This is a genomic window from Acinetobacter higginsii (assembly GCF_000369525.1).
GTDB classification, from domain to species: domain Bacteria; phylum Pseudomonadota; class Gammaproteobacteria; order Pseudomonadales; family Moraxellaceae; genus Acinetobacter; species Acinetobacter higginsii.
On the sequence record NZ_KB850071.1, the window covers coordinates 301,717 to 359,387 of the forward strand.

General features: G+C 37.9%; 52 protein-coding genes, 2 tRNA genes and 5 pseudogenes (1 of these 59 running past the window's edge). 20 read left to right on the top strand and 39 right to left on the bottom strand.

Annotated elements, in window-relative coordinates; translation table 11 throughout:
* Positions 1–559 carry the 3' portion of a DMT family transporter gene (locus F902_RS04620; protein WP_412781878.1) on the top strand. The gene continues 281 nt to the left of window position 1, outside the view, so 559 of the gene's 840 nt are visible here — the last part of the coding sequence; its start codon lies off the left edge, out of view; its stop codon occupies positions 557–559.
* A gap of 58 nt (positions 560–617) precedes the next feature.
* On the opposite strand, the gene F902_RS04625 is transcribed toward F902_RS04620, so the two are convergent.
* On the bottom strand, positions 618–1,877 hold the full coding sequence (locus F902_RS04625) for an acyl-CoA dehydrogenase family protein (protein ID WP_005201423.1): 1,260 nt from the start codon (positions 1,875–1,877) through the stop codon (positions 618–620).
* Positions 1,878–1,889: 12 nt separating this feature from the next.
* Entirely contained in the window at positions 1,890–3,140 is a 1,251-nt protein-coding gene (locus tag F902_RS04630) for an SfnB family sulfur acquisition oxidoreductase (RefSeq protein ID WP_005201425.1), read from the bottom strand.
* A gap of 352 nt (positions 3,141–3,492) precedes the next feature.
* Here F902_RS04630 and F902_RS04635 point away from each other — a divergent pair, with 352 nt between their 5' ends.
* Positions 3,493–4,893 carry an LLM class flavin-dependent oxidoreductase gene (locus F902_RS04635; protein ID WP_005201427.1) on the top strand — a complete coding sequence of 467 codons (1,401 nt, stop codon included), beginning with the start codon at positions 3,493–3,495 and terminating at the stop codon, positions 4,891–4,893.
* A 29-nt stretch (positions 4,894–4,922) separates the two neighbouring features.
* Here the strand turns inward: F902_RS04635 and F902_RS04640 are convergent, their stop codons facing one another.
* From F902_RS04640 to F902_RS04650, 3 genes are read right to left on the bottom strand one after another with little or no spacing between them, the layout of a single operon-like run.
* Positions 4,923–5,318, bottom strand: a complete 396-nt coding sequence (locus F902_RS04640; protein ID WP_004803794.1) for a DUF4870 family protein — start codon at positions 5,316–5,318, stop codon at positions 4,923–4,925.
* Between the two features lie 33 nt (positions 5,319–5,351).
* Positions 5,352–5,969 (bottom strand): DUF1294 domain-containing protein, encoded by a 618-nt coding sequence (locus F902_RS04645; protein ID WP_004803792.1) that lies wholly within the window; start codon positions 5,967–5,969, stop codon positions 5,352–5,354.
* A 9-nt stretch (positions 5,970–5,978) separates the two neighbouring features.
* Entirely contained in the window at positions 5,979–6,929 is a 951-nt protein-coding gene (locus F902_RS04650) for a homoserine kinase (RefSeq protein ID WP_005201430.1), read from the bottom strand.
* 101 nt (positions 6,930–7,030) lie between these two features.
* Between F902_RS04650 and hisF the strand changes: the two genes are divergently transcribed.
* Complete coding sequence (gene hisF, locus F902_RS04655) at positions 7,031–7,789, top strand: imidazole glycerol phosphate synthase subunit HisF (protein ID WP_004659983.1); 759 nt, start codon at positions 7,031–7,033, stop codon at positions 7,787–7,789.
* 305 nt (positions 7,790–8,094) lie between these two features.
* Here hisF and F902_RS04660 read toward each other — a convergent pair whose 3' ends face one another.
* Positions 8,095–8,748: a sterol desaturase family protein gene (locus F902_RS04660; RefSeq protein ID WP_005201431.1), complete on the bottom strand. Its 654-nt coding sequence runs from the start codon at positions 8,746–8,748 to the stop codon at positions 8,095–8,097.
* A gap of 115 nt (positions 8,749–8,863) precedes the next feature.
* Here F902_RS04660 and F902_RS04665 point away from each other — a divergent pair, with 115 nt between their 5' ends.
* Together F902_RS04665 and aqpZ are read left to right on the top strand one after the other, a co-directional pair.
* The gene (locus tag F902_RS04665; RefSeq protein WP_005201434.1) at positions 8,864–9,871 is read left to right on the top strand and encodes an AraC family transcriptional regulator; all 1,008 of its coding nucleotides are present in this window, start codon (positions 8,864–8,866) and stop codon (positions 9,869–9,871) included.
* A gap of 175 nt (positions 9,872–10,046) precedes the next feature.
* On the top strand, positions 10,047–10,736 hold the full coding sequence (gene aqpZ, locus F902_RS04670; RefSeq protein WP_005201436.1) for an aquaporin Z: 690 nt from the start codon (positions 10,047–10,049) through the stop codon (positions 10,734–10,736).
* A gap of 49 nt (positions 10,737–10,785) precedes the next feature.
* Here the strand turns inward: aqpZ and F902_RS04675 are convergent, their stop codons facing one another.
* The 3 genes from F902_RS04675 to F902_RS04685 form a co-directional block, all read right to left on the bottom strand.
* Complete coding sequence (locus tag F902_RS04675; protein ID WP_005201439.1) at positions 10,786–11,028, bottom strand: hypothetical protein; 243 nt, start codon at positions 11,026–11,028, stop codon at positions 10,786–10,788.
* Between the two features lie 72 nt (positions 11,029–11,100).
* Positions 11,101–12,174 carry a DNA/RNA non-specific endonuclease gene (locus F902_RS04680; protein ID WP_017402270.1) on the bottom strand — a complete coding sequence of 358 codons (1,074 nt, stop codon included), beginning with the start codon at positions 12,172–12,174 and terminating at the stop codon, positions 11,101–11,103.
* Positions 12,175–12,332: 158 nt separating this feature from the next.
* Positions 12,333–14,213, bottom strand: coding sequence for a potassium transporter Kup (locus F902_RS04685; protein ID WP_005201444.1), 1,881 nt, complete (start codon positions 14,211–14,213; stop codon positions 12,333–12,335).
* A 125-nt stretch (positions 14,214–14,338) separates the two neighbouring features.
* Between F902_RS04685 and F902_RS04690 the strand changes: the two genes are divergently transcribed.
* Positions 14,339–14,428: transfer RNA gene (locus F902_RS04690), tRNA-Ser, on the top strand.
* A 183-nt stretch (positions 14,429–14,611) separates the two neighbouring features.
* Complete coding sequence (locus F902_RS04695) at positions 14,612–15,808, top strand: tyrosine-type recombinase/integrase (protein ID WP_005201447.1); 1,197 nt, start codon at positions 14,612–14,614, stop codon at positions 15,806–15,808.
* Between the two features lie 413 nt (positions 15,809–16,221).
* On the opposite strand, the pseudogene F902_RS04705 reads toward F902_RS04695, so the two are convergent.
* The 18 genes and pseudogenes from F902_RS04705 to F902_RS04785 form a co-directional block, all read right to left on the bottom strand.
* Positions 16,222–17,687, bottom strand: a pseudogene (locus F902_RS04705) (DUF6035 family protein).
* Positions 17,688–17,716: 29 nt separating this feature from the next.
* Complete coding sequence (locus F902_RS04710; RefSeq protein WP_005201452.1) at positions 17,717–19,552, bottom strand: ATP-binding protein; 1,836 nt, start codon at positions 19,550–19,552, stop codon at positions 17,717–17,719.
* 4 nt (positions 19,553–19,556) lie between these two features.
* The gene (locus F902_RS04715; RefSeq protein ID WP_005201454.1) at positions 19,557–20,027 is read right to left on the bottom strand and encodes an ABC-three component system middle component 2; all 471 of its coding nucleotides are present in this window, start codon (positions 20,025–20,027) and stop codon (positions 19,557–19,559) included.
* On the bottom strand, positions 20,020–21,030 hold the full coding sequence (locus F902_RS04720; protein WP_005201456.1) for an ABC-three component system protein: 1,011 nt from the start codon (positions 21,028–21,030) through the stop codon (positions 20,020–20,022). The genes F902_RS04715 and F902_RS04720 overlap by 8 nt, the downstream gene beginning before the upstream one ends.
* A gap of 56 nt (positions 21,031–21,086) precedes the next feature.
* Entirely contained in the window at positions 21,087–23,795 is a 2,709-nt protein-coding gene (locus tag F902_RS04725; protein ID WP_005201457.1) for a TnsA endonuclease N-terminal domain-containing protein, read from the bottom strand.
* On the bottom strand, positions 23,788–25,740 hold the full coding sequence (locus F902_RS04730) for a site-specific DNA-methyltransferase (protein WP_005201460.1): 1,953 nt from the start codon (positions 25,738–25,740) through the stop codon (positions 23,788–23,790). The genes F902_RS04725 and F902_RS04730 overlap by 8 nt, the downstream gene beginning before the upstream one ends.
* Positions 25,741–28,620, bottom strand: a complete 2,880-nt coding sequence (locus F902_RS04735) for an ATP-dependent helicase (protein ID WP_005201461.1) — start codon at positions 28,618–28,620, stop codon at positions 25,741–25,743.
* Between the two features lie 287 nt (positions 28,621–28,907).
* Positions 28,908–29,399, bottom strand: a complete 492-nt coding sequence (locus F902_RS04740) for a DUF262 domain-containing protein (RefSeq protein ID WP_005201463.1) — start codon at positions 29,397–29,399, stop codon at positions 28,908–28,910.
* A 122-nt stretch (positions 29,400–29,521) separates the two neighbouring features.
* Positions 29,522–30,529: an HNH endonuclease domain-containing protein gene (locus F902_RS04745; protein WP_005201465.1), complete on the bottom strand. Its 1,008-nt coding sequence runs from the start codon at positions 30,527–30,529 to the stop codon at positions 29,522–29,524.
* The gene (locus F902_RS04750; RefSeq protein ID WP_005201468.1) at positions 30,522–31,106 is read right to left on the bottom strand and encodes a class I SAM-dependent methyltransferase; all 585 of its coding nucleotides are present in this window, start codon (positions 31,104–31,106) and stop codon (positions 30,522–30,524) included. Before F902_RS04750 ends, F902_RS04745 begins: the two co-directional genes overlap by 8 nt.
* Before the next feature lie 141 nt (positions 31,107–31,247).
* Positions 31,248–31,442 (bottom strand): exodeoxyribonuclease VII small subunit, encoded by a 195-nt coding sequence (gene xseB / locus F902_RS04755; protein WP_005201469.1) that lies wholly within the window; start codon positions 31,440–31,442, stop codon positions 31,248–31,250.
* Positions 31,432–31,941: pseudogene (locus tag F902_RS04760) on the bottom strand (exodeoxyribonuclease VII large subunit); the annotation flags it as partial. The gene xseB and the pseudogene F902_RS04760, both read right to left, overlap by 11 nt.
* A gap of 153 nt (positions 31,942–32,094) precedes the next feature.
* Positions 32,095–32,376, bottom strand: a pseudogene (locus F902_RS22010) (helix-turn-helix transcriptional regulator).
* Between the two features lie 96 nt (positions 32,377–32,472).
* On the bottom strand, positions 32,473–33,369 hold the full coding sequence (locus F902_RS04765; protein ID WP_005201474.1) for a recombination directionality factor: 897 nt from the start codon (positions 33,367–33,369) through the stop codon (positions 32,473–32,475).
* Between the two features lie 183 nt (positions 33,370–33,552).
* Positions 33,553–34,593 carry a YqaJ viral recombinase family nuclease gene (locus F902_RS04770; RefSeq protein ID WP_005201476.1) on the bottom strand — a complete coding sequence of 347 codons (1,041 nt, stop codon included), beginning with the start codon at positions 34,591–34,593 and terminating at the stop codon, positions 33,553–33,555.
* 168 nt (positions 34,594–34,761) lie between these two features.
* Positions 34,762–35,808, bottom strand: coding sequence for a DUF932 domain-containing protein (locus tag F902_RS04775; RefSeq protein ID WP_005201478.1), 1,047 nt, complete (start codon positions 35,806–35,808; stop codon positions 34,762–34,764).
* Between the two features lie 71 nt (positions 35,809–35,879).
* A complete protein-coding gene (locus F902_RS04780) occupies positions 35,880–36,167 on the bottom strand; it encodes a hypothetical protein (protein ID WP_005201479.1) in 288 nt (95 codons plus the stop codon).
* 142 nt (positions 36,168–36,309) lie between these two features.
* Complete coding sequence (locus tag F902_RS04785) at positions 36,310–38,376, bottom strand: DUF262 domain-containing protein (RefSeq protein ID WP_005201480.1); 2,067 nt, start codon at positions 38,374–38,376, stop codon at positions 36,310–36,312.
* Positions 38,377–39,015: 639 nt separating this feature from the next.
* On the opposite strand from F902_RS04785, the gene F902_RS04790 reads away from it, so the two are divergent.
* The 4 genes from F902_RS04790 to F902_RS04800 are packed head-to-tail and all read left to right on the top strand — an operon-like array spanning position 39,016 to position 40,290.
* Complete coding sequence (locus F902_RS04790; protein ID WP_005201481.1) at positions 39,016–39,270, top strand: hypothetical protein; 255 nt, start codon at positions 39,016–39,018, stop codon at positions 39,268–39,270.
* 2 nt (positions 39,271–39,272) lie between these two features.
* On the top strand, positions 39,273–39,401 hold the full coding sequence (locus F902_RS22960) for a hypothetical protein (protein ID WP_005201482.1): 129 nt from the start codon (positions 39,273–39,275) through the stop codon (positions 39,399–39,401).
* Entirely contained in the window at positions 39,402–39,626 is a 225-nt protein-coding gene (locus tag F902_RS04795; RefSeq protein ID WP_005201483.1) for a hypothetical protein, read from the top strand.
* A 10-nt stretch (positions 39,627–39,636) separates the two neighbouring features.
* A complete protein-coding gene (locus F902_RS04800) occupies positions 39,637–40,290 on the top strand; it encodes a hypothetical protein (protein ID WP_005201484.1) in 654 nt (217 codons plus the stop codon).
* Between the two features lie 50 nt (positions 40,291–40,340).
* Here the strand turns inward: F902_RS04800 and F902_RS04805 are convergent, their stop codons facing one another.
* The gene (locus F902_RS04805) at positions 40,341–41,564 is read right to left on the bottom strand and encodes a hypothetical protein (RefSeq protein WP_005201486.1); all 1,224 of its coding nucleotides are present in this window, start codon (positions 41,562–41,564) and stop codon (positions 40,341–40,343) included.
* Positions 41,565–41,664: 100 nt separating this feature from the next.
* Between F902_RS04805 and F902_RS04810 the strand changes: the two genes are divergently transcribed.
* The 3 genes from F902_RS04810 (at position 41,665) to F902_RS04820 (ending at position 44,341) form a co-directional block, all read left to right on the top strand.
* Entirely contained in the window at positions 41,665–41,889 is a 225-nt protein-coding gene (locus F902_RS04810) for a helix-turn-helix transcriptional regulator (RefSeq protein ID WP_005201494.1), read from the top strand.
* Between the two features lie 286 nt (positions 41,890–42,175).
* Positions 42,176–43,264, top strand: coding sequence for a YagK/YfjJ domain-containing protein (locus F902_RS04815; RefSeq protein WP_005201496.1), 1,089 nt, complete (start codon positions 42,176–42,178; stop codon positions 43,262–43,264).
* 72 nt (positions 43,265–43,336) lie between these two features.
* Entirely contained in the window at positions 43,337–44,341 is a 1,005-nt protein-coding gene (locus tag F902_RS04820; RefSeq protein ID WP_005201498.1) for a hypothetical protein, read from the top strand.
* Between the two features lie 31 nt (positions 44,342–44,372).
* Here the strand turns inward: F902_RS04820 and F902_RS04825 are convergent, their stop codons facing one another.
* Complete coding sequence (locus tag F902_RS04825; RefSeq protein ID WP_005201500.1) at positions 44,373–45,104, bottom strand: Fic family protein; 732 nt, start codon at positions 45,102–45,104, stop codon at positions 44,373–44,375.
* Between the two features lie 404 nt (positions 45,105–45,508).
* Between F902_RS04825 and F902_RS22845 the strand changes: the two are divergent.
* Positions 45,509–45,635 (top strand): annotated as a pseudogene (locus tag F902_RS22845) (Arm DNA-binding domain-containing protein); the annotation flags it as partial.
* 34 nt (positions 45,636–45,669) lie between these two features.
* Here the strand turns inward: F902_RS22845 and F902_RS04830 are convergent.
* From F902_RS04830 to F902_RS04850, 6 genes and pseudogenes are all read right to left on the bottom strand, one after another.
* On the bottom strand, positions 45,670–46,335 hold the full coding sequence (locus F902_RS04830) for a hypothetical protein (protein WP_005201502.1): 666 nt from the start codon (positions 46,333–46,335) through the stop codon (positions 45,670–45,672).
* A 70-nt stretch (positions 46,336–46,405) separates the two neighbouring features.
* Positions 46,406–47,290 carry a DUF4747 family protein gene (locus F902_RS04835; RefSeq protein ID WP_005201510.1) on the bottom strand — a complete coding sequence of 295 codons (885 nt, stop codon included), beginning with the start codon at positions 47,288–47,290 and terminating at the stop codon, positions 46,406–46,408.
* Positions 47,291–47,365: 75 nt separating this feature from the next.
* The gene (locus tag F902_RS22595; protein WP_005201511.1) at positions 47,366–47,539 is read right to left on the bottom strand and encodes a hypothetical protein; all 174 of its coding nucleotides are present in this window, start codon (positions 47,537–47,539) and stop codon (positions 47,366–47,368) included.
* 122 nt (positions 47,540–47,661) lie between these two features.
* Positions 47,662–48,222, bottom strand: coding sequence for a winged helix-turn-helix transcriptional regulator (locus F902_RS04840; protein WP_017402274.1), 561 nt, complete (start codon positions 48,220–48,222; stop codon positions 47,662–47,664).
* A 23-nt stretch (positions 48,223–48,245) separates the two neighbouring features.
* On the bottom strand, positions 48,246–49,412 hold the full coding sequence (locus F902_RS04845) for a hypothetical protein (RefSeq protein WP_017402275.1): 1,167 nt from the start codon (positions 49,410–49,412) through the stop codon (positions 48,246–48,248).
* Positions 49,413–49,576: 164 nt separating this feature from the next.
* A pseudogene (locus F902_RS04850) lies at positions 49,577–50,017 on the bottom strand (type I restriction endonuclease subunit R, EcoR124 family); the annotation flags it as partial.
* 241 nt (positions 50,018–50,258) lie between these two features.
* Here F902_RS04850 and F902_RS04855 point away from each other — a divergent pair.
* From F902_RS04855 to F902_RS04865, 3 genes are all read left to right on the top strand, one after another.
* Positions 50,259–51,185 (top strand): hypothetical protein, encoded by a 927-nt coding sequence (locus tag F902_RS04855; RefSeq protein ID WP_005201531.1) that lies wholly within the window; start codon positions 50,259–50,261, stop codon positions 51,183–51,185.
* 88 nt (positions 51,186–51,273) lie between these two features.
* Positions 51,274–51,600: a gamma-glutamylcyclotransferase family protein gene (locus F902_RS04860; protein ID WP_005201534.1), complete on the top strand. Its 327-nt coding sequence runs from the start codon at positions 51,274–51,276 to the stop codon at positions 51,598–51,600.
* A gap of 100 nt (positions 51,601–51,700) precedes the next feature.
* A tRNA-Thr gene (locus tag F902_RS04865) sits at positions 51,701–51,776 on the top strand.
* 9 nt (positions 51,777–51,785) lie between these two features.
* Here F902_RS04865 and F902_RS04870 read toward each other — a convergent pair.
* The 4 genes from F902_RS04870 to F902_RS04885 all read right to left on the bottom strand — a co-directional run bounded on the left by F902_RS04870 (position 51,786) and on the right by F902_RS04885 (position 55,642).
* Positions 51,786–52,208, bottom strand: a complete 423-nt coding sequence (locus F902_RS04870) for a GFA family protein (protein ID WP_005201535.1) — start codon at positions 52,206–52,208, stop codon at positions 51,786–51,788.
* 7 nt (positions 52,209–52,215) lie between these two features.
* On the bottom strand, positions 52,216–53,043 hold the full coding sequence (locus F902_RS04875; RefSeq protein WP_005201537.1) for an SAM-dependent methyltransferase: 828 nt from the start codon (positions 53,041–53,043) through the stop codon (positions 52,216–52,218).
* Between the two features lie 2 nt (positions 53,044–53,045).
* Positions 53,046–54,344 carry an FAD-dependent oxidoreductase gene (locus F902_RS04880; protein ID WP_004803715.1) on the bottom strand — a complete coding sequence of 433 codons (1,299 nt, stop codon included), beginning with the start codon at positions 54,342–54,344 and terminating at the stop codon, positions 53,046–53,048.
* A 431-nt stretch (positions 54,345–54,775) separates the two neighbouring features.
* The gene (locus tag F902_RS04885) at positions 54,776–55,642 is read right to left on the bottom strand and encodes a pirin family protein (protein WP_005201539.1); all 867 of its coding nucleotides are present in this window, start codon (positions 55,640–55,642) and stop codon (positions 54,776–54,778) included.
* A 285-nt stretch (positions 55,643–55,927) separates the two neighbouring features.
* Between F902_RS04885 and ycaC the strand changes: the two genes are divergently transcribed.
* The gene (gene ycaC, locus F902_RS04890; RefSeq protein WP_004657244.1) at positions 55,928–56,554 is read left to right on the top strand and encodes an isochorismate family cysteine hydrolase YcaC; all 627 of its coding nucleotides are present in this window, start codon (positions 55,928–55,930) and stop codon (positions 56,552–56,554) included.
* A gap of 69 nt (positions 56,555–56,623) precedes the next feature.
* Positions 56,624–57,550 carry a LysR substrate-binding domain-containing protein gene (locus F902_RS04895; RefSeq protein WP_004803710.1) on the top strand — a complete coding sequence of 309 codons (927 nt, stop codon included), beginning with the start codon at positions 56,624–56,626 and terminating at the stop codon, positions 57,548–57,550.
* The last annotated feature ends 121 nt before the right edge of the window (positions 57,551–57,671 follow it).

A 57,671-nucleotide genomic window follows, 5' to 3' on the forward strand; every position in this document is an offset into this window, starting at 1 on the left:
GTGGGTGATCTTTCAAAAGATGCCCTCTATGATGACGTGGTTGGGTACTGCACTGGCTTTTACAGGTTTGATCTTGTTAACAGGCAATGGCTTTTCCAGTATTAACTTTAGTTATGGACAAGTACTCACCCTGATTTGTGCCTTTGTGATTGCACTCGAAATTATACTGATTGGTTATTTTGCAGGGAAAGTGAACCTAAGACGGGTCACGGTGATTCAACTGGCAGTCGCTTCATGCTTATCATTTGCTAGTATGCCTTTGGTTGGTGAACACAGTATTCCTAACTTTTCATGGGGATTGCTGATTATTGCAGTGGCGCTCGGCTTAGCCAGTGCCTTGATTCAATTTGTGATGAACTGGGCACAACGTATGGTCGATCCAACACGTGCAGCGATTATTTATGCAGGTGAACCTGTTTGGGCAGGGGTAATCGGTCGTATTGCAGGAGAGCGTTTACCATTATTGGCATTATTTGGAGGAGTATTGGTGGTGCTTGGGGTACTCATCAGCGAATTAAAATTTAAATTCTTTGCAAAGAAACAACGACCAGAAAATTAATAGATAAAAGTGCACAACAGTTTTAGTTCAATAAAATCTATTGTGCACTTTTAAAAGACTAAGCTGGAATTTCTTTTTGATTCGCGGCTACAGGACTATTGCCAATCTGCCACACGTACGGCAAAGGCGCTTGATTGACTTCCCAATCTCCAATCACTTTCTGTTTATAGACCAATGGGTTGTGTGATGCAACCACACGAGCATTGCGCCAAAAACGGTCCAACTGCTTGTCAGTGCTACTGGCCGATGCGCCCAAGGCATTAAACAGCTCGGTGCTCAGATTCAAGACCAACTCCGCAATCACCACCTGCCCCTGTGCCGATACTAATTCAGCACGTTCATTGGCCTCCAACTCAGCCTGTTCATCATTCTGAAAATGTTGTAAATACGCAGCATCCAAAGCTTCAGCAGTAGTTAATGCAATACTTTGCGCCGCATAAGCTTCTGCAGACGCTTTGCCAATCACTTGCAGGATTTGTGCATCTTCACGTACCAAACTGGCATTGCCATGACTATAAATCCGCGTCCGCTGACGCACTTCCTGCTTAAAGGTCTCCACTGCACTGTGTGCAATCCCCGCCAAAGTCGCGAGATGTACCACCTGATAAAATGCAGTTTGATATTTAAATCGGTTTTCAAACACCAAAATGTGATCTCGGGCAATTTCTACATTGTTTAAGGTCAAGGTTCCGCTGCCCGTGGTTTTTTGCCCAAAGCCATCCCAATCATCCACAATATCAATGCCTTCTGCTTGCGTAGACACCGCAGCAATCACATGCTGATTGGTGGTTTCATCCAAAGCAAAAAGATCAATCCAGTCTGCGAAAATCGTGCCTGTGGAATAATACTTCTGACCATTAATACGGAGTTTGCCATCTTGCGTTACCTTGACACGAGTCGCCACATCTCCGATTTCAACTTTACCAATTTCTGTCCACGCATTCCCCACAATCTCACCACGGACAAAGCGTTCAAACCAGAGTGTCTGTGCTTCAGTTTTTTGTGCATTTAAACGGTCTTCGACAAAGGCAAAATGCCCCCGTAAGGCCTGAACCACATTGGAATCTGCTTGAGCAAGTTCAATTAATAACTGAAACAGCTGCTTTTGCGAAACCCCATCACCACCAAAAGCCACAGGCACGCGTACCGCGCCAAAGCCAGCCTGTTTTAACCATTGAATCGGTTCATAGGGCAAAGTTCGGTTTTTTTCCCGTGCTAAAGCACCTTCCGCAATTCGTTCGAAAATAGGACGGAACTTGCCCGCCACCTGTTCATAATGTGCACCCAAGGAGAGATTTTGATTACTTTGACTGGTCATAATAGCGTCCTCTTAGCTCCACGCATGACGTGGCAGTGCCACACCATTCAAATAATAATTACCCACCAGATTGTATTTCCAACGTACCGGATCATGCAGGGTATGCGTGCGTGCATTGCGCCAGTGCCGATCCAGATTCAACTCAGATAAGGTGGAACGGGTACCGGATAACTCAAATAATTTATTGGCTGCCAAGAGTGCGATTTCCGTAGTCAACACTTTCGATTCAGCCGTGAGTAAAGTTGCTTCTGTTACGGTATCTTCGGTTGGATTGGCCAAAGCACGATCAATCGCCTCACCTGCCAAAGCTAAAACTGCCTCTGCGGCACGCAATTTAATTTTTAGCTCACCAATATTGCTAATGGTATAAGGATCTTCACTGGCGTGTTCCACACCTGAATCAATCCACGGACGGGCATGCTCACGCACATAGCGGATGGTTTCCTCAATCGCCCCACGCGCAATCCCGGCATCGACAGCGGACTGAATAATTTGCGAAATTGCACCTGCTGCTGTTGGACGTTCAAAAGCCTGATGGATCGGTACCACATATTTTAAATCGACTCGAACATGATCCAGCTGCACGCTACCACTGGCCGTAGTGCGCTGACCAAAACTGCTCCAGTCATTCACAATGGTCAAACCTGGTGTATGTTGTGGTACCAGTGCTGCAAATACTTTGCCATCGTCACTGACTGCAACCACAGGAATCCAATGTGCCAATAAAGCACCTGTGGCAAAGAATTTCTGACCACTAATCAGCGCATAATCCTCTTTAAATTCAATTTTAGTAGTCAAATCCGCGACGGTTTTCGAGTTTTTTTCAGAGAATGCATTGCCTAAACGCTTGCCTTGCAGCACTTGTTCGAAGAAGAACTGTTGCTGTTCCAATGACGCATCCAAACGGATATGTTCTAAAAAGGCCCAATGATTTTGTGCAATCTGCCCTAAAGATGAATCTGCACTGGAAATAATAGTCACCACCTCAGCAAGGGTTTTATAACTCACCCCTGCCCCCCCGAACTGTTTCGGAATATTGATCCCCCACAGACCAGAGGCAGAATATTGTTGAATTTCCTGTAAGGGCAGCTTGCGCTCATGGTCACGCTTTGCCGCATCTTTGGCAAAAGCAGCCGCTATGCGATGTGCCACAGCGATGGCTTCTTGATCTGAAGCAATCACATGTGCTGGCGTATTATTCAAGTAAAAATCTTGCGGAATACTCTGTGCATCTTCCAATTTTATTTCTATTTTTGAGGTCATTATAAATACTCATCTTGCAGTTATAAAAAATAAACTAGCACTATTTTTATTGCATATTTATAAGTTAAATTTAGAACCTAATCTTTTTATTTAAAATAAACCCAGACCATTACTTATTTATTTAAAAAACAATTTAAAATCAAAAAGAAACAATCCTCTAAGCCTGACTTAGGCACCAACAAATTTCTCTCATTTAAAGAATAAAGTTTTGAATTTAATAAAAAATAATTTTTCAAACTACAATCCAAAATCACGTTAAATAGATTCATGATAAACATTTATTTTTTTATGATTAATCAATTCAATCTTTTTTAATTAAGATCAATAAAAATCTTTAATTTAGTAAAGAGCAATGAGCAAGCAAATTAGATTTAATGCCTTTGAAATGAACTGTATTGCGCATCAATCGCCTGGGTTGTGGCGTCATCCACTAGATCGCTCGACTGAATATAAAGACCTCGAATATTGGACCGATTTGGCCAAGATCTTAGAGCGTGGCAAGTTTGATGGGGTTTTTATTGCCGATGTTTTAGGCATTTATGATGTTTACCATCAATCAGCACAACATGCGCTCACAGGTGCCGTGCAAGTTCCCGTCAATGATCCTTTGCAAATCGTACCTGCTATGGCAGCAGTTACTAAACACCTAGGCTTCGGTCTGACGACTTCAATTTCGTTTGAACACCCTTATCCCTTTGCACGGCGCATGAGTACCTTAGATCATCTGACCAAAGGTCGCATTGGTTGGAACATCGTCACCTCATACTTGGAAAGTGGCTCAAAAAATTTAGGTCTTAAAACCCAAGTCAGTCATGATCAACGTTATGACATCGCTGATGAATATTTAGAAGTTCTCTATAAACTTTGGGAAGGTTCTTGGGAACAAGATGCTGTGCTGCGTGATAAAGAAAAAGGTATTTTTGCGGATCATCGCAAAGTTCATCCGATCAATCATCAAGGTCAATATTTTAGCGTTCCCGGCATTCATATTTGCGAACCATCACCGCAACGTACCCCTGTGCTCTATCAAGCAGGTGCATCCAGTCGTGGGCAATTATTTGCCAGCCAAAATGCTGAATGTGTGTTTATTTCAGCGCCCACCAAAGCAGCCGTGAAAAAACTGGTACAAGGCATTCGTTCCAACCTAGTTGAACAAGGCAAAGATCCTCATTCGATTTTGATCTATACCATGCTGTCGATCGTAGTGGATGAAACCGATGCAAAAGCCCAAGCAAAATTCAAAGAATATCAAAATTACGCCAGCTATCATGGCGGCTTAACCTTGGCATCAGGTTGGTCAGGGGTCGACTTCTCGCAATTCCATGCAGAAGACAAAGTTGAATATATTCATACCGATGCGATTCAATCGATGTTGGATTCTTATGTAAAAGCCGATCCGAATGGAATCTGGACCATTGAAGAGATTGCCAAATTTATTAGTATTGGTGGCAATGGCCCAGTACTGGTGGGCTCAGCTGCCACTGTGGCTGATCAACTACAGGCATGGACGGAAGAAACCGATATTGACGGATTTAACTTGGCCTATATTTTGGCGCATCAAAGCTTTGAAGATGTGGTGGAATATCTGGTGCCAGAACTACAGCAACGTGGCGTGTATGCAACGGAATATGCCGAAGGAACGTTGCGAGAGAAACTGTTTGGGCAAGGTCCATTGCTGACAGAACAGCATCGAGGGGCAAGCTATCGCTATCATGCAACAGCGAAAACCAATAACAATAAAGAACTCGCTTAGGTTCACAACCCAGCGAGTTCTGGCCGAGCTTAGCCTTGATACATCGGCTTATTGTCATTTAAGGCGATCAAACCACGGATGGCGCGATAGACAATCCAAATCCATGCACCAAAAATCACCGCAAAGGCAAAAGTGGTTGCAGAAACCGCAACGCCTGCAAAGGCCGTGCCGTTATCACCGGTAAAGAACAGGAACGAGAACGGAATAAAGGCAATAATATTCCAAGCCAAATACCACCAGAAAGTGCGGATTTGCCAAGTAAAGTGGCTTTCAAAAATTGAGCCTTGGACATCACTACGTTTTACATAGTTGATGATCAAAGCAATGATTGCCAATAGACCACCAGTAAAAATCGCAATGATATAAAGCACATACAGCACCAAAGTCAAAGTACGATTTGGATCTTGATCAACGGAATAATTCATTTTTATTTAATCTCCAGAAACAAACTCGCTCAATCAATAAAACACATTGAGCGGAGAAATTAACCAACATATCAATAGTATATGGAAGACTATGGTACAGAAATAAATCTTACGAAACGGTTGTTTTTGTGTTTTATGTCTCAGTTTTTGCTGAGCAAGCCAACCACCGCACCATCCCCCCAAAGAATCCACGATATGCAAAGTCTGCTCTGGAATACGTCGATTGCCCAACTGAGCGGCTTCTTTGTCTTGCGCATACAGCCAATAACTCAATACATTCATCAAGCTGACAAATAATAAGGTATATGGCGGCAGCAATTTACTAAAGCTTGCGATCAGCATAAAGACAATATAAATCACGATACCAATCTGCATCGCAGACCAGCGTTTCGACGGTTGAGGCTGACTCGGACGAGCACGATGTTCAATCACTTGCGATGCTTTTAAATACGTCGCCTGCTGAGCGCGATAACGACCGCGCTCATCCAGAATCACCACATACTCCAAGGCACAACCGACCAAGGGTCGCGGCCCTGTGCGAGCAAAGTCTTTGATATGGATAAAGACACGATCTTTTGCTGTGTCATTGGGTTGGATAAAGCCATAGCCTTTATCATCAAACCACTCAACTAAACGACCTTGATCTCGCATGTCTATTCCCTAAGCTGTGATTCGTTGTAAACGGTCTTGTAACATCATGCGCATTTCCAGCGGATCTTTTTGCAAAATATCATCGCCAGTACGCCCTTGCTCGGCATTTTTCTGCGCCACTTGTAAGCGCATACTCCAGAAACGGCACGCCGCCATTGCCAAGAAGATATTTAAACAGGCCAGCTCATCAACGGTCAGCTGACGAATGCTTTGATAAGCTGCAAGAAAGGCATTGGCCTTGGCTGGATCTAAATGCGCTTGTGGATAGGCAGTACAGAAATCATTGATACTAATCGCAATATCAAATAACCATTCATCTTGATTCAATTCATAAAAATCAAGAATACCCTGTAGTTGATCGCCTTCAAACAAGGTGTTATCTCTGAATAAATCAGAATGAATAAAGCCCGTAGGACGGTCTGGATGCTGTTGCGTGACCTGTGCAAATTGCTGAAAAACCTGAGCCAACAATGCCTGATCTTGCGCATTCATTTGTGGCTTAAGTTGCTCAGCGACATCTGACCAATATTGATGATTACGATTAAAATCACGTTCTAAAGGAAAGCCTTGTAAGGCCAAATGCAATTTTGCCTGTGCTTGTGCAATCGCCTGAATTTGGATAATACTGGCATCTTCTGGATGCTCACCCATCAAGCGTGGCGCAATTTGTGCAGGTTTATCTGCAATAGTATGAATGGCCTGACCACTGTGCTTTAAAGGCACTGCCACAGGTACACCTGCCTCACCCAAACAATCCAGTACAGGTACCAATTCACCTGCACCTTCAGCATCTAATTCTTCAAAAACCGTTAAAACATAGTGTTTCTGTGATTGATCCACCAAAAAATAATTGGTGTTTTGAATACCGCCTTGGATTGGAATCAGGTCAATCACCGCTAAACCATAAGGCTCAGCAAAGGCTTGAACTTCTTCTAAACTCAACGGGGTATAAACCGACATGGAAAACCTGCAAAAAATAGCTGTGAAGTTTGATAGAATACCTGTTCCCTCCATGAAGGTGTAGCACCCCTTTCTTTATTGGCGATTTTTTGGAAAATTTTATGCTCGCAAAACGTATTATCCCTTGCTTAGATGTTGATAATGGTCGAGTCGTCAAAGGCGTTCAATTCCTTGATATTCGTGACGCAGGTGACCCTGTTGAAGTCGCCCGTCGTTATAACGAACAAGGCGCCGATGAAATTACCTTTTTAGATATTACTGCTACCCATCATGGACGCGACACCACTTACCGTACCGTAGAACGCATGGCAGAAAGCGTTTTTGTACCATTAACTGTGGGTGGTGGTGTCCGTAAAGTTGAAGATATCCGTTTATTGTTGAATGCAGGTGCCGATAAAGTCAGTATCAACTCGGCTGCCGTGTTTACTCCTGAGTTTGTCCAAGAAGCTTCTCAACGCTTTGGTGCACAATGTATCGTGGTTGCGATTGATGCGAAAAAAACCGGCGAGAACAAGTGGGAAATTTTTACCCACGGCGGTCGTAAACCAACAGGCATCGATGCGATTGAATGGGCGGTGAAAATGGCCGACTTCGGTGCAGGCGAACTGCTGATTACCAGTATGGATGCCGATGGTACTAAAGCAGGTTATGACATTGCCTTAATGCGTCAGATCAATGATCGCGTCAATATCCCGACCATCGCTTCGGGTGGTGTAGGCAACTTACAGCATTTGGCCGATGGCATCTTAAAAGGCGGTGCAGATGCAGTACTTGCTGCTTCTATTTTCCACTTTGGTCAACACACCATTCCAGAAGCAAAACAATATCTTGCTGAACAAGGCATTGAGATGCGTCTTTAATTAGATGAGCCATAAAAAACCTCTCAAGCGAGAGGTTTTTTTATTTAAAAATAGCTGTATACAGATAAAAAAATACCTTGCTGAGCAAGGTATGGAAACTGCGTTATACAACGCTAGAGGGTAAGCACAATATCATCATTTTGAACAAATTCTGAGCATTTAAAATGCTTGAGCTAAATTAGCGAGAAAATGCACAAAGATATTGACATTAAAAACCAATTTTATTGACAATTCACGACATCCCCCTATTTTTGTCGTCATGATTTGTCAATAAAAGCCTGCTCAGCCCACTAGATCAATCCAATTTAAGCCACCGATTCTTGCGATTGTTTTTGCGGTGGCTCAGCAACAGGTGCTTCCACCAATTTTGGTTTTTGCTCGACCCATTTTGCAGGAAAAACGGATTCAATCGCTTGCGTCAATGCTTTAGACAAGGCTGCAGGTAAAGGAAGACCCAATGGATTGGCCTCTTTTAAATCCGCAGAAGACACCACACGGGTCCCCATCACATAATCAAACCATGGACGCGTCACACACCAGTTGGCATCTTGGTTTGAATTCATATGATGATCATAATGCCAAGGAATGGTTCGTTTTGCCCAATCTGGTTCTAAGTGTGCACGACGATGCACATAATAATAGTTGCCTGCACTATACAGTGCTGCCAAAGACATGCCTTTTGAAATGGGATAAAACGCCACACTGGCAACGCCTGCCACCACTGCCAATGACATGATTTCATTACGGGTACGCCAATGCTCCACACCCTCAACATAGCAATCATCCGAAAACTGCTGTTTACGTACTTCACGATGATGCGCCCAGTGCGATTCCATGCTTTTCGGCACAGGGCTATAACGTGGCTGCCCTGGGCGATGTACCCCATGCAAAATGTATTTATGTGCAAACCATTCAAAGGCATTTGCAACAGCCAAACCTGCGATAAAACCCTTAATCATGGTTTTCTCCAAATGTTTCCTTATTTTTATTCAAGATATAAATTTTTGTAGGCGAAGTATTGACGATGCGATATATTTATATTGACAAAACACGACAAGATAAGAGGTAGACAGGATGTCTCAACTCAAGAACTATACAGGCTCTGTTTTTGGTGGTTTGGGGCATTTATTAAAAGCATATTGCGAAGCAGAGAACATCCATATTCCTGAACAATTACAACAGGTTCAAAACCTAGAGCGTTTTGATTATGTGATTTGGCGGGATCTACTAGAAGATCTAAATCGACTACATCCAAAGAGTGGTCTAGGCTTGGAAATCGCAGCCTATGTACAACCCAAACACTTGGGCATCATTGCCTATCTGGCGCTGTCCTGTGAAAACCTAGGTGAAGCTTTGGCACGCTATCATGATTTTCATCGCCTGATTTATGATGGTAGCCCTTTGGTGGTTGAATTTAATCACCCTTATGCATCGATTCGTTGGGAAGCCCCTGAACCACATCCGACCCAGTTGACCGATGAAATCGCGATTGCCTTGATGGTGCAGTTCCTTAAACTGTTTATGTCGGGTGACACGATTCATCTGCATGAAGTGCATTTCGTCAATACTGCACCAAAAAACATCAGCATTTATGAGCAGTATTTCCACTGTAAAGTGCGTTTTGAACAGCCCAAAACACAATTATTATTGCCAGTGAGCGAAGCTTTTAAGCCACTCAAAACAGGTGATCACACCTTACAACAACTGTTGTTACAGCAAGCCCAAGCCTTGCTGGATAAATTGCCCAATTCAACCCAATTGGATCAGCGGCTACAACATGCCATTTTGACTGGGCTACAAAAGAACCAATATCAAATCGATTTTATCGCCGAAAAACTGGGTCTGTCGGTGCGCCAATTACAGCGTCATTTACAACAACAAGACACCACCTTTCAGGAACGGGTACAGCAGGTCCGCTTTATGCTGGCGACCGAATATTTAAAAGACCCTCATCTGAGTTTACAAGAAATTGCGCTACTGCTCTGTTATTCTGAACAAAGTGCTTTTCAACGTGCTTTTAAGATTTGGACGGGGCAAACCCCGCAACAGTGGCGAAACAACAACACAATTTACAATTCGTAATAAAAACACTCATGAACTAACGGTTTCGCAACTGATCGATTTTTTTGCCCGTTTTATATAAGAGCCTATATACCTATGTGAATTAGTTCACAATTTTTTCACGCAGGTTAAACATATCCATAATAAATTTTGGATGCTTGCTTTTTTATTTTTTATAACTGATGTGGTGATAACAATGAACAAATATTTAGCAGAATTTTTGGGAACCTTTTGGCTTGTTTTTGGTGGTTGTGGTAGTGCTGTGCTTGCAGCTGCATACCCAGAACTTGGCATTGGTTTCTTAGGTGTTGCATTAGCATTTGGTTTAACTGTTTTAACAGGTGCTTACGCTTTCGGTCATATTTCTGGTGGTCACTTTAACCCTGCTGTCAGTGTAGGTTTATGGGTGGGTGGACGTTTTGATTCTAAAGATTTAGTCCCTTATATCGTATCTCAAGTGATTGGTGGTGCGCTTGCAGCATTCGTGCTGTACATCATCGTACAAGGTCAAGCTGGTTTTGCTGGTACTGGCGGTTTCGCAACCAATGGCTATGGTGAACTCTCTCCAAACCATTTCTCTGTTGCGTCAGCATTCCTGATTGAGGTTGTTTTAACTGCGTTCTTCTTGATCGTGATCATGGGGGCTACTGATCGTCGCGCGCCTGCGGGCTTTGCACCAATCGCAATTGGTTTAGCTTTAACGTTGATCCACTTGATCAGTATTCCAGTCACCAACACCTCAGTAAACCCTGCACGTAGTACTGCAGTTGCGTTATTTGCTGAGACAGCAGCAATCAGCCAACTTTGGTTATTCTGGGTTGCACCAATCATCGGTGCCATCATTGGTGCAGTGATCTATAAAGTGGTGGGTAGCGACAAAGACTAAGCGCGATATACTCCATAAAAAAACAGCCTGCAACGGCTGTTTTTTTTATTTATAGAAATGGATTTTCAATATCCTGCTCAGGTTTTCTGTCAATCTGCTCAGGAAGTTGTTCTTTTTCCAAAGCGGCAACCACCTCATTGATAAAGCTTTGCAATGCCTTGGCCGTTTTCAGCCCTGCCTGATCTTTGGTAATCTGTAAATTGCCATATAAGCTCACGCAATCGACCTGATTTTCCAAAGTCAGATCATAAATTGCTGAAGATTCATCACCCTGTTCAAAAGGCTTAAACATCTTTTTTCTCTCATTGTTGTTGTCTATCCCACAACATGATCCATGCAGGATGACTTTGCAAGATGTTCTACATTATCTCAACATTTGTAAGAAATACTGCAGCAATGCATTTACCAATTGATTGATCAAGGCTTGTTTGGTCTCTTCATCAATTTGTGGGAATTTGCTTTCTGCGGCCTCGGTTTGCTGTGAAGTAAATTCACGTTGCTGCACTTGAATGGCATCTGTTTTAGCTTCTTCTGCACACTGGCTCTGTCCATCCCAATGCGAATAACTGATGTCTTTATTCGGCTTTACTTGTACTGCAGAAAGTGGCAATTGATAAACATTACGCTTCTGTTGTTCCGTCAATTGAGGGAACAAGTTAATGCCAAGTTTCTCTTCCAAATAGCAAACACTGACCACTTTGACCTGTTGAGAATTATTATTCGGCGCATAGTAGGCCCCAATAATCCCCTGCTTGGGTAAATACACCGCTTTGTACACTGCAGTCGGGACAATCACGCCGCTGCCTATGGTTTTAAGTCGCTTGCCTTCAAATACAGGACCGGTCAGCACATAGGCATCTTTATGCTGCTTGGTTACCATCGAGCGCACCGCTTCTTCTAATTTACGCCACACTTCCTGATTATTCTTCGGCGCTTGCGGCACCATATTGGCCAATGAAAAGCTGTCATATTGCGCCGCAGTATTATTCATATCACCATTCGGCGCCATATGACCACGGTCATAGCCTGAACCACGATAGTCTGACAATAAAGCACGATGCGCAGGCTTTAGCCGTGTTTCTTCATGGAAATTATCTTCACGTTTAATTTTGATGCTTAAGCGTTCTGGGGTCAGATATTCTGCCGTCCACAATGGGGTCTTAGAAATACCTGAATACATCACATTAAAATCATTAAAACATAGTGCATAACTGTCTTTTTTCAGACTGTCTTTACTGAGTAAGGGTGGAACATCACGATAAAACTGTTTTAAACAACCCGTATTACTGGATTGAAATGGGATGAACTTGGAAATTTTTTCACTGCCAAATGCGATCGCAAAACTCCCTGTTGCGACCAGTGCCAACATCATTTTTCCAACATTTTGGCTCAAAAAAGCAAATGGGCTTTTACTCTTTCGGGTTGGTCTCTTTGCCATAACTACATCAAAATCAATATGAACGCGCAGCTTAACAACTCAAAAGTCCTGTGTATATTGAGTTTCAGCCCAGAGCGACACTTTATGTCGCAAATCTGTACACTTGATCTACAGACAATAAAAAAGGCACGCTCAGGTGCCTTTTTTATACAGTTTTCTTAAATTTCGATCTGACTACCCAACTCCACCACACGGTTGGTTGGAATCTGGTAGAAGTCACTGACAGGGCTGGTGTTGCGCTGCATTGAAATAAACAGCTTTTCACGCCACGGCGACATGCCATCCCCCACGGTATGCACAATACGATCACGTGAAATAAAGAAACTCATTTGCATCATATCGAATTCAAAACCAAGCTCCTTATAAGCTTGCTCTAATGCATTCGGTACATTCGGCTGATCTTTAAATCCGTAGTACATATAGATACGATAAAAATGCTCATCCAATTTTTCAACTTTTAGGCGATCTTCATCTGCCACATATGGAATATCTTGGGTATATACCGTGACCATCACATTACGCTCATGCAGCACCTTGTTGTGCTTAATATTATGCAGCATTGCATGCGGCACAATATTCGGTGTTCCAGTTAAGAAAATCGCTTCGCCTGGTACGAAATGGGTTTCTTTGCTCATGCCAATACTTTTGATAAACAATTCAATTGGTAAAGCATTGGTTTCCATACGGTTATAGACAATTTCGCGACCACGTTTCCAAGTCATCAAAATGGTATATACCACCACACCAATCAAGATCGGCACCCAACCGCCTGAGAGGATTTTTAATGAGGTTGAACCCACAAAAATTAAATCAATAATCAGGAACGGCACCGCAAATAAGGCCACTTTCCATAACGGCCAACGCCATACGCCATAGGCTAAGGTCGAGATCAAAATCGTACCGCAGAGCATGGTCATGGTCACCGCTACACCATAAGCACTCGCCAATTCTGCACTGCTTTCAAATAGTAAAATCAGGATCACCACCGAGATAAACAACACCCAGTTAATGAAGGGTAAATAGATCTGCCCTTGTTCCACATCCGAAGTATGATGCACGGTTAAGCGCGGTAAGTAGCGTAATTGAATGGCTTGGTTCGCCATCGAAAAAACACCTGTGATTACTGCTTGAGAGGCAATCACGGCTGCGGCTGTTGCCAAGCCAATCATTGGGAATAAAGCCCAATCTGGAACCAATAAATAGAATGGGTTTTCAATGGCTTTAGCGTCGCGTAATAGCAATGCACCTTGACCTGCATAGTTCAAAAGCAAACAAGGCAGTACCACCAAGAACCACGCCAATTTAATCGGCACACGCCCAAAATGTCCCATGTCCGCATACAACGCCTCACCACCGGTCATGGTCAGAATCACTGCACCCATGGTGATAAAGGCAACTGTCGGCTGATCAAAGACAAAATGGAATGCCCAATACGGATTGACCATCATCAAGACATACGGGGTCTGGATAATGCTCCACAGTCCAATTAGGCCAATGGACGCAAACCATAGCAGTGTAATCGGGCCAAAGAATTTCCCCATGGTGGCGGTACCATGCCGCTGCACCATAAATAATGCCGTGAGGATACCCAAAGCAATCGGCACCAACCAACGATCTAAAGCAGGCGTCACCAGACTTAAACCTTCAATCGCAGACAGTACTGAAATTGCCGGGGTAATGATCCCGTCACCAAAAAACAGTGATGCGCCGATAAAGCCCAATGCAATCAGAAAGATTTTATTTTTATTACTAAAAACGGAGGAGCGCAAATTCAGTGCAAGCAGTGACATGATCCCGCCTTCACCATTGTTGTCCGCACGCATGATCATTGAGACGTACTTAAAACTAATCGTTAGGTTCATACACCAGAAGATCAGCGAAAGAATACCTAAAATCGAACCTTCACTGATATCAACATGTCCTGTGACAAAGCATTGCCGTATTGCATAGAGTGGACTGGTTCCAATGTCTCCAAATACCACCCCTAATGCTGCCAGCGTCATCGCGGGCAATGCGGCTTTTTTTGCAGTACTTTGCATATGATGTTGTCTTCAAAATTGAACGTTATATGGCGCAATATTATCACTAGCCAAAAAGTTTTTCTGCAAATCTGTTCGACTACAACTTGGCAGCATGCATTTTTTTGGGTACTATCGCACACCTTGGTGAGGTGTCCGAGTGGCTGAAGGAGCACGCCTGGAAAGTGTGTATACGTTTGCGCGTATCGAGGGTTCGAATCCCTCTCTCACCGCCAAGATTCTGTTTTAAAAAAACCGAAACATACCTGAAAGGCTTAAATTACAATGATTTAAGCCTTTTTTAATGTTCTTTTAAATCCTTGGCTATCCTTGTACTCCTGAAACATCATGGGGGACAAGTGGGGGATGATTTGGTTATACTATAGATCGTCCCCCAAATCCCAAAGAAATAGCTAAAAATGCTGACAGATGCACACGTTAGAAAAATAAAGCCGCTTGAAAAGAAAAAGCGTTATGCCGATGAAAAAGGACTATACCTTGAGGTCACGCCTTCAGGTGGAAGGTTCTGGCGATTGAAGTATCGCTTCAATGGTCGTGAAAGTACTTTAACCATTGGGAGCTATCCTGAAATCTCATTAGCTCAAGCTCGTCGCACCCGTGACGAAGCTCGTATACAGCTTTATAAAAATATTGACCCTAATGCCATAAAAAATGATCGCCTTCAGCAAAATGATGAAAGTAAGCTATTTAAAGTTCTTGCGATAGAGTGGATGGAAGATCGTAAAGCTGTTATTAAAGAAGCAACTTATCTACGTGATTTATCGGTTTTTGAAAAAGACATATTTCCTGCATTGGGTAACATGCCTATTGATCTAATCAAAGGGAAAGATGTACTCGCATGTGCTAAAAAAATTGAAGCACGTGGCGCACAAGAAATGGCAAAACGCTCTATTCCTTTGACTGGACGCATTTTCCGTTTTGCGATTCGTAAAGGATTGATTGAGAATGATCCAACACCTCACCTTCACGAAGCCTTAAAGCCTCGTAAAGTGAAGCATATGGCTCGATTGGATATTTCGGAGTTCCCTCCTTTTCTTGAACGCATGGATCGTTACCATGGGAATCCAGTGATCAAAACTGCACTTCAGTTGATGACTCTCACTTTTGTACGGACTACTGAACTCAGAATGATGGAATGGAGTGAAATCGATTTTGAGAACAAGATATGGCGTATACCAGCCGAAAAAATGAAAATGGCTTTGCCTCATCTCGTTCCATTATCTACGCAAGCAATTGAACTACTAGAAAGCTTATTACCACTCACAGGAAGAAAGCCCTATGTTTTTTATAATCACAGCACAGCCAAACCTATGAGTAGTAATGCAATTTTGTGTGTGATCCGCACAATGGGCTATAACGGTAAAATGACTGGACATGGTTTCCGTGGGCTTGCATCTACCACCTTACATGAGCAAGGTTATATGCATGATGCGATTGAAATTCAATTAGCACATCGGGTTGGTAATGCTGTTTCACAGGCTTATAATCATGCTCAACACTTAGAGTATCGAGTTAAGATGATGCAAGAGTGGTCTGATTTTATTGATAGTTTACGTAATAAAACTGTGCCTTTTCCTAAACATAAAAGAGCTTAGATCGAAAGCCACGCTCTTACCAAAGTAATAGAATTAATATTAGAACTTAGGATTTATATACGAAAGGGATGTTATTTCTTTACCACAGTATGAGCATTTATAGATTCCTCTATATGAAGGAGCTAGATTTAAATGCTCATGTTTTTTCAAGATCTTGTTTTGCTTTTCGCCTATATAGGACATAATTATGCCCCAATATATTCGTACAACTCGTCTTTGTCATTTTTTAGAAACCAAAAATTAATTTGTTCAACAATATCATATTTATAATTTATTCAAGCATTTATAAATACCATCTAAAACTTTCAAATATCTGATATTCTTCCTAGCACTGTGCAATCATTCAGATGAATGATTTTGGAAGTAATGGTATAAGGTGGTTGGTATTCCATAATACATTTACTCTGATAAGTTTATTGCGAATGAGATTTACAGCTTTCACCCCAAGCAATCAATTGTCCATGAAATTCAGGCACTAAAAACTCAATCAATTGATTTAAATCATGTTGATAAATTTTAGCATTCTCAGACTGTTGCTTATATGCTTCATAACGCCTTTGCCACTTACCAGAAATATCTCTATTATTCAACAAATTAGGCTTTCCAGTTACTTTTAGAGTAAGGAGGAAATGCTTAACATCAAGTTATGAGCTACACTCACCATATCGTTAATATTATTACCTACAACATAACCAAATTTTGCACTTAAAATTGAGTTGACCACTGTTTTATAGGGTGCATGCAAAAGGTATTTGGGAGTACTAATTCCCATTAGTTCAAGCTCTTTACGAATAGAGAACCACTTATAGTTAAATTGACTGTCGGTAAGGTAATGAGTTTTTCGCCATAGTTCAGTAAATTCAACTAATAGTTCCGATTTAGTTTTTGATGGGGCTTGGGTGTCTAGATCAATCTGCTTCAGTGATTCAATATACTTTTGAACTTTTAATTTATCTTTTTGATTCTTACTCTCTTGTAAATAACTATGTTGTAAGCCTAATTTTTGCTTTAACTTTCGATATTCAGCTTCATAATCAAAAAAATATATCTGCTTTGTAGATTCGTTATGGACTAAATTTTGAAATTCGATGAACTCAGTATTCCATTTATTAATAATTTGATTATTCTTAATTTCAGGCTTTAAATAATGACACTCTAAAGTGAAAGCTTTTGTTTTAATTGATTGAGCGACTGTAGAATCATTCACTACAAATGCATTCGCATTATTATTGTAGTAAATATCTTGCATTGACTGCTTCTTCGCTTTTTCTGTTGGCTCAAAATGATTAAAAATCCATAGTAAGCAAGCATTGTTATCTTGATAGAAAATTTTTCGATCAATAATAACATTCAAAAAAGTTGTAGAAAGTTGTCCTTCAAAAACAACTAATTGCTTTTTATATAATGACGATACATCTGGTCTACGCCATTGCTTTAAGTCAATGCTTTTACGAACTTGCTCAATATGAATATCACTAAAAGCCTCATCTGCCTGAAGGCTCTTATATATATTCTCTTTTAGCAATTTATGTTGTTGAGTTTCTTTTGCAATCTGATACTTTAAAGCAGTTTTTTCTTGCTCTGATAGCTGTTTAATATGCTTTACAGGACACTTGAAGTTTGGGTTATTTTCTAACTCAGGAATATGTTTAAAAAAGAATGTTGCCGAAGTGTTGATCTGCATGTGATCTGTACGTCTAGCAAGTGTTACAGGTGATTGACACCAAGCACAAGTGAAATGAGGGTTAGTTTTATCTCGTTTAAATCGTTCCCTTACTTGGGTACGCCATTGAGTAAGCTCCATCTCGGATTGTTGGAAGAATACATCAACATCGATCCACATATTTTGATCTGTATCAATGATATGAATTAACTTCATATACTCTCCATCCTAATACAACTTAGCCATTAATTCACAGGGAAAAAACCCACCCTTTCGCCATCACCAGCACTTGGTCCAAAAAATTCCGTATAACTTAATTGATTTTTCTGTTGTTCATTTGGCTCTTCATTCTCTAAGACTATAACCTGTCCAATATGTTTTCGTGTCGCTAACCACCCATAAAAACTATCTTTAACACCTTCTGGTAACAACTCTCCATCTAAATTCACATCATTTTCATGTAACTCTTTTTTTGAATGTTTAGGATCTTTATAAGTAACGACTGGAGAATCTATAATAACAAATCCTAGATGAGGTAAATTCTTCTCAATATTAAGTTCCATTAACGCAACCATATAAGCAGTTAAGAATATACCCCGTTTTCCTTTTCCATACGAAACCCTAGCTCTTTGATTAACCTTTATATCAATACATTTATCATCAAAGTCAATCGTTCGAACATCAGGAACTTTCCATTTTTCTAATAATTCTTTGATTCTTACTGATAGATCTGTTGCCGATTTAGCAATATTTCTTTCTATTTTCTGAGTCATACGCTTAGATTTTGGTATTTCTTTCTCTAATTGTATTTGTAACCTTTCAATAATTTTAAAATTATTCAAATAAATCGATAACTCAGCTTTTCTCTCAGTAAGTTCATTTAGATTATCTTTAATACTTACACCATCTGCTTCTAGTAAGTTTTTTTGCTGGATTTTATTGCTCTCCAAATTATAATTTAAACTATCCAATTTTAGAGAAAGTTCGGAAATTTCAGAATCTATATCTTCTATAGCGTACCTTAAACCATCTCGTAATCGATTTATTTTTTGAATTTCTACGGCAGCACCATTTCTTATTTTAGCAAAATCTACTTCTGAAATATGATGCCTTTTTTGGTGATCTAACGTAGTTAAACAAATTGGACAGGATCTATTCGGTAAATTAGCTACGATTGAGGCAGATATATTTGTCATCTCCAGTCTACTAATATCATTCAAATACTTCTGATCAAGTATAGAAAATTGCTCTTTAGCTTCTATTAGACTTATTACTTTCGGATTAGTTTCGTTTATTTCTCGCTCAAATGAAGAAAACTCACTTTTTAATTCTCTTAATGCTTGATAGTCACATGACAAAAATTTATTAATTTCATCTATTTGCAAAGAGATCTTATCAAGATTATCTTCAACATCTTCCTTACTTATATCTTTTGGAATTTCATCATTAAGTATCTGTATCTGTTCCTGTAATGATGACACTTGTCCTTTAGCTTGGTTTCTAGCATCCGTTGAAATAGCTAAAGGCATCTGTGAATCATCAGAACCTGTTAAAAAAAAAGATAAAGCAGATCTATTTCTAACCTTTGTATTGGAGTCTTTACCTTCAAAATTAATATTATCGAGAGTCTGAATCTCATCAAATATACTAATGCGCCTTAAGTCATTTGCTGTAACACGACCTAAAGTTCCCAATTTAACTAATATTTTGTTTTCTTGAATATTATTCTCAGTTATCAAAAAATCATCTACTTTAAGATCAAGTTTTTGATCTAAGTCTACTCGGATATCTGAATATATTCCTTCATGTATACTTTCTTGACCATTAGCTAAACTTTTAAAAATTGTAAATTCTTTTCCATTATTCGATTCAATTTGTAGAATAGCTAAACTGTATCCTTCACTAAAACCTACATCCTTAGGGATTTTTTCATCTCCTAAGCAAAACCTAATACACTCAACGATATATGATTTTCCAGTATCAGTTGGGCCAAAAATTAAATGAGATTTTTTATCAAAATTTAATATAGCTGGTTTTTTATTATTTCCAATAACTATCAAAGATTTTATAAAAAACTTCATTTAACTATTCACCTAAGTAATTTAAATTTGATTCATCAGAACCAACAACTATACTTTCATTAAAAAAAATATTTCGCAATTCATCTTCGCTATAGCTACCAAATTTGTTAGCAACCCATTCGCATCTCTTAATTAATTTTTTTGAATATCCATTGTTCATTACCGAAATAATACTAGGTCCATTATCTCCTATATAATAATTAACCCCATAATCATCAATAACAACATCGATCAGAGAGCGATTTAACATTAAAAATATACCACTTTCTAAAGCATCTTTCTTGTTCGAAAATTCCCCACCCCGAAAAGGCACTAATGTATGTAAACTTGAAGGACCACCAAAATCTGAAGAATAAATTACAGCATAGTCAAGATATGCTAATTTATGGATATCTGCCCCCCTAGGATATAGAGCTCCTAAGAGATAAACCATTCGCACCCCTAATTCTAAGGAAGTATTAAAAATATCACTCATCGTCAATCCATTGAATTTTTTCTTGATTAACCAAATGATGACAAGAACCTTGTAAGTCACCTGCTTGAAGCCTTGCATGTAATGGATTTGACGTTACTTGTAGTGTTGAAGCTACGTTTAAGACACTATGTACTTTTTTAAAGCCTGATTCATGTGGATACAAAAGCTCATTACCAACACCTAATTCAACCTGTTCCAATAACTCTTCAAAAGCACCTGGTAACTTGTCACGGCTAAAACGATTCAGACCTTCCGCAGAGTAAAATAGTCTACGTTGCATCATTAAATGTTTATTAAGCGGTTTTGATAACGTCGTTAATTCTAATAAACTTCCACCAACTTCTTTATATACTTTTAGCAATTCCTTCAAATATATCTCTTCTTCCTTTTCATATGCCGTTGGGACTTCAGGGTTTTGTTCTCGAGGCCCTAATACACCGAATAAACTCCAATGATTTGGCGATCTCGCATGTATTTCCAAAAGCTCATTGGAAGGTTTGATTTTAATTATTTCAAAATCAAAAACATTGATAAAATTTTCTAGCTCATCAGAAAATGGGTAACTGAACTCTCCCTTTTTCCATGTTGCTAGAATCCATTCTTTTAAATCAGCAGGCTTCATTACGTAATCGTATAGTTTCGGTCCTACTTTTAAAGCACAAATAAAATAAGATCTAGGAGTTGTATATTCACCCGTAAAAACACACCAAATAAATTTTGCTAATTCTCCCCCAAAGTTACTAGGGCTCAAACTATCCCCATAATGTTTAGCCTGATATAAATCCCATGTACCTGCTTCAGGCTTTTCTAGAGTAAGGCCACATACATCTCGGCCTTTATCACCTGCACCACCCAACCTATGCACATGTTTATAATTATTATCATTTTTTAATTGCACAGCACATTGCTCAATAAATAACTCCCAATCATCTTCATTCATTAAAAAGAGACGTTGCTCAGGCGTTGGTTGTGCAGGGCCCGTGTTATATGGCAATTGACTCATATTCAAACACCTTAAAGAATAAGCATAATGATAAAACAATGATACTTATCACTTAATTAAATTAAACTCACATTATTCGGCAATACTTTTCGCCCAAGTAACTGCTGATAAATATGTGCATTAGCATCAGTACCTTTAATCATTTTATATTCAATCTGACTATGGCTTGCATACTCTTCAGCAGCCTTGGCTTTAGCTAAAACAATCGGATCATCATATTGATGATCACCCTTCACTTCGACAATTATGTACTGACCATTTTTCAATTGAACTAAGAAATCAGGGTAATAATTTCTCAATGCATATGAGTCAGGATCAATGTACTGGAAGTAAAATTCAGTTTTAGATTTATCCGTAAACATACCCGTAAAGTAGATTTTTTCAACGTCATCATCTTTCAATAAATCCCAAAACAAAGCATATTCAGGATTTGAGTCAAATGTATAAGTATCTAAATTAAAGCTCTTTTCTCTATAAGTTTCTTGTGTATCTGCATAAGTTGAAGTTCCACCTTTACCTTCTGCAATTTCATAGAAAGATAATTCACCTATCGCTGGTGGAATGATCAGCTGTACTTCTTTCTCTATCGTTTCTGATTCAATTTCTTGTTCATACAATGCTGTAAATAATCGAGGGATCACAACATCGTACAAAAGCTCATTGAACTGATTTACACAGAATAAAATACTTTCTATGCCCTCTTTGGTTTGATCAAGCATTCGCTCAATTTTGATTGGACTTAGATTTAAATATCGAGATATCTCAGCAACTAAACTTAAACTTGTATATTCAACCTTTTCTTTTTCACTCGTACGATCTTTCGACTTTGTATATTGAGCTGTATTAAAGTCATTAGCCTGTAGATTTGTCGTCGTAGTTTGAATGATTAAATATTTACTCGTAAGTTCATGCCAAGCTTCTTCATTTGTCGGATCGAGATCAAGCACTGTTCCTTTCACAAACTCTTTTTCTTTAAGCTTGATCGTTTGCTTAACATGTTTAAGTTTGATCTTTACATCTTCCCTCACTTGAACATTTAGCATATTTTTAGGTTTAGGGCCTTGATCCGAAAACTCAGAAGCTGTCATCCTGAAATTCGCTTGAAGCTCTGTATCCAAAATATCGTAGTTTTCTTTGCTTAGATAAATTGAACCCGTATATTGTTGTTTACCGATTGAACGTAAACAGCGCATAGTTGCCTGTAAAACAAATACTTTTGATTTCGGTGAACGGTACATTGCAACACCGAATAATGAACGGCAGTTCCACCCCTCACGGCCTTTATTTACTAACAGAATAAACTGCTTTTCAGATCCCTCTGTTCCAACCACGTCCAAATTATTGAAGTTTCTAATATCATCAGAACTTGTATGGGATGTATCACCAACGTTCACCAAGATTCTATCAGCTGAAATGCCATGGTCAGCTAACTGACGTTCTAACTCAGGTTTTAGCTCCTCAGTAAGCTCTTCTACAGTCGAAGCAAAAAAAGCTAATTTTGGTAATAGTCCTTCAGGTTTAAGGCCTTGTGTAGCATCCAAGAAATCTTTTACCGCAATCTTCACGAACTCTTCTGTACGTGTAGTCGTATACGAGTTTACTTCAGGCGTTTTTAAATAGCGCTCTTGAATCGCACTCTTTAAATTAAACGCATAGACAACTTCAGGTAATACATCCTTTCCTACATAAGGTGTACCTGTATAGTTAAAACAAGCAACAACATGTGTATCTGCTTCTTCTAAATTTTTAGACAATTCATCAATCGTTCTACGTAGGCTTTTATCAGTTTTAGAGTTGTTATTTCCTAACTGATTTTTCTTTAATGCATCACCAAAAGAGTGATGTGCCTCATCTACAAAAATACCAAGTTGAGGCAAACGTGATAACTTCTCAAAACGTTGGTTTGTCTTTAAATCATCATCATTGGCAGGTAAACCTAAATCACCAAGCAGATCTGTCAATTCACCAAAATCAGGCTGATCATTTTCAAACAGTTTTTGAGCAGCGGACTTTTCAGCATGCTGACGCTTGAGAATAATTTTTTGAGTATTCGATACGATCAAGTTGAACTTAGATCCATCCATGGTACTGAGCGATGTGCCAGCTTCATCAAGGAAATGAAACTTCAAGTTTGCATCAAAAATACCCACGTACTCATTTGGAACCACCTTGGAAATATCAAATGATTCAATCTCACGCAAAGACTGCAAAACTGTTTTATCAGGTGCAAAAATCAGTGCGTTTTGGCAGAAGCGTTTATCTTTGGGAAACTTATTTGCCAATAAAAACTCATAAAAAATACATGTTGCCATGAGTAAGGTTTTACCTGTACCCATGGTCAATGCAAAAATATAGTTCGGATAACTTCGACTGTTATCCTTCATCTTTTTCAAAACGACTTGATAGTTTTTTACTTCAAGGACATCATCAAATGACAAACTGCCTTGTAATGAATCATCATTAATAAAGCCTGTAGCCTTTCGACCTTCAAATTGATTTTTTGACTCAAACCAATCTTCAAAAATCTGCTCTACTTTTGAATTTCCTAAAAACTCTTTCAAAAAGATATAGGTTTCCAAAGCCTCGAACTGTGGCCGACGTAAGAAAGCATCAGGACGATTTTTAGGATCGTTATAATCTAAAAACTTTTTACTCAATTCTTTGTAGCTTTTACGGATAGTACCTTTATTGGTTTCGTAAAATGCCCATAAGTAATTAAAGAAGGCAAAGTCTAAGGCTGATGAAGAGTTAGGTTTTTTATCCATTCGCTAACTCCTCTTCTGTCAAATCACGTTCTAATGACTCTGATAACAAATCAGTGATCTTGATACGGATCGTTCCTGCATCTTCAGGAATTGCATACTGGCCTTGTACAAGCTCATTTTGCGCAGGAATATCAGTTAGTGTTGGTTGGAATACCGCACCATCATAATTCCAGTCGATCATGATACTTTCAACCATTTCACGCCAATCAGACACAGACTCTTTTGTTTGTGACAGTTTTTGAAGCAAGTTCATTGGATAGAACTTATCTACAACCAGGTTACCCCCTTCAACTTTAAACAAAGCTTCGGAGTCACGTTTAAACTGAAGGTCTGAACGATCACGTAAAATATCGACAACTTCGATATCAAGTTTATAGCCGATTGACTGCTGAACAAATGCAGCTAAGTCAGGTTCATGCCCCATACAGAATATCGTAATTTTTTCGACAGGCTGATTTGGCTTTTCTTCTTTACGTTTTTCAAAGGCTTTGTAATCTACGCCGTGAATTAATTCATTCACATCTTGCCTAGTGGCAATATGATTGACTGGCATCAGTTTGACCATTCGGCCATCTTTTTCACCGTCATATACACTGTTAGGGATTGGCTGAATATCTAAAGCTTGAATGAGCAACTCTTTTGCTTGAACAGGATTACGAAACACATCGTAGTGGTTAACGTTATAAACTTCAAATCCAGAATAGAGTACTTGTTCATCACCTAACTCGGGTTGAGTATTACCCAGTTCTTCAGCAACTTTGATCAAACGCTTAGTCGTAGTTTGAATTGCTCCTAAGTTAATATCAGCACCAATAAACTTACGACCGAGCTTCATAGCAACTGCTTGTGTTGTCCCTGAACCCATAAAACAATCGAAAATTAAATCGTTAGGATTTGTACACGCCCTAATTATACGTTCTAATAATTTCTCTGGTTTTTGTGTTGGATATCCTACACGTTCAGCAGATTGCGAATTTAACAATGAAATATCATTCCAAAAATTACCAATTGGTTTACCTTTATCATCTTCAGGTCTTAGCTTTCTAAAAGGTTTATTATTAGATGTCCATCCAAGGTTCCCCTTCGAATCCAAATCGATCAATTTTTCTTTTGTAAGCCTCCACCCTGCAATACTTGGTGTATAACCTTTATATTCGTAAACCGAGTTTGGTCGAGCCCCCATAGAAATTGAACGTTCAATTGGTCCATCATAATAACGTCCTCTTTCATCGGTTCTATAATATTTTTCTTCTATTTCCTCAGGAGTTAAAGGCACCTTGATATCATCAATATTAAAATTATACTCGTCTGTTTTAGTTACGAAGTGGATTGTATCGGTAAATACATCAAATTTTGAACTCACATACTGCGAACCTTTAGGATTTGTAGACCGCACCCAAATAATCTCATTTCTATAATTTTGACTACCAAAAACTTCCTCTAAAATTGCTCGAATATGAAAATTTTTCCGCCAATCACAATGAACAAATAAAACACCTTTGTTACTCAACAATTCTCGTAATAAACAAATACGTTCAAAAATAAACTGTAAATAGTCATCATTTGCCCAAATATCAGTATATTGTTTCTCTTCAAAAGCAGTCTGATCATTTTCTACCGAACCTGCTCTTAAACTCACTTTTTTCTTATAATCAGCTTTAGAATCAAAAGGTGGGTCAATATAAATCAAGTCTACTTTGCCACGGAATTCACGTAACAAATGTGACATAACCTGTAGGTTATCACCCCAAAAAATCTTATTGAGCCAACCATTGACCGCTTCACCATGTTGTTCTTTTAACTGTGCTGGGTAATAACGAGTGGAAGTAAAAGGACGCTTTCCTTTCCAGTTCAACATCGGATAGCCTTTAATTGGCTCGAACTTAAATACACCCTCTTGAGGGTTTTCTTCAGGCAAATCTAAAGTGTTATTTTCAGTCGTCATTTAAAGACTTTCCTTCACAAAATTCCAATTTTTACGATCGCAGTAAAAACGCATGTCACAGTTGGGGCACAGCTTATCAGGTCTGCAACTCATGCCATAATCTTTCGCCTCAATACGAGACACAACTTGATCAAACTGTTTCACTGTCTGCTCGATCTGATCATCTCTCTTATCAAAACTCACATAAGGTGAACCTTCTGTTTCACCCGTATAGTAAAGATGCATTCGACTCACAGTCTGCCCTGTCTTTTCCTCTAACAAATGCGCATATAACTGAAGCTGGCGTTGGTACGTTTCAAATCTCGTTTTTTCTTTCTCTAAATCAGGTTTACGTTCTGACTTAAAGTCAATAATTTCTACCGTACCATTTTCTCCACGGATCAAATCAATACTTCCTTTTAAAATGTACTGATCTTTCACCAATGAAATTTCAACTTCAGCTTCTTGCAAACGATCAAGCTGTCTCTTTTCACGATCGTAGTAATTTACAACATGTCTTTCAATCGCCTTTAAGGTATTCGGCGCCAAGAACTGTCGTTCCTTTTTAGACAAATAAATATAATTCGTATTCAGCCAATTCTGTATTTGCTCATGACTAATCAAATGACCTTCATTACGCAACACAGCCTTATGAATATCTTCAATCGTTTGATGCACGAGCGTACCAAAGATCTGAGCACCCGCTCGAACAGGATGGAACTCTAGCTCTTTAAAGAATCGATATTGCTCAGGGCATGCTTCAAACAAAAGAATGTGTGAGGTAAAAGCATATTCACGCTTTAAGTTCATTTCTTTCACTTGAGCAAATTCGATCTTCGATAAATCTAATTCGGGATGTTTCCAACTCACCAAACCATCAACAACAGATCTAAAGTACTTCGAAGGTGAACTACCAGCACCCTTTTTAACTTCTGCTGAAAGTACCAGTAAATTCTGAGCACGAGAAAACGCCGTGTAATACAAACGCCAAAAATCAAAGTTTTTGATCAACTCAAATGGCTCATAGGGGGGCTTACTGAAATAATTGTTTTCTAAAACTTCATCAAGTGCCGTATGACTTTTTCTTGGAACGCCTTCTAAACTACAAGTGACAACGACTGGATATTCCAATCCTTTTGATTGGTGAATCGTCAGGAATGATACACAACCACTTGGTGCATATTCAGAGTCATCCTCATATTCACCTATACCACCATCTTTTAAGAATCTAAAATATTGGTTAAATAGATCAGTTAAATTCTTGTCCACAAATTCACGAGAAATGACGGTGACATAATGAAGATGCTCAAACTTTGCTAAAAGAGACGAGAATTTAGATAAGTTCCGAGCAGCACGACCTTTATCCAAACCACTTAAAGCTTCATCTGAAAAATATTTGCTAAATAAAGGAAATTGTAAAGCCTGATAAAACAAGGCTGTAAAAGCATAATCTGTATTTTCAACAAGTTGATAATGTGTTCGGGCACGCTCCTGTGCCCACTTTAACAAATCCTGATTTTCAGGCTTTTGTAATTCTTCTTTTATCAAAGGAATACATTGCTGATCATAATAGTCCCAAATGGCAAGCTTAAGATTTTCATTCCATTTACGGATATTGAAATACTGCGGGAATAAAAAAATAAATAAACCAATGAGTAACTTGATCTCTTCACGATCAAAAAATTGATTTGAACGTGGAGAATATACAGGTATGCCTTTTTCTTCTAAGTGGTTAGCGAGGCCAACTGCTCGATCGCTTTGCACAGATCTAAATAAAAAAGCAACTTGATTCCAATCCGTCAATCCATCCTTCTTCAAAGACAAAAGAAACTGATAGTTTTCCTCATACCACTCTTCACGGCCTTCCGCTTCGACTTTAATCACCGACAGAACATCAGGAAACTCGTCTTCTCTAGCACGAATATTTTTATCATAACGGAAACGATTAGCACCTGATCCCCATTCTAACCTTTGCATCCATTGGCCGAAGAAGTTCACAATATCAGGATGAGAACGGTAGTTCGTTGTGAGTTGAATCTGCTTACATTTATGTTCATCAAAGTTCTTCGGAAACTCTAAAATATTCCGAATTGTTGCACCACGGAAACGATATAGACCTTGGTCATCATCACCGACCACACATAGGTTTTGAGCCTCGCCCATCAATAACTTTAAAATACGTTCTTGGATAGTATTGGTATCTTGATATTCATCCACCATCAAGTACTTAAGTTTTTGCTGTAACTCCGACACGACTGTTGGCTGGTTCTCTAATAACTTTAATGTTTCGTATTGAATCGTCGAAAAATCGAGAGCGTTGTTTTCTTCTAAGAGCTGGTGATATCTTTCTAAACATTCACCTAATATAGATACCTCTATATCTTGAGCTTTCTTCAAATCCTCTGGAGTCAGAGCTTCTTCTGTAACCTTATTGAGTAAAGCCAAAAGTTCACTGGCCTGATTCCAACGCGACTGTTCTACTTTGATTAACAAATGAAAGTTTTCAATCTCTGCAAATTCTTTCATTTTTTTATACAGAAGGAACTGCTGATCAAACTGATCATACAAAGTAAAACTACGCTTTAAACGTGTATATTGCTGATTCTCTTCTAAAATTCTAAGACAAATAGAATGAAACGTCCCCAGATACATTTCATTCAAATTTAAGTCTATCTTTAGTTCAAGCAACCTATTTGAAATACGTGTCGTTAACTCTCTTGCAGCCTTCTCAGTAAAGGTTACGACCAAAATTGACTCAGGCTGCACACCTTTGACTTGAATTAACTTTACGATTCTTTCTACTAACGTGAAAGTCTTACCTGAACCTGGACCAGCAATAATAAGTACTGGCCCATCTAAGGTATTTAGAGCTTCTTGTTGAGCCTTATTGATATTCGACATCTCCCCCCCTCTTCTTTCAAGTAACACACTAATTTTTATACTTAAATATATTATTAAGGCCACCTACATGGCCTTAATAAGAAAATCATTAATCACAATAGGTATAATTTCATACACTTTCAGGCTCTGTAACCATACCTTGTGACTCGTCTTCCTTAATACTTTCTACCGACTGATAATATGTTTCAGGATTCCAAGTCTTTTTAATAAAGGTTATAAGATTTTTTTGACGATTCTTAATCGAATCAATCGTCCAATAGTAAATTTCATCTTCTTTTAAAGCGTACTTAGTTAACTCGCCTTGAGGAAGGTGATGCTTCAGTCGTATTACCCTTTGTAGTTTGCAAAATCGCTGATCTAAAGAAAGCATTATCTTCCTGAATAGTATTGAATTTATGTACTTCCTCATCATCATCGAATATAAAATTTCTATATAACGATTTAAGTTTTATCGTTGGATCATCGATCTTTTCTTTATTTTTTTCCAAAAAATTTAAAGCTGCCGCAATAAATATAACTGAAGTCGTTAAACGTTGCTGCCCATCCACAACATGAATATTTTTATCGTTGTTAAGAGGATCAACTTGGTGAAGCAATAAAGTACCAAGAAAATAACTTTTGTCTTGATTTCGATCCGTCGCGAAAGCTTGTTGCCTTAAATCATCTAAATACGTTGGGAGTTGCTTATCTTTTTCCCAAGCGTAGGCACGCTGATATTGAGGAATACTAAAAATTGAAATTTTAAAAATATTTTGTAAAGTATGGATTGTATTTTCCATTCAGATTTTACTCTTGCAAATATGGCTATGATTTCAAACTATCACGCTGATAAAAATAAATTTATCTAGTTAGGACAAACAATTAATTTTACCATAAATTCTAATTTCGCACTCTTAGACTTTTATCCGTTCCACAAAAAATAATTATTTTCTTTCCCCTGAGCATATGCCCACTCAGCCACCTTATGTGAACGCTCCTTATCAGTTAAAAAGCCAAGAACAGAAATCCGATCCACAATAATCAAATCCTGTTCTTCGTTACGTTCTTGCCATTTATGCAAAAACTCATCAGATGCGAGTAGATTACTTTTCTTAGAATTACAGTTTGAATCAGCCAATACAAAGTTATGCCCTGTATCTGATGGGTACATAGACCATGGAATGAAATGATCGACTGCATAATTGCCTTTTCTCATCGGCTTATTACAGTAAAAACATTTACAGTCTTGTAGCTCTACCAATACAGTTGATACCGCATTTAACTGGTTCCGACTCGGCTCAAACATGAATTGTTCAAGATTTGGTAATTGATTCAAAATCGGTGCATTACTACTGTTTTTACGGATGTAATCAATCCAACGTTTTTGACAAAGTTCTTCAATGATCTCGCTGAATTGTCTTAAGCAATACATGACTTGAGGCAAAAGAATGAGTCGCTTTCCGCACTGATTAAGCTGATATAAAAACTCAAAATTTTGACCATTGATGTTTTGCAAATAGCGAACAGGCATGTCTTTTACCGTGCGTGCCACATCTTTAACAAGTTTCAACCATACCAATGAATCTCGTCTTAATAATCCCAGAGAAGAGTAGCTTTGCCGAAGCTGTATGATGTGATTCACAATGGCAGCTTGTTTGCCATTGTTTTGATTTAGGATAAGTTGCCCTTCATCATCAAAAGTATAAGGTACGGCCTGCTTCCAATACAGCTCAATAAATTTTTCAGCAATATCCGTATACTCAAGTGTTAAGGATTTCCCAGTGTCCTCACCTTTCTCGATTGCTGATCGGCTAAGGCTGATCAACAGTGCAAATTTATAAGTACTGCTAAAACTACCTGACTGCAGAATTAGTTGAATATTTTTTAAAAATTTAAGTTGTTCTTGTGCAGTGGGAATAAAATCAGACATATTTTTTCCAAAGAAGATTAAGCCATTTTTCTTGTCGATCAGGTCTCTGATCTAGCGTAACCCACTGTTTGATCTGCTGTACGTTATCAAACTGCTCGAGCAAAGCATCTGCTTGATTCTCATCTAAATCTGTAAATTTCCGCCCATCTTTATCTCGATCTGAATCTCCATATTTGAATGACATATAAATCACGCCATTTGGCTTTAGCGCACAAAGAATTTTTTGAAGTACTTCAGCCAATCGATCTCGCTCACAGTGCAGCAATGACGCACAAGCCCAAATACCGTTATAACGCTCAACGTCGTCCAGATCATAAAAACTTTGGTGTCGTACATTAATACCAGTTAACTCATGCGCTTTTTTTACAAGTTCTTCAGAGTAGTCCCACGCGTCAACCTCATAACCCTTCTTTTTAAAAGCAAGGCTATCTCTCCCTGATCCACAGCCTAAATCCAATATTCTTGCTGTGCTTGGCAGGTGTGCTAAAAATGGATGATACAAACTTTCCATATCCACATTAAAAGTAGATTTTGCAAATTGATCTGAATGTATGTTGTAGTAATCTATTGTTTTCATAACAACTTTCTTTCTTAAACCAGATTTATTACACGAAGATTTAAAATATTACGGTCAACTGAGCATCTATGCTTTCTGATATTAAGCATCTTTGAATCAATATTAGTAGATAAAATTTAAGAACCCTACTTACAGTCCCATTTACTCTTTAAAAGTATCATTCAGTGCCTGTTGAACAGCATCAATACGAGACTTGCATGCCTTATAGGCCGTCATTGATTCCTCAACGATTGCCATCAGGTTATCAATATCTGGCTCTTCCTGTGACTCCAGTATTTCTGCATTTTTCTTCAGAATCTCATAACCCTGCTTAAAACTTAATTCTTCATTGTTCATTTGCTGTTACCTCTTTCACTGTGGCATGAATGATGCCATCTTGTAATTCAATCTGTAGTTGTGGGTCAATTATCTTTTGAATTGAACGGGTGGCTTTCCCTTGGCTACGAACAATGGCATAACCTTTAGCCATGATATTTCGTGGATTCTGTAGCAAAGTTTCTCGCATCAGTGATTCTATTCGCTGAGAACCCTCTTTAATTTGCTGTTGTGCTAAATATTGGGTGTCACTTTTTAGATGATCAACATTACGTTGAAACTCATTGATTTGGTTTTGTACCATGGTTTTGATGGTTGTAAGGTTCTGGTCATTCTGACTCTGATAAACAGTCAATTGGTGCTGCGATAACAGTTTGATTGTTTGTAAAGCCGTACTAGCTTCATTAACACGTTCTACAATCAGATTACGAATTCCTGCAATGACTTTACTTGGCGTATCAAAAGATCGGTGAGCAATTTCATCCAAAATGGTACGGTCTTTTTCATGACCAATAGCTAGCATGAAAATAATGGAAATCTCTTGCAGACTTTGAAAACAGTACAGTCAAAATATAGAAAACTAAACTAATGGGTTGGCAGCTATTACTTACCGAAATGAAAATGGTCAATAAACTGCACTTGTTTAACACGCAACTATTTTAGCTTGCAGGGATTACTGAAAATTGGTAATGAAATCAAAAAAATAAGGGAGCCGAAGCCCCCATCTATTCACGACTCGCCAAGTTATTTTAATCCATTGATGGATCTCATAAGCTGACCAACCTACACGTGATTCACTTAAACGTACTGGTCGAGGAAAAGTTGAATCATAGTATTTTGATTTTTCATTGATCATTTCATATATCTTAGCTCGACTAATACTCGTAAATTAGAGAACTTCTTTAATGTTGATAATTTGATTCATCTGAAAAGTTTGTCCTGTGATCGCATTCATGATATTTACTCCTGATCATTGATGCGATCGGGTATTCGCTCAGATAATAGGACAGTCCAATAAAATTTTACTGCGTCTCAGACTGCCCGATATAATCTAGTTCACTGCTTGCACACTCTGCTTCAGACCTTGTTGAATCCCCTGCACATAGCCCAATTGCGCTGAATGCTCCGTATCTACAACACTGTCACTGTGTGAATAAAACTCCTCCAGCAATTCCATCCCCTCCTCTGCATGCACCTCAAACTTGGCATTGGCAAAACCCTGCCTTGCAGTCTGATCTAACGCCGTTTGATTAAAACCTGCTTGTTTACTTTGCTGGTCAATCTCTTGCGCCATTTGAATAGCTTGTTGCAGATTAACCCCATCTTTCAATGTTAAATCCACATAGTACACAGGCGTACGATAGCTTTGTGTGGTGGACTTGCCTCGAAGCGTCAATTGCAGCGGCAAACACGAAAGTAAGCCATTAGAAGCAGCATGGTAATAACTTAGTCTCGCTGCCAAAGTACGAATGCTATTAAAGCCAGTGGTTCTGAAAATAAATGTGCCAAGTTCATCTGCTTCGTCTAAATTGACATGTAAACGTCCATAAGGCTTACAGTTTCCTCCTTGTGCCAAAGGACATAAGTCAGGTGATGGACATGGATGTTGTTCTACCCCTTGATTAGTCAGTCGCTGACAAGTTTCACCATTACCAATGCATATAGGTCGTCCTGTCTGGCGGTCAAATAAGGTGTATTCTGCTCGTAGATTAAGTTCAGGATCATTAAAGATCATCCGTACAGGAATAGAGCGTAGTTTTTGATTCGGTGCTTTGGCTCTGAGCTGTTCATCAAGTGGATGTTTCACCCAACCATCTTTATTTTGGATTTGGCTGGTAATAGTAAATTGGTCATCCTTTTCAGGCAGACGCTTACCGTTCTTTTCGACCACTTTACCGATACTAATTCTGCCGAGTATTGGCGGTGTAATCGCTAAACCTTTTATCATGTTGTTTGTCCTATAAATAAAATTTTACTGCTGACCCTTTGTTATGTAAGCAAATACAAAACCGTTTAAAGATCAGATGAAATGCAAAGACCGCCATTATTAGTCCACCGCTCCTTCGGGAGTCGGTGGATCGGGGTGGTTTTTTGCGCTTTTTTGAAGACTGGAAATATTGATGTGATGGATTCAGTCATCGGTATAGATCTGAAAACGTCGTGTCCCTGCTTTGTTTTGCGGAAACTGCTCAAGCATTTCTGGGTGAAGTTTGAGTAAGGCTTTGCTGTCTAAACCGATTGAGTCTTTGGATTTCTTCCACGTCACTGAACCAGTGGCAAAGGTTGCTCGTTCAGCATCCTTCATCAACATCTGGATTTGATGCTTAGTTTCATCAAAGTTATTTTGATGCAGCTCAATGTGATGCTTTTCTTGAATAAGTTGAGCAAACAATTGATTAGCTTGTTCGTTATGACTCAAGTCTTCAACAGTCAACGGAATATGTTGTGGATAAAGCTGCTGTATGGCTTTGGCTGCCGACTCACTGGCATCTGCATCAGGTGGTATATCTTTTTCCACACAATCCCAGAAGTAACGTTCCGCATTGATGATATGTTTGATCACGGATTCGGAGCGCGTCACTTTGAAGATTTTGGTTTCATGACCACAAATCAGCACACAAACATGTGCTGCTCGTTTGCCTGTCACTGCCAATTGATGTTGTACCTGACACAAGACATATAAAGGCACACCCTCTCGCCAAAGTTTTGCGCCGTACTCTCCTGCTGTTTTGCATTCCAGAATTTGAACTTCATCACTACCCACAACGGAGTAATCCAGATTGGCAAGCATAAAATGCTTATCAGGATCTGGATGCTGAAGCACTGCATTGATTCTGCGTACCTTGTTATTGGTATGCATGCTGTAGTACTCAGCCACCAATGGCTCTAGTTGCTTGCCCCAATATAAAGGGGCATGACCTGAACTTTCATCTTCAATGGATTGTTTGACTCGCCCTGTCTTGATCATCCATAGTTCAAGCATCGACATATAGGGATTCAATCCACAGGCTGCTGCACAATCACTACTGCCTATACCTTGGCGACGGACTTCAAGCCAGTCAGATTGAGTCATATTTTTAGTATTGACCAAGCGTTTTGCTGTAAACAGTTTTGGGGCATTAAAGGGTTTGCTGGCTTGTTGAATGGATGGGTTTAATATTGCGGTATTCATATTGAAGTCCTAATTATTTTGCTATGTAAAATGATGGGGATCACAAAAAATGGGCATAAAAAAACCACAGCCGAAGCTATGGTTTTAATAATTTTTAAAATTCTAAATTCCATTTAAAAATGCATAGTAAGGTCTAACTTTCCATGATTGAAAAATGTATATTTCGCACTATGCAAGCATGTTAAGAGCCTGCTCCAATCCTCGTTGCTTGATCGCTGCTCCTGCACCAAACCAAGCTGAATCGAGTCGATGATCTGTACTCATGGCACGTCGTTCATGATCAATAAATTCTGTAATTGAACACAGTAATCCATAGGCTGTTCCTTTAGCAGAACTCAACTCTGCACCACGTCCCTGACCATTAAACATGTCCATTGCTTTTGTCATCGCCTTGGCATTAGGTTCAGCTTTTTCCTTGGTATTTGCATGTGCTGCCTGAGTTGAAACATCACGGTAGAACTGAATGATGTTGTCCTCCTGATCTAATACGTTGTTCATGGTGCTGTTATTGAATACTGCATCAAAGTAAGCAGAGGCTTCCATCTGACTCACTTTACGTTGTGTCAGTTGCTTCATTTCATACATGTGTTCATCCCATGCACGTACTGAAATACCGAGTTGCTGTTTGACCTTATCTGCATCAAATTTAGTACTGTGTGGAACTTTGACCACACCGGCACTGCTGTTCTGTCCTTTTAAGGCAATGGATAAAGTGTTGTTACAGACCACACGGATCGAGGTAAATTGTGCGGTGGTGGCAAGGGTTCCATCACATGCGGTTGCTAAAAGCATATAGCCATTACTGACATCTTTGCCCTTTAATATGGATGTTTGCCCTGTCCGAGCCAGTGCCCAGAATTTCTTACCACCTTTAAGCACGCCTGCGGTTTCAAGCTCAAAGCCTGATTGTTCAGTCAAGTCACGATAGAATTCTAAAATCTCTCTCGGTTGAACTTCCTGAAAGCGTTGGCTAACGACTGATAGTGGCGCATGAGTATCAGAACGATAAAGCACTCGTTGTTCTTCATAGGGCATGATGATACTTTGCCCTCGTTCATTCTGTGCCATATAACTGACATTAGAGGATTCGATACGCCAATCCATACCTGCTTGTTGTGCCCAGACTTCGATGGGTTGGTTTTGAGTCAGCTGATTTCCGAGTCCATGCCATGGGGTTTCTCCGACATAGGCTATTTGTTCAAGTTGATGTGCCATAATGATATTCCTTTTAAATGAAACTGAAAGTTGAATATGTATAAATGAAGAGCTATCTAGCTTTGATGCATTTACTGCAACAGATGGCTTGGAAACTTTTGGTAGCAGTTGTGGCAAAAGCACAAATTCTGCTGTGTTGGTGCGCTTTGTTCGGTAAATGAATTCAACACACTACCGAGTACTGTTCCTGCGATTCCACCAACAATCGGCGGTAGATTGAAAGACTTTGCGACTGTGGTTCCCAATGCACCCAATGTGGTCGGTGTGACCAAATTGTTTAAGGGTATATTTGATTGTTGCGTACTTACTTCAACCAACATTACATTTGTTGAATGACAAAAGGGACAGCTCAAGCTCATGGCTCGACTCCTTAAATTTTGGGCACAAAAAAGCCTGCTCGAAGGCAGGCTTTGTTTTCATATTTTCATGTGATCTCAAAAGAGCTTCATGATTCTCATTAGGATGTTATGTATCTGAAATTATTTGGAATCATTCAAAATTTTAAACATTATTATCCTTTTTTATTAAAAAACTTAATTCAGATTGCTCAACATCACACTGCTCAAATATTTTTTTAAGAATATTTATTTTGGTTCTCGTTGAACAATTTGTGTATAAGAAAACCGACCTACTGATTTCAGTAAAATTATTTGTCGTTTCAAGCAAGGAAAGATCATAAAACTTTTGATCAGCACATAAACTCATAATTTTCGTTGTGTGTTGTTCTAATAAATATTTTACGACATCTATCTGCATTTCTTTCCATGATTGTACTTTAGATTCAACATCATACAAGGTATAAGATACTAAAGTGTATCCTGTAAAATCAAAGTCATCTTCCAGTAAATATTCATTCGTTTCCTCTACAGGTGGAGCATAACTTGTTGTTGGATAATACCATAATTTAAGCGATTTCTTTGATAGGCGGCTTTGTCTTTCAACCAGCTCATCTTCCGTCCATTTTAGACATTCTCTTACATATTGATTCAAACGCAAATTACTGTCTTTAAATCCATTTTCAACGTCTAATTTATCTTTAAAAGGTCGATTACTATATTTGCTGTTATAACCAGTTAATGTCAAATTTGGCAGAGTATGCAACCATTGCTCGTGAACCTGTTGTGATTTTTCACCCAATTCTTTTTGCCAAACAGGAGAAAGCGTTTGGGGCATGATATGCTCTATGGTGTATGTTCCATCTTTAATTCTTTCAATTACATTAATTTGTTCTTTGCTTTCCTCATTTTCTAGAAAACTAAATAAATATGCTTTATTTTTCGAACTCATGGCATAAATGTTACGGCTAAAAAGAGCTTGCTCAAATTCCTCATCATTAGGAAAACGACTTGATTCCTCTTTATTTAACAGCACATATTTATAAATTTCAGCATAGGATGCCAATTGGCTAGATTGTGCTTTCTTAGTCACATCTTTATCTAAAGTTGCAAAAATTTTAGACAAAGCATTAGTGGCTAAACCAACAATCAAACGTCTAAATAAAAATATTTCCGTTACTCTTAAAAGTTCAGTGACCTCTTGATCAGTAAGATTTTTTTCATTCCAACGTTTTAGAATTGCCAATACGACTGGAAATATAACGGTAAACTCTAACTGACTCAGCCGTACCAACACAGCGGTAAAACTGTTTTGATATTGCATCGGATTCAAAATGATTGCATAAAGCTTTGAATACTCCAGTAAATCTTGTAATAAAGCTTCAATATCATCATTATTTTTTTTCACATAATCTTTGAAAGTAAAATAGATATCTTTAATAACGACTGTGCGATTTAATTTTAAGGTTAAGTAATCTTTGAAAAAATCACTCACCTTAAAATGAGTATTTTTCTCAATTTTGTTCCAAAAAGCTTCATAATATTTTTCTTGTAATTCAGAAGAAAGCCCCATTAAAATAAAATTTCGGATTTTATCGCCTTCCTCAAGTTCAAGTCCCGTTGAGTTCAAGCTTTCAAATATAAGCTGGGGGTCATCATCCTTTTCTAAAAAAATATCAATTGTTTGTAGTCGTGAAATGGCATCATACAAATCATCAATGTCGATATTTTCATTTAGTATTCTGTCTCTAAAATATCTAAAATTTGACGTTACATTAGAACCGTCAACAAAATCAGATTCATCACCAAACAAGGCATCGAAAGCTTTACAGTCATCCTTGATTGGCTTCAATCTTATTTTCCGCTGATCTTCTTGATACTCATCTACTAAATGTTTTTTGGTGATTTTCTCAATTAAACGATCATCTTTAGGAATAACTTTTTTATGCTTCAATAAATCCACAATAGCAATCAACAAAATTGATATGGTCGTTAACCGTTGTTGCCCATCAATAATTAAAAAATCTTCTCTTTTGCCGCCTTGCATATGGCTTGAAACAATACTACCAAAAAAATGAGGGACATCAGGCTTTTTAATTAACCCTTTTAAATCATTAAGTAACTGAGCACAATGTTTGTTCTGCCAACTATAATTACGCTGGTAAACAGGAATGATAAATCTTTTATCCGAACCATCAATAAATTTCAGAAATTGTTTTGCTTCACCCTTCATTTTTTCCCCGTTACGTAAATATATACATTTTAATGATCATAAAGTATGAGGACCAATTCTATAGCAATTAAAATGATTTAATATAGATCCATACCCATCTTAGAATTTTACCAAAAACTTTTTTTCATATGCTTCCATCTTTGATTTTACTTGTTTTTCCAATATTGCTTGATTGACTAAACCCACCCTTAATTTTATCATTCAACTGCTGACCTACATCGTCAGTCGGTTTTGACAGACCGTTTACAAAAGGCGCACAACAACGCTGTGATGGTTTTGTGCGTTCTCTTAAGTCACATCTTTACGGTGAGACTGGGAGGGGCACGCTTGCGTGCGCTGATTTCCTTTTGTATCAGTCTGTCAACCCGCCCAGTCTTGCCACCATTATTTGACAGTAATTTGGTAAGACTCTCTTTCATACAAAAGGAGTAGTCGCCATGACTCAGCACTTTCTATCTTTATTATTTTCCCTAAAACGATTTCCAATCCCCTTGTTGCCTTAGCAACACGCATAAACTTTTGCTTATTCGACTGATCTAAAAGCTACGTAGAATTAGAAGGCTTTTTCGTGCCTGAATTTCAGTCCATTCAGCAAAATTTATTACACATCAAATAACACAATAAAAATTAGGGGAAATGATGAAAATTCAAACTTCACTTATCGTAGTTTCAATTGCACTTCTAGCATCAGGCTGTGCGAGCAAAACCGAACGTCAATTTATCAGTGGTTGTAAAACAGGTGGCATTGATGGCAGTACCTGTTCATGCATCTACGACAAACTTGAAAACAAATACGGTGAGGATGGACTGAAAGAAAATATCTATACCTTGCAACAAACTGAATCCTTCCAGATGGATATGGTCAACGTGTCCTATCAGTGCATGAAGGAGTAGCCATGAGAACACTTGCAGGGATTATCTGCGTCATCGCTGTGATTTGTGTACTGGGTCTGCCCTTCATTGGTTTCATGATCGTGATGGGAATTTTTATTGCATTGGCAAAATTTGCAACTGGGGAAAAGTAAATGAATTCAAATATTAAAACAGGTCTGATTAGCGTCTATCTAGTGATTGGCTTTTTCTTTGCAATCTATCAACACTTTTGGGGACAGTATAACTACAAGTCCTTTGCCTACAATATTGGACAAGGTTTGGTTTGGCCTGCGGTGATGTTTCCAACGGTAGGAAAAATCATTGGTGGAATTTTGATTCTATGTTTGGTCGGCTTTCTGACTATGCGTTCTAAGTGAGTGCCAAACTATGAAAAAAATACTTTCCACTGTGATGTTATCTAGTTTACTGATGGCATGTAATCAGAATAATCAGCCAACTCAGAAAAGTACAACGGATCAAGCATCTAGTTCGTCCAATGTTACTGCTCAGAATGAACAATCCAAATATGCTCCCTATAGCAAGGAAGAGGTTGAAACCAAAGTACAAGCTTTAACTCAGATTGTGGAAAATGATACCGAGTATTTGCCTGCTGCCGTCAAACAAGCTCAGTCATTTCTTGAGAGTTGGGATAAATATCCTGAAGCACTCAAATCTATGATGGAGTCTGATCTTGATCCAAATAACGCTGAATACAGCAATCATATTCCCATGGAAATGGAACAACCTTCATTATCCGTTCGTGCTCATATTACCAGTCGTGAGTCTCAATCTGCATTTAATGTACAAGGAGCGATTGAATATATTTTAGAGATTCAGTCCACAAACGATCAACCTTTTGTTCTTCAAGGTATGAGCATTAATCGTGGTCGTTGTGGTTATTACACCGCAGATTTCCATAGCAAGATGCCTGTACAAATGAGTTATAGCTCAACGGTATCGTACTTATTGAAATGTCGTGGTGATCAAGTGCTTGAAGCTGAGTTGATAACTGATCAAGGTAATGTGAGTTTGTCTTTTTAGATGGTTATTTTTAATCAGAAAACACGGCAAGAATGCCGTGTCCCACACTACTAGATCACATCTTTATTTAACTTATTGGCTTTAATAAAGTCACTTTGATAATCATTTTTCTTAGAACGAATACTTCCATAAGTAATTTTAATTTCAATATTTTTATGACACTGATCTTTCTGAATAGGTACTTGAATGATGACTGCATGTTTATCTGTAGTCCCTGGTTTCTCAATTTCTGATTGATATCCTCTTCGTTTAAATAACCCATCTACATATTGCATAAATAGCTCAACATCATCTTCATTAGTTTTACGATAATAAATGTAGAGCAATATAAATAAAGCAGTAAGCAGTGATGCATTTTTATCTAGCAAATAGGGAGTATTAGCTTCCTTTTGTAAGACAGAAACAACATCCGTAAGATCTAAAACCTGGGTAATCTGATCAATAAGAGAGCTAATTTCCTCATTCTCCCTCCTATCGCTTAGATCAAGATTTTCTTTTTTGTCAATTAACTTTTTTAGAAGCTGCATGGTCAATTTCATAAAAAGCTGTTGAAAAGTCTCAATTATATTACTCTGATTAGTTATAGGCACATTAATCTTAAGAAGTATATTGGGTTCAGTTTCAAAAATATCAAAACTCTCAGAATTACTTTTTAATCTATGAAAAGGCATCAACTTCATAATATTATTAATATTTCCAACCAACAATCGAACATCTTGTATTTCATTTTTTATAATTAAATAACTTGTTATATATAAATCCACGAAATAATCTTCGATAGTAAATGGTGTAAGTAAAGCACTTAAATTATATTTATCAGCAAGTTTATCGATACTTTTTAAATCTGGACTTCTCAACAGGTTTATTAAAATTCTTGATGAAAATGATTTCTTATCTGAATCATGATGATTTGTATATCTCACTATTGGTCTATAGTTGTAGTTCTCTGAAAATTGAAACTGCCACCAAATATAGGACTGTAACTCATAAATAAGAATTTTTTCATAGGGAACATTTAAAAATAATGGTAAATCTATGTTTAATTTTTTTTCATATTTTTCATTGGTTTCGTTGATAAAATCTTTTAATAATTTTCCTTGAATAAGTTCCTCATTCACTTTGAGAAAACTATCGTATAAATACGAGTTATTATTTTCGAGGTTTAATTTTTCAAACTCATTAAGAATCAATATTCTTAGCCTAGCAAGGAATGAGCGTTTTAATACATCAATCAATTTATCATGAATTGGGGACAAGGCCCTTTCGTTCAACATCTATAAATACATCCAAAGCAGGTGTGGAGTTCTTTTTCTGACAGTACACATATAGGACGGCACAATACTTACATGGATTCAAAAAGAGGAGGAAAAATCCATGCCATCAAATATACATCAAGATATTGAAATATATCGATTATCAAAAGTCACCGAATTTACAGGCGTAAGTCGTTCAGTCATATATGAAAAGATAAACGAAAAATCGAAAAGTTACGATCCGTACTTTCCCAAACCCATCAAACTCAGTTCCAATGCAGTAGGTTGGTTTAAGCATGAATTAGTTGATTGGCTTGAGTTTAAAGCTAAGCAACGTACCTGTTAACTTTCAAAATCGGCTTTCAACTGTGAAAGTCGATATTTCTGAAGAATAGATGAAATGGATTGTTGGAATTATGGTTCTCATATTTTTCAATAATTTAGGATTTTATATTTAATTAATAATTACTAATAATCAATATATTCTATTGATAAATAATACTTTTAATTAGATTTATTATTCATTCAACAACTCTTCTAAAACCTACATCAAATATATCACGACTCATACCAAGGCTAACCATGCCTTGGTAGGGATTCACTTACTTAAAATTTACCTAAAAGGGCATTATATGAACACAGACCTAAATGATTATCCTAATGATAATTATGAAAAATATTCCATACATAAGGTGGATGATAAAAGCATTGTAATAATTGATGATCCAGAAGCATTACAGAAGGATAGAATCATTCAACTTATAAAAAAAACGCACAAAGATGGAAAGTTTTTAATCTACGTTCTTCATCCCGATAAAAAGCAATCTTACAAAATTAATCACAGGCCTTTACATGATGCATTAAAAAACATTGATCCACGATTTATATATGATGACACTTACTTAAGTGCTGAGACTGACCTATTTCGTAAGATATACATAGAGTGCTTCCCTGCACATATTGTAAATGATACATCTACAAACTTTTGGCAACTTGCTCACAATGAGCCAATAGCGATCAGCCCAACTCACTACAAGCCTAAAGCCCAAATTTTAAATGAGTTCTACCAACGTCTCTTCAAAGCATTATCTACTGATATAGACTATAAAAAAGCAGTAAAACTACGCAAAGAAAAAAGCTTAAATCAGAACAAGAAGGCTAAATGGCTAATCCGAAAATTAATTGTTAAATTCAGTAAATTACTGGTAATTCGAATTGATTTCTCCATCAATCGAAATTTTCAAATAACACTTGAACTACTGAAAGCATACATGAGCACTTTCTTAAAAAAGCTCCATACACCAAATGACGAAATACCTTCCATTGTCGGCTATATCTGGAAATTAGAGTATGGCATACAGAAAGGCTATCACTATCATTTTATTTTTTTTATGGATGGCAATATCTATTGGAATCATTCTTTCTATGCAGACCAACTCTGTAAATTATGGATGAGCATCAGTCAGAACAAAGGATATTACTATAACTGCAATAACAAAATGAAATCCTACAAAAAACTTGCACTTGGGATACTTGTGCATGATGACCATGAGAAAACTGAAACATTGTATTCGGTCGTAGATTACATCACCAAAGCCGACCAGTTCATTATCGAAAAAACGCTTAAGAACCATCGTACGTTTGGCTATAGCACTCGTAAGTATGAAAAAAGTAATGCTGGGAGACCTCGTAAGATCAACGCAGGATCAATATCAGTCTAATTCAAAACATCCCACAGGTGCTCTCAACCTTAGAGAGCACCAATACCTATATTTGAAAAAAACGAGACCATAATGAACATGTCAATGCAACCTACCAATACGACAGAAAGCATCAATCTACCTAATTTTTGTTTGGGTGAGTTAAACCTATCCATCATGCAAACAGTTTCAGAAATCGTGACGAATCCCAACTATCACCCTTTCAAGCAAAAAACCAAAAAAAATGGTCAGACATTTATCCAATACTATGTCAGTAATAGCCCACATACAGATCATGCTTTTTATTATTTGCAATCTATTTACCCCATCACTACTACGCTATTACAACATCCTGCTTTCAAGATCAGTCAGAGTGTCAAGGCTGTAAATCAGGCATATACGAATTTGGGTTACGTTTCGGATGGACCTATTAATCCAATGCTATTACACAATGAACATTATGTTGAGCAGATAAAACCTGTTGTAGATGCATTCGTATATGAATTGAAAAATCATTCAACCAGTAAAAGTGCAATTGACGATCGTGATAAGCGAATTACGTTAATCAAAGAAATACGCAAAGCAAATGTACCTGTGATGAAAAAGCTATTTAAAACTCAGCAACGGTTTAATCTTAATGTTTTCACTTATACATTTCACATTGAAAAATGTGAATTTCGTGATAAAGCATTTGTAGAACGAGGACTTGCGAAAAAAATTTCAGATATGATTGATCAATTTCATGAAAATCATGAATCAGAGATATTAGCTTTATTTTTTTGTGTACAACGTAATTTATCAAATAACTACGTCTTAACTGTATATTGTGCTACAGAACGAGAATGCCAACCTCTTTCAATGAAAGATTGCATTCAATTACGAAATGGCAACTACATAATTGTTGCACCAACTTCCAATATTTCGTTAAGTATTGATGAATTCAGCTATCTAATGGATATTCAAGGCGTAGACGGTATAAATGAAAAGACATGGAAAGCTATTTTTGGACAGCTAGTTGAAAAATACAAATATGTCTATTATGAATCTGAATTCGTATCACCAAAATTCATATACATAGAGTGTAACAGCAAAAATTGACGAGGAAGGGCTTTGCCCTTCTTTTACTTTCCTAGATTCCTAAAACTATTTGATATGGCTTGAATCCCTCCAATACAACAGCAGCAACTAAGTTATTAAATGGCTCACTATTGCCATACGCCATCCATTGATCCAGAGCCTCATAGTAGGCTAAACGATTTTCGACAGTAATCACACTCGGTGGATAACCAGCTTTCATCAACTCAAGATTCATCAATAATCGAGATGTACGTCCATTCCCATCCACAAAGGGATGGATACCCACAAAATCAGCATGAACTTTGGCTGCTCGCTCAATTGGATGTAATGTATGGGCTTCTATGTTATACCAATCTATAAATTGAGCCATCTTATCATTGAGCAATGTATGATCTGGAGGATTGGTGGTAGCACCTGAGATTAAGACATTTTGCTGACGATATCGTCCTGCATTTTCATCATCAATATTTTTTAAAATCAATTGATGGATATTCCGAATTTGCCATTCTGAAAACGGTTCTTGTTTTTTTATGATATCTTCAACATATAAAATTGCATCACGATGATTGATCGCTTCAAAATGCTCTCTTAACGCTTTCCCACCTACAGTAATTCCTTCTAAAACTACTTTGGTCTCTAATAAAGTTAAAGTATTACCTTCAATCGCATTCGAGTGATAAGTCCAGCGTAGGATCAAGTCTTCATGTAGATTTTTAACGATCGTAGGTGAAAGAGGTCGATGCTGATCTAATTTAGCTTTTAAATCATCAATGATCTCAAACATGGTTTATCTCTACAGATGCAATCAAATGATCATACATGAAAAAATCATAGCAATAAAATCTGAAAGCTACAGCATCACTTTGATGTATAATAAGAATGGCTCTTCAAATGCTAATTTAAGTTTTTTATAGGCTGGGGGACGATTGGGGGATTAAATAAAATATATAATTTTTTATTTAAATTTTATCAATCACTTAATCATTAAATATGATTCCCTCTCTCGCCAGAATTTTTAGTCATGCGATTGCATGAAATGAGAAAGCTTAAATCGAAGGATTTAAGCTTTTTTATTTCCTTATGTTTTCCAATTAACCCTATTGAATCCTGAGATAGTTGGGGTATAACTGGGGGTAAAATAATTTACCCCTATTTTTTTACTCCCAAATTTCCACGGGAAGCGTTGCAATGCTTACAGATACTCGAGTCAGAAAGATCAAACCATTAGAAAAAAACCAAATATGCTGATGAAAAAAGCATGTATTTAGAAGTTACTCCTTCTGGTGGTATGCACTGGCGTATGAAATTTCGCATACAAGCGATATTAAATAAAATCCATACAATGTTTTTTAAATTTCATACTCTATAGCGTGAGAAATAGTACTATTTTCAAAATCATCTTTACTAATTATCATTTTTTCTTTTTTAATCAAAGACATTAAGACTTCGTAATTAATAAACTTTACTGCTGCTACCACAGCTACCCCTAACCCACTCACTAATAAGATCCATTGCGTAAAGATATATGTATTTACATCGATCAATATTAAATCCCATCCCAATTTATTAAATAACACTACTAATAAGCTATTAGAAGTTATTATTGGTACTGATGAAAAATACAAAATAAAATACCAGACCGGCCTAAATTTCAAGGTCTTTAAATTTTGTTTTGTTACAAAGATATTTACACCATCGAAGGTTTCAATAGAGATTTTCTTTCTAATTTTTAGCAAGCTATTTATCATGATAAAGAGACTATCTGGAAATTTCGACTTGATAATATCTATGTCTCTAAATCCTAATTTATCCGTGCCAGCCAGAGCCTGTGCAAAGGCGCTTTTTTCATGGTCTTTTATACCTTCTCGGCTACATTCTTCTTCATATCTTTTTACAGATACTGCTCTATCAAAATAAAATTTTGCATTATGAGTAAAACGCTTTCTACTATCTAACCAAGACAAAATTGGATAAATAAAAATAATCAGTGGCAAATATTTTAAAACCAAATCCAATTAGATAACTCCTAAGTTAAATAGAAAAATAATAGATCGAGAAACCTCCATGCTTCTCATATAGCTTCGGTTATCCATTTTTTATACTACTAGCTATTTCCAAACCTTTTGACTGAATTAAAGTTGATTGATTTATTAAATCAGGATCATATTGCACTCTTTCAATCAAAGGATAAGATACAGCTGTACTTTTGTCTTCAATAAGCTCCTCTTCATTTTCAATTTTATACTCAACAACCCCATATTCCGTTGCAATTTTGACTAAATCTTTTGCTCTTTGATTTAAAGATAAAAAAACATTTTTTCTGGCAACGAATGTTTGCATATAAACATCAACATTCTGTCCTTCCATTTCAGAAAGAATCTGTTTTTCCAAATCTGTAGGATTCTCTGAATATGGTTTTTCAATGCTCAGATGAATTTTCTTAAGCTGTTTACACTGAATGATTTTTTCAGCCGTAATTAGCTCAGGGACAGTACTTACTACAATTCGCCCAAATTTAGTCTGCAATTTCTCAGTAACCAATAGGCTTCTTAGAAACTCCTCAAGAATTCCAACGCTTATTTCATTTTCTGGATCTTTTACTTCGCACACTAATTTCTGATGTAAAGGAAAGAAAACAAATTTGAAAAACCGTGGATTAGCCTTTAGATTTGGTGGAATATAACTTTCACCAACATTCTGATTTTTATGTCTTTCCTCCTTTTCCTCATCATACCAGTCACTTGTTAGCCCATTACTTCTAAAAATTTCACCAGTAAAACCATTCACTAAATTATCTTCATTGATTGGTTTTATTGAACGCAGTTTTAGATAGTTGTTCCGTGTTAAAGGAATCTCTCGATAATTCTTCTTAAGCTCTTCAAAAAGAGCTACATATATTTCAGGTGTTACCCCTTCTTTCAACAGTTTAATATCAACAACCGCATAGTTAACCGTTCGCTTACGAGCCATTTTAAAAACCTCTAAATAAAAATTTAATTGATCTGGTCAATGGTTTCGAAAAGCCATTGACCATTAAAGGACTGTTTACTTTTCCTTACGGACACCTTTGAAAGGAGTTTTTTCAGATGTTTTAACATCCATAAAACGCCCAGTATCTGTGTCACGCTTAACCCAATGACCGCTTGAGGTTTGTGTTTGTGAACGGTCACGAACCATTCCATTACGATGTCCATCACCTGATGGAGGATTTGTTGCCATAACATCACCTTATTCTGCTTAATTAAATCTGATTAATCAGATATTAAAAATAAAGGACTGGATTGCCCTTGCTTCTATATTAACCCGATTATTCTGATTAAGTAAATATATTTAAGCAGAAACTAGAAAATACTTTTGTAAATAAACTCTATACCGCCAGATTCGGCTACTTCTTCAACTCTAAGAATATATCCCTCATCAACCAATTTTTTCAACTTAGTACTCGCATTTGGTACTGATAAGTTAAGTTGACCCGCGACTTTATTTGTAGTTATTTGCTTTTTTTTCATTACTAAATCAAAAACTTCCTGATTCGAACTAGAAAGTCGACTACCTAACAAACGAACATTATCTCCCAGTTTCACTAAAATTGGTTGTTCTACTTTTTCAGCTGCATAGTCCCAGTTATCAAGCATGTCCACATTTTTAGGGTCAAAATGAGATAAATAAATTCCTTTGTTCCCTCGATACATTTTTGCCAAAAGTAAAACACTCTCTCTTGCAAAAGAAGAATCTGTAAATTCAATTCCTTCAAACGAAATTTCGAAAACTCTTTGTGCTGGTGCTGAATCGATAATTGCTTTCAATTGAGGAAAAACTTCTCTGCCTTTTTGATTACCAAAAGGCATAGGATTACCTGAGCAATAGTCTATTAGTTTCATAACGTGTGCATTCTCATTCATGTCGTTCTTTTAATCAGAAGAAGCTAATTTGTCAATACTATCGTTAAAATAAATTGTGTACCATACATTTTTGTAAGTCCCCCAGTATGCATCAGATCCTTGTCTTTCAGATAGTTTGACTGATATAGGAAGTGATATTTACAATCATCAAGCCGTATTGAGACCTTGACATCAATATTCTCTAAATTTAATAGATCTTTTGTCTCTTTCTTAGATATTTTAGCTAATGCTGAATGTGCCTCATTTAAACCTAAGCCTCGATTTTCAATACCTGTCTGTGTAATACCACCATTATTTAATACATATGCAATTAAGCTCTTATTGCTTTCAATACTATTCTCCTGAAATGGTAAGGCAATATTCTTATAATGATCATAAGTTAAAGCTTTTCGCAAAGTATTTATTAATCCTGACCCATTGTCAGCTATTACAAGTACAATCTTCTTCTGACTAGAATTAGGTATATTATAAATCTGTAAAGCAGAATACCCTGTCAAATCTGAGTATCCATGTTCTCGGACATTATCAATTAGACTTCCGATAAACATTTGCAATTTAGGTAGAAGAACTTGTTTTTCGTATTCATTGAAAGAGTCTTCTAAGACTTTAGATATTCGAAAAACCTCTTCATTGTTCATATCTTCAGGACATATTGGAAAGACCTCAATTAAACTTTCAGAGTTCCTCTTGTACTTTTCAGCTAATCTTGAATTTGGCCGTTTAGGTAATACTTGAGCTGAATCATGCAAATACTTAAAAAAACTTAGTCGCCTTAGATACGTAAAAGTATTTATACAGTTACGAAAATCAAGACAAATGAATTTACCTTTCTGACATAATTGATTAGTTAAGCAAAGTAACCTAATAATTGCATCCAACAGTAAACGCTCATTAAAAACAAAACGTACCGTATTTTTACTCTCAAATAAACTTGGATAAACTTCTAGCCTAGATTCAAAAATATTGGCATCAACCCATTTTTTAGGAAATTCAATCACTAATTCTTTATTTTCTATATTATTCCACTGATAATTTTCATCTTGCTGAAATTTATCTCTATTTCTATCAAGAAATGCATTTACTATTTGTCTGTCCTTACTAATTTTTTTAGCAATTTCTCGTCCTTTTAAATTCGGATATTTTGACAAAACATTAAAAATTAAATTTTGTAAATCATCCAAACCTTTCACTCCCTATTCATGTGTTAATTGAAAAAATAATACTTACAGAATAATTTATTAATAATAAAAGGACTCTATAAGATTTACAAGCTATAGAGTCCTTTATATGAGATTAAATGGAATTAAATATTTCTACCTACATCTTTAAATTTTTCAACTAATATGGCAATTTTTTAAAAAAAACTTTGTTTCTTTGTCAAACACTGCGGATTTAGTGGACTCATCTTTGGCAGAACTGCATTAAGCTCAGTACCATTCTCATTAGCAAACTTCCTCTTCAATGAGCTCATGATATAGCGCTTTGCTGCATCCTCATTCAAATTTTCATCAGTTACTAATTCCTGCACTTCACGCTGTTGTTCTGATTGCGCAAAAATGAAAAAGGCATCTATCACACTAGCTTTATCATCAATCGTGTCTAAATCAGTATGATTAATAATATCGACTATTAAGCTTTCTTTAGCTCGATTTCCTAAGCTAGCACGAATCACTCATCGCATATCTTCAACCAAGGTTGCCTTATCTTTCACTTTCTTATTATTCTCAAAGATTAGCTCTAAAATGTAATCTAGGTTAATCTCTTGCGACTTCAATAAGTCAACTTCAAAAACTATAGTAAAACAATTCACCAAAATCATGGTAAAATACCTTGCAAGCCTTATATAGCAATGCTTTGAACATGATTTCAAAAAGAGTAAAAAAGTGGATTCCGTCAATGTAAAATCACTATTTAAGAAGCATTTAGCTTAATTTTAGGCTTAAAAAACAGTACAAAAAGGCTATTTTTAGTCAAAAAAACAGGTAAAAACATGCAGAAGATACACGACAACGTAGAAGAACGATTGTGATAAGGCGATGGTAGACGACAAGGAATTCAAAAAGAGAATAAGCTTCTTAAAAAATGAAGCTGAAAAATATATTCTAGTGCAGAAAAAGGATTTTGATGAGGCATTCTCATCAAATTTTTGGCTGCCACTGAAAAAACAAAAAGATTTTGAAAAAACTCTCAGGTCAGGAAGCGATACTGCTGGATTTCAGTCGGTATTAACCGCTGGTGGACGGCGGGCCGCCATGCTGTGGTGGATGGGACGGTATTTGATTCACGCCAAAGACGATTTGGCTCAAGGCTACGAATATTTGCATAGAGGCTTGGATGCTATTTGGTGGGGATTTTTATGCCGTCCGAACACTTATACGGATTTGGAGTCAAACATTCAGCTTTTAATTGCTTGGTTTGATGTGACCGGCGTTCCGAAAAGATCCGATTACATAGGAAGGTATCTTTCTGGACTGACTGAAATTCCGGATAGAGAAAAATATCTTCAGAACTCCGAGATCGGCAGGTTAATGGCGCAGCTTTGGTGCAAGGATAACTCTATAGATATAGAGTATTTAACAGGTATTTATGAATTCAAAAAAAAAGATCACAAATATGCCAACGTTATAGAGAACATTTTTTCGGAAGACGTTGGATTATTCACATCTATACTTGAATCCGCGCTCCAATATCGAGTTCGAGAAGCGGCAATTGAGAGTGGAGAATTCAGAACAGCCATTGCTTTTCACCTTATTCCTATTGAATTTTATTATATTCAGAGAATTAGAAGCCGGAAGGGATTAGTTACAAATTTCCCAGAATCGGCAATATTTTCATTAAATGATGGTGCTCCTAGCCAATACAGCGGGATTTCCTTGGAATCCGACCCTGTCTTGCACTCTGCAATTAAGAAGGCGATTGATCAAAAATGGCTTGATAGGGAAATGGTTGAAGAAATGATGTAAAGTTCTGGAACTTGATAACATTTATAAACACATGCTCTTTTTATCAAAATTTTGCTACTCTATTTGTTTTACTTTTCTACCTTTAACTATGCTCAGTTTATTTGTTTACGGCACTCTAGGGCCAAACCGTCCCAATGCCCATATCATGGAAAATATTGGTGGTACATGGGCAGAAGCACATGTATTTGGCACACTCAAACAACAAGGCTGGGGCGCTGAATTGGGCTTTCCAGGTATTGTTTTAGATCAAACAGATCAAAAAGTATCTGGCTTTGTCTTTTTTTCAGACAACCTAGAACAACACTGGCAGGCACTGGATGAATTCGAAGGTGTAGGCTATCAACGTGTCCCTGTTAAAGCGCATTTAAGCACAGGTGAAACCATTGACTCCTTTGTCTATGCACTCAATAGCTAAGCTGAAATTGGCGAAAATTCGACAATCCAATTAAATTTATCTGATTGCTCATTTTTTCGCTTGTTTTTTTAAACAGATTCTGTAGAATTCTCGCCACGTTGCCGGCATAGCTCAGTTGGTAGAGCAACTGACTTGTAATCAGTAGGTCCACAGTTCGAATCCGTGTGCCGGCACCATTTCTCGCTTTACTCTCGTTTCTTCCCCATCATTTTCTCAAAATGCGAAATATTCGGATTTAATAAATCCCATTCATTTGCATGACTCACAAAACATTCTGCTTGCGGTTGATACAAATTTGGATCATCCAATGTTCCTGCACGGATTGAAATCATTTCAGGTACGAGTTCTGGTAGACCAAACATTTGTGAACCACAATTGGGGCAAAATGCACGGCGGATTGGCTTACCTGATAATCCCAAAGACTCAAAATATTTTAATTCACCATTAATTTTCAGTTCGGATTGATGAAAGAAAGCAATCGGTGCATAAGCACTGCCTGTGGCCTTCTGACAATCACGACAATGACAATTAAAACGATAACGTGGCGCAACCTCCGCCTGATAGCTAACTGCCCCACACAGGCATGAACCTTTATATTCATTTGGCATCTTGTTCTCACTTTTTTACTGCACTGATTTGAATATAACGCACTAATCCATCTTGGTAGAGTTTTCGGCACAACTTGGCAGTCATGTTTATTTTGAGTTGAGCCAAATCAAACGCTGATTTTTCAATTTTCCGTGTTTCGATATATTCCGCAAAACCATTCAACACCGGCTCAGAAAAATCCTGAATTTGAATATCCGTAAAACCATGCTGCGCTAAAGCCTGCCCTAGCTGCTGCTGATCCATCACATGCTGCCAATTCACATCCGCACTTTTTAACAGATAGCGATATTTTTGTTTTTGCAGAGCAGAACACTGTAGCCAATTTTCCGACCACATCAGGGTGTGAAATGCGATCCGACCTTTTGAATTTAAAACTGAAGATGCTGAATTGAGAAATGAATTTAAATCACTGTGATAAGCCGCATCTATACACAGCACCACATCAAATGAATTCAAAAATTGCAGTGCTTTTAAATTCAAAAAAGATCCACAATGAATTTGAACCTGCGGTAATTGTTTTTGAATTCGTTTGGCACAATCAGGCTGCAACTCAACTGCACTGAGTTGTTGAATGTGATAATGCTGGGTCCAGTGCAACAAACTGGCACCTTGTCCACAGCCTAGATCTAAAACATGATCTGTGGATTTCAGTTGAATCGATTGTGCAATTTGATCGGCCAGACTTTGGCAGGCCTGTGGATAACAATGATGTTGGCCTTGCCAAAAACCTAAATTACTCCAAGCAAGCCATGCATCATCACCGAGCCGTTTGGCATCAATCGCATATTTATGCCCTATGACTTTTTCGATCAGCGCTTGCTTGAAGGTGGCCATGCTTAATAACCGAGTTCAGGCGCAACTTTGACTTTTGGTTTTAATCCCACAAATGGAACGGCGGCACCTAAGATTTCAGAAATATGCATCGCAGAGGTCACAGCAGATTCTAAGATCGGCAAACCATCACACGACCATGAACCGCAATAGAATACTTTACGGTTTAAATCCAAATGACGTTGCTGAATTTGTTTATTCAGAGCGACCGTTTCTGAGTCAACCACCGCACGGGTAAGTTTCACCTTGGAAATGATTTTCTTCGGATCGATATCAATCACCGGACACCACGTCTGGAACACGGCATTTTTACCCACCAAGCTTGGTTCAATTGCATTGATCCATACGGTAAATTGCTGACGGGTAAATTTACGATCCATCATATAGCTCAATACTGCCCAATCTTTACGGCGTTGTGGCATCACGATTGGATCGGTATGAATCACCAAATCACCTTGTTCAAAGCGGAATTTTTTCAGTAAGGCAATATCATCGGCAAATTGTGGCTGCTTGAGGAAATCTTCAATCACTGGGGTTGGTGTCGCAATCACCACACGATCAAATAACTGGCTTTCACCCTGTGCATTTTCCACCAAAACTTTTTCGCCCTGCTCTTCAACTTTTTGAACAGGCGAACCACTATGAATTTCAATGCCTTCAATCAAGCGATTGACCAGTGCAGGCGTTCCGCCTTTCATTCGCAGTAAGGCTTCACCTTCCGTCAACTGACGGATAAATTCTAATAAAGGTTTGGCTGGCCATTCTCCAATGGTTTTAGGATGGCAAGTACAAATGGTATACAGCACTGGCATCACCGTACCATGCCAGAACACTTCCTCAATATGATATTGATTCATGAATTCAGCTAGTGTGATGTCCTGATTATCTGATTTAAAAAATTGATGCACCGCTGTTTTCAGCTGCAACATGCCTTTGACCAAGCGCCAACCATATTGCTGAATGCCTTTGCGGTTATTAATAATCGGGAAATTGCCAATACGGCTACGTGAAGTGGTGAGCCATGTATCTGTTTTATCTTCAAACAACCAACTGCAAGCCATAAAGGTACGGACAGGGAAAGTTTCTATGCCCAAGTAGCTTGCCAAACTTAAAGTATTTTGCCAAAGCTTTGGATTCATTACGCGTAGCGGGGCATCAATAATGCCACCATCAAAATCAATACTATGACTATCCATGCCTCGCCCTGCGAGTGCTTCGAATATAGTTACCTTATGCCCTGCATCATGTAGGATTCTGGCTGAGGCAAGTCCTGCCATTCCACTGCCAATAATTGCAATATCCAAAATTATGTCCCATCAGTTGATGATTTTTCTTGATTATGACCGATAGTTAAGCGAAACACGGTATTAAAAAATACCAGATTGAAGGCTTCTGCCAGACTTTTGTCGTAATATCGTTGTTGGATTCTTGTTACATTTTATCACAAATTGCATTTCTATCTTAACATAATGAAAAAATTAGACTTATTACATTTTAGGACACAAAAACATACAGAACATTCTATATTTTTTCATTTTCAGTGTTTTATAGCCTTTGCAAAGCCCAATATTAGTGCTATTTTTATTAAACAATAACGAGAACAAAGTCACATAACAAGCTGAATAATTATAAGTGACATAATATTAAAAAATCAATAGAGGACCCTTACAGCGAAAGCCTATCACTCTAACGGAGTGATAGGCTTTCTTATATAAACAACTGATTTAACTTGCAATTAAGCTTGCATTGAACCAAATTTACCACTATTGAAATCACGAACGGCTTCAACGATTTCCGCTTTGCTATTCATGACAAAAGGTCCATAACCTTCAATCGGTTCATTCAGTGGCTGCCCAGTCAAAATCAGGAATTTACTGTCTTGTTCGGCCTTGATGCTAAAGTCAATTTCTTCACGGCTCAGCACCACCAAACTCGGTGCTTCTATGCTTTGGTTCTCATTTAAGACCACCTGACCAGAGAGCAATACCAACAATGCGGTATGGCCTTCGGTCGCATAAAAAGTATGTTGCTGATCTTTTACAATCGTACCATCCCAGACATTGACTGGACTAAAGGTGGTTGCTGCACCTGCGGTGTCTTGGTATTGACCTGCAATCACTCGCATTTCACTACCCGCATCATCCAATTTAATGTGCTGAATTTGATCGGCTTCAATGGCTTGATATTTTGCTGGCGTCATTTTGGAATGCGCTGGCAAATTAACCCACAACTGAACCATTTCAAACAAACCACCTTGATGGGCAAACTCAGGCGAATGGAACTCTTGATGCAAGATACCACCACCTGCGGTCATCCATTGCACATCACCAGCTTTGATGGTTCCGCCACCGCCACTTGAGTCTTTATGCGTCACTTCACCTTGATAAGCAATGGTCACGGTCTCAAAGCCACGATGTGGATGCGAACCGACACCATGTTGTGCTGTGGTTGGGTCAAAACGGTATGGTGCAGCATAGTCCAATAAAAGGAATGGGCTGAGGCTTTGGCCTAAACGGTCATAGGAAAACAAGTTATACACTGGGAAACCATCACCGACCCAGTGCATGTGTTTATTTTGATACACACCCAGAATTCTTTTCATTTGGTTTCTCCTATAGAGTAGAAGTTCTGTTCTTGGGATCTATTTTACGCCTCAAGCAGGTGTGCTTATAGCCTCAGAATGGCAACACATTATTCTACATATAGGACAATTGAAAATTAAAAAACGAATCAATCCCTAAACATTATCAATCATCCTATTTTTGATATTGTTTATCTCATTTTTTGCGCTTCATCTACATGAAAAATTTAACTAGCATAATTTCAAGCACGACGGAAATTCACTTTCTTTTCCGTGTTCTTTTTACAAAAACATGAGGATACAACAATGGCTAAAGATTATATTCGCCTAGACAAAGACAACGCAGCGGTACTTTTGGTCGACCACCAAGCTGGCCTCCTTTCATTGGTTCGGGATATTGATCCAGACAAATTTAAAAACAATGTTTTGGCATTGGCAGATGCCGCAAAATACTTCAACTTACCAACAATTCTCACCACCAGCTTTGAAAATGGCCCAAATGGTCCACTGGTCCCTGAACTGAAAGAACTGTTCCCAGATGCCCCTTATATCGCTCGTCCAGGCCAAATCAATGCTTGGGACAATGAAGACTTTGTTAAAGCGGTCAAAGCTACAGGTAAAAAACAATTGATTATTGCTGGTGTGGTCACGGAAGTCTGTGTCGCATTCCCAGCCCTGTCTGCACTAGCAGAAGACTTCGAAGTATTTGTGATTACCGATGCGTCAGGTACCTTTAATGCGCTCACTCGCGATGCGGCATGGGATCGTATGTCACAAGCAGGTGCACAGCTGATGACTTGGTTTGGTATGGCTTGTGAACTTCACCGTGACTGGCGCAATGATATCGAAGGCTTAGGCGCTTTATTCTCGAATCATATTCCTGATTATCGCAACTTGATGACCAGTTATTTCACCAATACTGCAGAAAAATAAACCGTCATATCAAGATTAGGAGAGTTAATGCTATCCTAATCTTGTCATATTTATCGGATTCGCTTTGCCTTGATCAACTCATTTGATGACTTTCATTATTTCTATTTGGTGGTGAAACACGGCGGATTTAGTGCAGCCAGCGAAGCTGAGAACATCAGCAAATCCAAGCTCAGCCGTCGCATCATTGAACTTGAACATAAATTTAATGTCAGCTTGATTCAACGCACTACCCGTCATTTTAAAGTCACGGATTTAGGCCAAGAGTTTTATGAAGAATGCTGCAAAGTGATTGCACAGGTCGAATGTGCCGAGAATGTCCTACTCAAGCAGAAAAATGAACCGCAAGGCATGGTCAAAATCAGTTGCCCACCGTTAATGATGCATTTCCAGATTCGGAAATTACTCAATCAGTTTTTAAAAGCCTATCCCAAAGTTGAAATCTCTTTAGAGCTCACTAGCCGTCGTGTCGATGTGCTACATGATGATATTGATATCGCGATCCGTACCAGTTTTGAACCCAATCAAGATTCCAGTCTCATTGTCCGCGATGTGATTCGAACCGAGCATTGTCTGGTGGCAGCACCAGAATTACTACAAGACAGAACCATTCAGCATTATTCAGAATTACAGCACTATCCGAGCGTGGCCTTGGGTATTCAAAAACATCAATATTATTGGCATTTATGTCATGTTCACAGTGATGAAAGCGTGGATGTACCTTATCAACCGCGGGTCAAAAGCAATGATTTGGCTGGGGTTTATTATGCGGTCCATGATGGTTTAGGCATTGCAGATCTACCTTATCTCACGGTGCAAGCGGATATCCAAAAAGGTAAACTGATTCACCTATTACCCGAATGGAAGTCCAATCGGGGCACCGTACAGTTAGTCTATGCCTCGCGCAAAGGTCAACGCTTGGTGGTGGAAAAGCTGATCGAGACCCTGATGGAAGGCCTGAGAGAATTGGCAAAAACTGACAGTGGCTATTCTTTATAGTCGCGTTTTAATAGAGAATTCAATTCTCTTGTTCCGATTCGGCAATTTTTTCACGCATAGCCAATCATAAATGATCACCAAACCATAAAGGTCAGCGAAAGCTAGCACAGCAATAAAAAAG

What these genes read in the sequence shown, in the direction of transcription:
- F902_RS04625 (WP_005201423.1), bottom strand. Translation starts at nt 1,877, where the DNA reads ATGACCAGTCAAAGTAATCAAAATCTCTCCTTGGGTGCACATTATGAA.
- F902_RS04630 (WP_005201425.1), bottom strand. Translation starts at nt 3,140, where the DNA reads ATGACCTCAAAAATAGAAATAAAATTGGAAGATGCACAGAGTATTCCG.
- F902_RS04635 (WP_005201427.1), top strand. Translation starts at nt 3,493, where the DNA reads ATGAGCAAGCAAATTAGATTTAATGCCTTTGAAATGAACTGTATTGCG.
- F902_RS04640 (WP_004803794.1), bottom strand. Translation starts at nt 5,318, where the DNA reads ATGAATTATTCCGTTGATCAAGATCCAAATCGTACTTTGACTTTGGTG.
- F902_RS04645 (WP_004803792.1), bottom strand. Translation starts at nt 5,969, where the DNA reads ATGCGAGATCAAGGTCGTTTAGTTGAGTGGTTTGATGATAAAGGCTAT.
- F902_RS04650 (WP_005201430.1), bottom strand. Translation starts at nt 6,929, where the DNA reads ATGTCGGTTTATACCCCGTTGAGTTTAGAAGAAGTTCAAGCCTTTGCT.
- hisF (WP_004659983.1), top strand. Translation starts at nt 7,031, where the DNA reads ATGCTCGCAAAACGTATTATCCCTTGCTTAGATGTTGATAATGGTCGA.
- F902_RS04660 (WP_005201431.1), bottom strand. Translation starts at nt 8,748, where the DNA reads ATGATTAAGGGTTTTATCGCAGGTTTGGCTGTTGCAAATGCCTTTGAA.
- F902_RS04665 (WP_005201434.1), top strand. Translation starts at nt 8,864, where the DNA reads ATGTCTCAACTCAAGAACTATACAGGCTCTGTTTTTGGTGGTTTGGGG.
- aqpZ (WP_005201436.1), top strand. Translation starts at nt 10,047, where the DNA reads ATGAACAAATATTTAGCAGAATTTTTGGGAACCTTTTGGCTTGTTTTT.
- F902_RS04675 (WP_005201439.1), bottom strand. Translation starts at nt 11,028, where the DNA reads ATGTTTAAGCCTTTTGAACAGGGTGATGAATCTTCAGCAATTTATGAT.
- F902_RS04680 (WP_017402270.1), bottom strand. Translation starts at nt 12,174, where the DNA reads ATGGCAAAGAGACCAACCCGAAAGAGTAAAAGCCCATTTGCTTTTTTG.
- F902_RS04685 (WP_005201444.1), bottom strand. Translation starts at nt 14,213, where the DNA reads ATGCAAAGTACTGCAAAAAAAGCCGCATTGCCCGCGATGACGCTGGCA.
- F902_RS04695 (WP_005201447.1), top strand. Translation starts at nt 14,612, where the DNA reads ATGCTGACAGATGCACACGTTAGAAAAATAAAGCCGCTTGAAAAGAAA.
- F902_RS04710 (WP_005201452.1), bottom strand. Translation starts at nt 19,552, where the DNA reads ATGAAGTTTTTTATAAAATCTTTGATAGTTATTGGAAATAATAAAAAA.
- F902_RS04715 (WP_005201454.1), bottom strand. Translation starts at nt 20,027, where the DNA reads ATGAGTGATATTTTTAATACTTCCTTAGAATTAGGGGTGCGAATGGTT.
- F902_RS04720 (WP_005201456.1), bottom strand. Translation starts at nt 21,030, where the DNA reads ATGAGTCAATTGCCATATAACACGGGCCCTGCACAACCAACGCCTGAG.
- F902_RS04725 (WP_005201457.1), bottom strand. Translation starts at nt 23,795, where the DNA reads ATGGATAAAAAACCTAACTCTTCATCAGCCTTAGACTTTGCCTTCTTT.
- F902_RS04730 (WP_005201460.1), bottom strand. Translation starts at nt 25,740, where the DNA reads ATGACGACTGAAAATAACACTTTAGATTTGCCTGAAGAAAACCCTCAA.
- F902_RS04735 (WP_005201461.1), bottom strand. Translation starts at nt 28,620, where the DNA reads ATGTCGAATATCAATAAGGCTCAACAAGAAGCTCTAAATACCTTAGAT.
- F902_RS04740 (WP_005201463.1), bottom strand. Translation starts at nt 29,399, where the DNA reads ATGGAAAATACAATCCATACTTTACAAAATATTTTTAAAATTTCAATT.
- F902_RS04745 (WP_005201465.1), bottom strand. Translation starts at nt 30,529, where the DNA reads ATGTCTGATTTTATTCCCACTGCACAAGAACAACTTAAATTTTTAAAA.
- F902_RS04750 (WP_005201468.1), bottom strand. Translation starts at nt 31,106, where the DNA reads ATGAAAACAATAGATTACTACAACATACATTCAGATCAATTTGCAAAA.
- xseB (WP_005201469.1), bottom strand. Translation starts at nt 31,442, where the DNA reads ATGAACAATGAAGAATTAAGTTTTAAGCAGGGTTATGAGATTCTGAAG.
- F902_RS04765 (WP_005201474.1), bottom strand. Translation starts at nt 33,369, where the DNA reads ATGATAAAAGGTTTAGCGATTACACCGCCAATACTCGGCAGAATTAGT.
- F902_RS04770 (WP_005201476.1), bottom strand. Translation starts at nt 34,593, where the DNA reads ATGAATACCGCAATATTAAACCCATCCATTCAACAAGCCAGCAAACCC.
- F902_RS04775 (WP_005201478.1), bottom strand. Translation starts at nt 35,808, where the DNA reads ATGGCACATCAACTTGAACAAATAGCCTATGTCGGAGAAACCCCATGG.
- F902_RS04780 (WP_005201479.1), bottom strand. Translation starts at nt 36,167, where the DNA reads ATGAGCTTGAGCTGTCCCTTTTGTCATTCAACAAATGTAATGTTGGTT.
- F902_RS04785 (WP_005201480.1), bottom strand. Translation starts at nt 38,376, where the DNA reads ATGAAGGGTGAAGCAAAACAATTTCTGAAATTTATTGATGGTTCGGAT.
- F902_RS04790 (WP_005201481.1), top strand. Translation starts at nt 39,016, where the DNA reads ATGAAAATTCAAACTTCACTTATCGTAGTTTCAATTGCACTTCTAGCA.
- F902_RS22960 (WP_005201482.1), top strand. Translation starts at nt 39,273, where the DNA reads ATGAGAACACTTGCAGGGATTATCTGCGTCATCGCTGTGATTTGTGTA.
- F902_RS04795 (WP_005201483.1), top strand. Translation starts at nt 39,402, where the DNA reads ATGAATTCAAATATTAAAACAGGTCTGATTAGCGTCTATCTAGTGATT.
- F902_RS04800 (WP_005201484.1), top strand. Translation starts at nt 39,637, where the DNA reads ATGAAAAAAATACTTTCCACTGTGATGTTATCTAGTTTACTGATGGCA.
- F902_RS04805 (WP_005201486.1), bottom strand. Translation starts at nt 41,564, where the DNA reads ATGTTGAACGAAAGGGCCTTGTCCCCAATTCATGATAAATTGATTGAT.
- F902_RS04810 (WP_005201494.1), top strand. Translation starts at nt 41,665, where the DNA reads ATGCCATCAAATATACATCAAGATATTGAAATATATCGATTATCAAAA.
- F902_RS04815 (WP_005201496.1), top strand. Translation starts at nt 42,176, where the DNA reads ATGAACACAGACCTAAATGATTATCCTAATGATAATTATGAAAAATAT.
- F902_RS04820 (WP_005201498.1), top strand. Translation starts at nt 43,337, where the DNA reads ATGAACATGTCAATGCAACCTACCAATACGACAGAAAGCATCAATCTA.
- F902_RS04825 (WP_005201500.1), bottom strand. Translation starts at nt 45,104, where the DNA reads ATGTTTGAGATCATTGATGATTTAAAAGCTAAATTAGATCAGCATCGA.
- F902_RS04835 (WP_005201510.1), bottom strand. Translation starts at nt 47,290, where the DNA reads ATGGCTCGTAAGCGAACGGTTAACTATGCGGTTGTTGATATTAAACTG.
- F902_RS22595 (WP_005201511.1), bottom strand. Translation starts at nt 47,539, where the DNA reads ATGGCAACAAATCCTCCATCAGGTGATGGACATCGTAATGGAATGGTT.
- F902_RS04840 (WP_017402274.1), bottom strand. Translation starts at nt 48,222, where the DNA reads ATGAATGAGAATGCACACGTTATGAAACTAATAGACTATTGCTCAGGT.
- F902_RS04855 (WP_005201531.1), top strand. Translation starts at nt 50,259, where the DNA reads ATGGTAGACGACAAGGAATTCAAAAAGAGAATAAGCTTCTTAAAAAAT.
- F902_RS04860 (WP_005201534.1), top strand. Translation starts at nt 51,274, where the DNA reads ATGCTCAGTTTATTTGTTTACGGCACTCTAGGGCCAAACCGTCCCAAT.
- F902_RS04870 (WP_005201535.1), bottom strand. Translation starts at nt 52,208, where the DNA reads ATGCCAAATGAATATAAAGGTTCATGCCTGTGTGGGGCAGTTAGCTAT.
- F902_RS04875 (WP_005201537.1), bottom strand. Translation starts at nt 53,043, where the DNA reads ATGGCCACCTTCAAGCAAGCGCTGATCGAAAAAGTCATAGGGCATAAA.
- F902_RS04885 (WP_005201539.1), bottom strand. Translation starts at nt 55,642, where the DNA reads ATGAAAAGAATTCTGGGTGTGTATCAAAATAAACACATGCACTGGGTC.
- ycaC (WP_004657244.1), top strand. Translation starts at nt 55,928, where the DNA reads ATGGCTAAAGATTATATTCGCCTAGACAAAGACAACGCAGCGGTACTT.